This window comes from Pseudomonas sp. DY-1 (assembly GCF_003626975.1).
Taxonomy (GTDB): Bacteria; Pseudomonadota; Gammaproteobacteria; order Pseudomonadales; family Pseudomonadaceae; genus Metapseudomonas.
Genome location: NZ_CP032616.1, coordinates 843603 through 899166 on the forward strand (window position 1 = coordinate 843603; position 55564 = coordinate 899166).

The 55564-nt window shown below is 63.0% G+C and carries 53 protein-coding genes and 4 pseudogenes (2 of these 57 only partly in view); 32 read left to right on the plus strand and 25 right to left on the minus strand.

Annotation, left to right across the window (positions count from 1 at the left end):
- Both D6Z43_RS04240 and D6Z43_RS04245 read left to right on the plus strand, forming a co-directional pair.
- On the plus strand, positions 1–63 hold the final stretch of the coding sequence (locus tag D6Z43_RS04240) for an AraC family transcriptional regulator (protein WP_120650728.1). Its footprint begins 750 nt before the window's first position; only the last 63 of its 813 coding nucleotides appear in the window; the start codon falls outside the window, past its left edge; it ends in the stop codon at positions 61–63.
- 72 nt (positions 64–135) lie between these two features.
- The gene (locus D6Z43_RS04245) at positions 136–522 is read left to right on the plus strand and encodes a cupin domain-containing protein (protein WP_120650730.1); all 387 of its coding nucleotides are present in this window, start codon (positions 136–138) and stop codon (positions 520–522) included.
- A 247-nt stretch (positions 523–769) separates the two neighbouring features.
- On the opposite strand, the gene D6Z43_RS04255 is transcribed toward D6Z43_RS04245, so the two are convergent.
- Positions 770–1432, minus strand: coding sequence for a hypothetical protein (locus D6Z43_RS04255; protein WP_120650732.1), 663 nt, complete (start codon positions 1430–1432; stop codon positions 770–772).
- A 322-nt stretch (positions 1433–1754) separates the two neighbouring features.
- Between D6Z43_RS04255 and D6Z43_RS04260 the strand changes: the two genes are divergently transcribed.
- Positions 1755–2426: a DUF3313 domain-containing protein gene (locus D6Z43_RS04260; protein ID WP_120650734.1), complete on the plus strand. Its 672-nt coding sequence runs from the start codon at positions 1755–1757 to the stop codon at positions 2424–2426.
- Positions 2427–2787: 361 nt separating this feature from the next.
- Here D6Z43_RS04260 and D6Z43_RS04265 read toward each other — a convergent pair whose 3' ends face one another.
- The 8 genes from D6Z43_RS04265 to D6Z43_RS04300 all read right to left on the minus strand — a co-directional run bounded on the left by D6Z43_RS04265 (position 2788) and on the right by D6Z43_RS04300 (position 11483).
- Positions 2788–5346 carry an EAL domain-containing protein gene (locus D6Z43_RS04265; protein ID WP_120650736.1) on the minus strand — a complete coding sequence of 853 codons (2559 nt, stop codon included), beginning with the start codon at positions 5344–5346 and terminating at the stop codon, positions 2788–2790.
- A gap of 210 nt (positions 5347–5556) precedes the next feature.
- The gene (locus D6Z43_RS04270; protein WP_120650738.1) at positions 5557–6084 is read right to left on the minus strand and encodes a cytochrome C; all 528 of its coding nucleotides are present in this window, start codon (positions 6082–6084) and stop codon (positions 5557–5559) included.
- Between the two features lie 17 nt (positions 6085–6101).
- On the minus strand, positions 6102–6623 hold the full coding sequence (locus D6Z43_RS04275) for a methylamine dehydrogenase light chain (protein ID WP_120650740.1): 522 nt from the start codon (positions 6621–6623) through the stop codon (positions 6102–6104).
- Between the two features lie 18 nt (positions 6624–6641).
- Positions 6642–7253: a methylamine dehydrogenase accessory protein MauD gene (gene mauD, locus D6Z43_RS04280; protein WP_120650742.1), complete on the minus strand. Its 612-nt coding sequence runs from the start codon at positions 7251–7253 to the stop codon at positions 6642–6644.
- 3 nt (positions 7254–7256) lie between these two features.
- Complete coding sequence (locus D6Z43_RS04285; protein WP_120650744.1) at positions 7257–7796, minus strand: MauE/DoxX family redox-associated membrane protein; 540 nt, start codon at positions 7794–7796, stop codon at positions 7257–7259.
- A gap of 12 nt (positions 7797–7808) precedes the next feature.
- A complete protein-coding gene (locus D6Z43_RS04290) occupies positions 7809–8963 on the minus strand; it encodes an amine dehydrogenase large subunit (RefSeq protein ID WP_120650746.1) in 1155 nt (384 codons plus the stop codon).
- 444 nt (positions 8964–9407) lie between these two features.
- Entirely contained in the window at positions 9408–10508 is a 1101-nt protein-coding gene (locus D6Z43_RS04295) for a polyamine ABC transporter substrate-binding protein (protein WP_120650748.1), read from the minus strand.
- 354 nt (positions 10509–10862) lie between these two features.
- Entirely contained in the window at positions 10863–11483 is a 621-nt protein-coding gene (locus D6Z43_RS04300) for a LysE family translocator (protein ID WP_120650750.1), read from the minus strand.
- A gap of 133 nt (positions 11484–11616) precedes the next feature.
- Between D6Z43_RS04300 and D6Z43_RS04305 the strand changes: the two genes are divergently transcribed.
- The 7 genes and pseudogenes from D6Z43_RS04305 to D6Z43_RS04335 all read left to right on the plus strand — a co-directional run bounded on the left by D6Z43_RS04305 (position 11617) and on the right by D6Z43_RS04335 (position 14813).
- Positions 11617–12063, plus strand: coding sequence for an Lrp/AsnC family transcriptional regulator (locus D6Z43_RS04305; protein WP_120650752.1), 447 nt, complete (start codon positions 11617–11619; stop codon positions 12061–12063).
- Between the two features lie 140 nt (positions 12064–12203).
- Positions 12204–12368, plus strand: a complete 165-nt coding sequence (locus D6Z43_RS28660; RefSeq protein WP_371924403.1) for an MHYT domain-containing protein — start codon at positions 12204–12206, stop codon at positions 12366–12368.
- Positions 12364–12668: pseudogene (locus tag D6Z43_RS28665) on the plus strand (EAL domain-containing protein); the annotation flags it as partial. The gene D6Z43_RS28660 and the pseudogene D6Z43_RS28665, both read left to right, overlap by 5 nt.
- The gene (locus D6Z43_RS04320) at positions 12665–12934 is read left to right on the plus strand and encodes a metal-sensing transcriptional repressor (protein WP_120650754.1); all 270 of its coding nucleotides are present in this window, start codon (positions 12665–12667) and stop codon (positions 12932–12934) included. The pseudogene D6Z43_RS28665 and the gene D6Z43_RS04320, both read left to right, overlap by 4 nt.
- A 116-nt stretch (positions 12935–13050) precedes the next feature.
- Positions 13051–13491, plus strand: a complete 441-nt coding sequence (locus D6Z43_RS04325) for a YeeE/YedE family protein (protein ID WP_120650756.1) — start codon at positions 13051–13053, stop codon at positions 13489–13491.
- The gene (locus D6Z43_RS04330; protein ID WP_120650758.1) at positions 13488–13907 is read left to right on the plus strand and encodes a DUF6691 family protein; all 420 of its coding nucleotides are present in this window, start codon (positions 13488–13490) and stop codon (positions 13905–13907) included. Before D6Z43_RS04325 ends, D6Z43_RS04330 begins: the two co-directional genes overlap by 4 nt.
- 42 nt (positions 13908–13949) lie before the next feature.
- A complete protein-coding gene (locus tag D6Z43_RS04335) occupies positions 13950–14813 on the plus strand; it encodes an MBL fold metallo-hydrolase (RefSeq protein WP_120650761.1) in 864 nt (287 codons plus the stop codon).
- A gap of 21 nt (positions 14814–14834) precedes the next feature.
- On the opposite strand, the gene D6Z43_RS04340 is transcribed toward D6Z43_RS04335, so the two are convergent.
- The 3 genes from D6Z43_RS04340 to D6Z43_RS04350 all read right to left on the minus strand — a co-directional run bounded on the left by D6Z43_RS04340 (position 14835) and on the right by D6Z43_RS04350 (position 20771).
- On the minus strand, positions 14835–17345 hold the full coding sequence (locus D6Z43_RS04340) for a LuxR C-terminal-related transcriptional regulator (protein ID WP_162945799.1): 2511 nt from the start codon (positions 17343–17345) through the stop codon (positions 14835–14837).
- 133 nt (positions 17346–17478) lie between these two features.
- Positions 17479–18849: a DUF1329 domain-containing protein gene (locus D6Z43_RS04345; RefSeq protein ID WP_120650765.1), complete on the minus strand. Its 1371-nt coding sequence runs from the start codon at positions 18847–18849 to the stop codon at positions 17479–17481.
- Positions 18850–18869: 20 nt separating this feature from the next.
- Entirely contained in the window at positions 18870–20771 is a 1902-nt protein-coding gene (locus D6Z43_RS04350; protein WP_120650767.1) for a DUF1302 domain-containing protein, read from the minus strand.
- An 827-nt stretch (positions 20772–21598) separates the two neighbouring features.
- Between D6Z43_RS04350 and D6Z43_RS04360 the strand changes: the two genes are divergently transcribed.
- From D6Z43_RS04360 to D6Z43_RS04390, 7 genes are all read left to right on the plus strand, one after another.
- Entirely contained in the window at positions 21599–22174 is a 576-nt protein-coding gene (locus tag D6Z43_RS04360; RefSeq protein ID WP_120650771.1) for a hypothetical protein, read from the plus strand.
- A gap of 121 nt (positions 22175–22295) precedes the next feature.
- Positions 22296–22913, plus strand: coding sequence for a LysE family translocator (locus tag D6Z43_RS04365; protein WP_120650773.1), 618 nt, complete (start codon positions 22296–22298; stop codon positions 22911–22913).
- Between the two features lie 459 nt (positions 22914–23372).
- On the plus strand, positions 23373–25430 hold the full coding sequence (locus tag D6Z43_RS04370) for a carbon starvation CstA family protein (protein ID WP_120650775.1): 2058 nt from the start codon (positions 23373–23375) through the stop codon (positions 25428–25430).
- Between the two features lie 13 nt (positions 25431–25443).
- On the plus strand, positions 25444–25647 hold the full coding sequence (locus D6Z43_RS04375) for a YbdD/YjiX family protein (protein WP_120650776.1): 204 nt from the start codon (positions 25444–25446) through the stop codon (positions 25645–25647).
- A 163-nt stretch (positions 25648–25810) separates the two neighbouring features.
- Complete coding sequence (gene yjiA / locus D6Z43_RS04380) at positions 25811–26785, plus strand: GTPase (protein WP_120650778.1); 975 nt, start codon at positions 25811–25813, stop codon at positions 26783–26785.
- 126 nt (positions 26786–26911) lie between these two features.
- A complete protein-coding gene (locus D6Z43_RS04385; RefSeq protein WP_120650780.1) occupies positions 26912–28258 on the plus strand; it encodes a cache domain-containing protein in 1347 nt (448 codons plus the stop codon).
- 34 nt (positions 28259–28292) lie between these two features.
- Positions 28293–28925: a response regulator transcription factor gene (locus D6Z43_RS04390; protein ID WP_120650782.1), complete on the plus strand. Its 633-nt coding sequence runs from the start codon at positions 28293–28295 to the stop codon at positions 28923–28925.
- 102 nt (positions 28926–29027) lie between these two features.
- Here D6Z43_RS04390 and D6Z43_RS04395 read toward each other — a convergent pair whose 3' ends face one another.
- Positions 29028–31391 carry a DNA polymerase II gene (locus tag D6Z43_RS04395; protein ID WP_120655181.1) on the minus strand — a complete coding sequence of 788 codons (2364 nt, stop codon included), beginning with the start codon at positions 31389–31391 and terminating at the stop codon, positions 29028–29030.
- 227 nt (positions 31392–31618) lie between these two features.
- On the opposite strand from D6Z43_RS04395, the gene D6Z43_RS04400 reads away from it, so the two are divergent.
- Together D6Z43_RS04400 and D6Z43_RS04405 are read left to right on the plus strand one after the other, a co-directional pair.
- Positions 31619–31849 carry a hypothetical protein gene (locus D6Z43_RS04400; protein ID WP_120650785.1) on the plus strand — a complete coding sequence of 77 codons (231 nt, stop codon included), beginning with the start codon at positions 31619–31621 and terminating at the stop codon, positions 31847–31849.
- Positions 31846–32145, plus strand: a complete 300-nt coding sequence (locus D6Z43_RS04405; RefSeq protein ID WP_120650786.1) for a cell division protein ZapA — start codon at positions 31846–31848, stop codon at positions 32143–32145. Before D6Z43_RS04400 ends, D6Z43_RS04405 begins: the two co-directional genes overlap by 4 nt.
- Before the next feature lie 224 nt (positions 32146–32369).
- Here D6Z43_RS04405 and D6Z43_RS04410 read toward each other — a convergent pair whose 3' ends face one another.
- Both D6Z43_RS04410 and D6Z43_RS04415 read right to left on the minus strand, forming a co-directional pair.
- Complete coding sequence (locus D6Z43_RS04410; RefSeq protein WP_120650787.1) at positions 32370–33320, minus strand: phospholipase D family protein; 951 nt, start codon at positions 33318–33320, stop codon at positions 32370–32372.
- 162 nt (positions 33321–33482) lie between these two features.
- Positions 33483–33968: a GNAT family N-acetyltransferase gene (locus D6Z43_RS04415; protein ID WP_120650788.1), complete on the minus strand. Its 486-nt coding sequence runs from the start codon at positions 33966–33968 to the stop codon at positions 33483–33485.
- 89 nt (positions 33969–34057) lie between these two features.
- Here D6Z43_RS04415 and D6Z43_RS04420 point away from each other — a divergent pair, with 89 nt between their 5' ends.
- Together D6Z43_RS04420 and D6Z43_RS04425 are read left to right on the plus strand one after the other, a co-directional pair.
- Complete coding sequence (locus D6Z43_RS04420; protein WP_120655182.1) at positions 34058–34975, plus strand: LysR family transcriptional regulator; 918 nt, start codon at positions 34058–34060, stop codon at positions 34973–34975.
- Positions 34976–35011: 36 nt separating this feature from the next.
- Positions 35012–35950 (plus strand): YeeE/YedE thiosulfate transporter family protein, encoded by a 939-nt coding sequence (locus D6Z43_RS04425; RefSeq protein ID WP_120650789.1) that lies wholly within the window; start codon positions 35012–35014, stop codon positions 35948–35950.
- A 107-nt stretch (positions 35951–36057) separates the two neighbouring features.
- Here the strand turns inward: D6Z43_RS04425 and D6Z43_RS04430 are convergent, their stop codons facing one another.
- Positions 36058–36873, minus strand: a complete 816-nt coding sequence (locus tag D6Z43_RS04430; protein WP_120650790.1) for a gamma-glutamyl-gamma-aminobutyrate hydrolase family protein — start codon at positions 36871–36873, stop codon at positions 36058–36060.
- A gap of 323 nt (positions 36874–37196) precedes the next feature.
- Positions 37197–38111, minus strand: coding sequence for a LysR family transcriptional regulator (locus D6Z43_RS04435; RefSeq protein WP_120655183.1), 915 nt, complete (start codon positions 38109–38111; stop codon positions 37197–37199).
- A 157-nt stretch (positions 38112–38268) separates the two neighbouring features.
- On the opposite strand from D6Z43_RS04435, the gene D6Z43_RS04440 reads away from it, so the two are divergent.
- The 4 genes from D6Z43_RS04440 to D6Z43_RS04455 all read left to right on the plus strand — a co-directional run bounded on the left by D6Z43_RS04440 (position 38269) and on the right by D6Z43_RS04455 (position 41799).
- Positions 38269–39594, plus strand: coding sequence for a nucleobase:cation symporter-2 family protein (locus D6Z43_RS04440; RefSeq protein WP_120650791.1), 1326 nt, complete (start codon positions 38269–38271; stop codon positions 39592–39594).
- A gap of 37 nt (positions 39595–39631) precedes the next feature.
- A complete protein-coding gene (locus D6Z43_RS04445) occupies positions 39632–40138 on the plus strand; it encodes a nucleoside deaminase (protein ID WP_120650792.1) in 507 nt (168 codons plus the stop codon).
- Positions 40135–40494: a hydroxyisourate hydrolase gene (locus D6Z43_RS04450; RefSeq protein ID WP_120650793.1), complete on the plus strand. Its 360-nt coding sequence runs from the start codon at positions 40135–40137 to the stop codon at positions 40492–40494. The genes D6Z43_RS04445 and D6Z43_RS04450 overlap by 4 nt, the downstream gene beginning before the upstream one ends.
- Positions 40495–40701: 207 nt before the next feature.
- Complete coding sequence (locus D6Z43_RS04455; RefSeq protein ID WP_162945800.1) at positions 40702–41799, plus strand: DUF1615 domain-containing protein; 1098 nt, start codon at positions 40702–40704, stop codon at positions 41797–41799.
- A gap of 8 nt (positions 41800–41807) precedes the next feature.
- On the opposite strand, the gene D6Z43_RS04460 is transcribed toward D6Z43_RS04455, so the two are convergent.
- Entirely contained in the window at positions 41808–42164 is a 357-nt protein-coding gene (locus D6Z43_RS04460) for a 5-carboxymethyl-2-hydroxymuconate Delta-isomerase (RefSeq protein ID WP_120650795.1), read from the minus strand.
- A 50-nt stretch (positions 42165–42214) separates the two neighbouring features.
- A pseudogene (locus D6Z43_RS04465) lies at positions 42215–42469 on the minus strand (LysR family transcriptional regulator); the annotation flags it as partial.
- 103 nt (positions 42470–42572) lie between these two features.
- On the opposite strand from D6Z43_RS04465, the gene D6Z43_RS04470 reads away from it, so the two are divergent.
- From D6Z43_RS04470 to D6Z43_RS04480, 3 genes and pseudogenes are all read left to right on the plus strand, one after another.
- Complete coding sequence (locus tag D6Z43_RS04470; protein ID WP_120650796.1) at positions 42573–42824, plus strand: hypothetical protein; 252 nt, start codon at positions 42573–42575, stop codon at positions 42822–42824.
- Positions 42821–44477 (plus strand): annotated as a pseudogene (locus tag D6Z43_RS04475) (aldehyde dehydrogenase (NADP(+))). The gene D6Z43_RS04470 and the pseudogene D6Z43_RS04475 overlap by 4 nt, the downstream one beginning before the upstream one ends.
- A gap of 130 nt (positions 44478–44607) precedes the next feature.
- Positions 44608–44943, plus strand: coding sequence for a hypothetical protein (locus tag D6Z43_RS04480; RefSeq protein WP_120650797.1), 336 nt, complete (start codon positions 44608–44610; stop codon positions 44941–44943).
- A gap of 15 nt (positions 44944–44958) precedes the next feature.
- On the opposite strand, the gene D6Z43_RS04485 is transcribed toward D6Z43_RS04480, so the two are convergent.
- The 6 genes and pseudogenes from D6Z43_RS04485 to D6Z43_RS04505 form a co-directional block, all read right to left on the minus strand.
- Positions 44959–45594, minus strand: coding sequence for a cell wall hydrolase (locus D6Z43_RS04485; protein WP_120650798.1), 636 nt, complete (start codon positions 45592–45594; stop codon positions 44959–44961).
- A 203-nt stretch (positions 45595–45797) separates the two neighbouring features.
- Positions 45798–46838: an alpha/beta fold hydrolase gene (locus tag D6Z43_RS28670; RefSeq protein ID WP_256661017.1), complete on the minus strand. Its 1041-nt coding sequence runs from the start codon at positions 46836–46838 to the stop codon at positions 45798–45800.
- A pseudogene (locus tag D6Z43_RS28675) lies at positions 46827–47593 on the minus strand (class II poly(R)-hydroxyalkanoic acid synthase); the annotation flags it as partial. The gene D6Z43_RS28670 and the pseudogene D6Z43_RS28675, both read right to left, overlap by 12 nt.
- Positions 47594–47920: 327 nt before the next feature.
- Positions 47921–48733: a TlpA disulfide reductase family protein gene (locus D6Z43_RS04495; RefSeq protein ID WP_120650799.1), complete on the minus strand. Its 813-nt coding sequence runs from the start codon at positions 48731–48733 to the stop codon at positions 47921–47923.
- Positions 48727–50658, minus strand: coding sequence for a DEAD/DEAH box helicase (locus D6Z43_RS04500; protein ID WP_120650800.1), 1932 nt, complete (start codon positions 50656–50658; stop codon positions 48727–48729). The genes D6Z43_RS04495 and D6Z43_RS04500 overlap by 7 nt, the downstream gene beginning before the upstream one ends.
- A gap of 429 nt (positions 50659–51087) precedes the next feature.
- Positions 51088–51609, minus strand: coding sequence for a gluconokinase (locus D6Z43_RS04505; protein WP_120650801.1), 522 nt, complete (start codon positions 51607–51609; stop codon positions 51088–51090).
- A 373-nt stretch (positions 51610–51982) separates the two neighbouring features.
- On the opposite strand from D6Z43_RS04505, the gene D6Z43_RS04510 reads away from it, so the two are divergent.
- The 4 genes from D6Z43_RS04510 to D6Z43_RS04525 form a co-directional block, all read left to right on the plus strand.
- Positions 51983–52144 carry a hypothetical protein gene (locus tag D6Z43_RS04510; RefSeq protein ID WP_371924334.1) on the plus strand — a complete coding sequence of 54 codons (162 nt, stop codon included), beginning with the start codon at positions 51983–51985 and terminating at the stop codon, positions 52142–52144.
- A 345-nt stretch (positions 52145–52489) separates the two neighbouring features.
- A complete protein-coding gene (locus tag D6Z43_RS04515; protein WP_162945801.1) occupies positions 52490–53635 on the plus strand; it encodes a response regulator in 1146 nt (381 codons plus the stop codon).
- A gap of 62 nt (positions 53636–53697) precedes the next feature.
- Positions 53698–55395 (plus strand): EAL domain-containing protein, encoded by a 1698-nt coding sequence (locus tag D6Z43_RS04520; protein ID WP_120650803.1) that lies wholly within the window; start codon positions 53698–53700, stop codon positions 55393–55395.
- A 47-nt stretch (positions 55396–55442) separates the two neighbouring features.
- Positions 55443–55564: the beginning of a PAS domain S-box protein gene (locus D6Z43_RS04525; RefSeq protein ID WP_162945802.1), read on the plus strand. Its footprint extends 4759 nt past the window's final position; the window shows 122 of its 4881 coding nt (coding positions 1–122); the start codon lies at positions 55443–55445; the stop codon falls past the right edge of the window.

Sequence of the window (55564 nt, forward strand, 5' to 3'; positions counted from 1 at the left end):
CACTTCCGTCATGCCTTCGGACTGTCACCAGCACGCTGGCTGTCGCTGATGAAATCCCGCTAGGTTGCAGGATCGTACAAGAGGCTCTGTTCGTGCCTGGATAGGCTTTTGAAAAGCCAACACGAGGAGCCAACCATGTCCAGCCACCTCCATAACCTCAACCAGCAGCCGATCAACCTCCTTCACAAGCTCTCACAGGTCACTGAGCTGTGGTCACCCAAGGTGGTCGCTGAAATGAACGACTACCAGTTCAAGGTCGTACGCATTCAGGGTGACTTCGTCTGGCACTCTCATTCAGACACGGACGAGGCTTTTTTCGTGCTGGAGGGTGAGCTTCGCATCGAGTTCCGGGATCGGTACGTGACGCTCGGCAGTGGTGATCTGTTCATCGTGCCAAAGGGCGTCGAGCACAAGCCTTATGCCGAGAAGGAAGTAATGCTGATGCTCATAGAGCCCCGGGGCGTAGTGAATACTGGCGACGAGGTCGGAGATCGCACAGCAGAGAGCAATGTCTGGATATAGGCCTGATACAGCAACGGTGGACCACGCTTCACCGGTCCATCGTGCGGGGTCCGGCTGGGCCCCGCCGGTAGCTGCCCCTAACAAAGGGCAACTACCGGCCCCAGAACACCGCAAGGCCAGAAAACCAATCAGCCCACAATTGCATCTATAAACGGCGCCTTCCGAGCCAGATACTCACCAGTCCCCTCGCGATTGCTCGCCTCCAATGCGTTGTCGGTAGCCCGGCTCCTGGGGTCAGGCAAAGTCATCACCCACCCAGCGCAATGATCGCGAATATCAGCGCCGTGCCAACGAGCGCCATCACCGCGCCCGTGGCCCACGGGTTGCCGCCGGAATAGCGGGCCAGCAGCCAACCTGAAAGAAAAAGCATCGCCAACGACACCAGGTTGGAAGTTCGGATCGCCGGTCCGGTCTGGTCGATCAGCAGAAAAGGTATGACCAAGGGGAATGTCGCCAGCACGACCAGCAGGAAGGTGCCCAGTGCCCCGGCGAAATCTTGCAGGTCCAAACGCGCGCGAACGGGTTGATCGGCGTTGGCAAGCAGGCGCAAACGCAACGATTCCAGTCCGTCCGGGCCTGCAGATTCGGTAATGCGCAGTGGCAGGGCGTCGGCAATCAGCTCCCGACCTTCGGCCGGACTTGCATCGCTTTGCAGACGCGCGAGCAAGGTGCGGCTGCGGGTGCGTTCGGTCCAGGTACGCAGCAGGTAGATGACGGCATCGGCCAGGCCCCAGGCGAGGTTGCAGCCGAAAGCCGCGATCAGCATGGTTCTGGCTTCTTCACGGCCTGCCGTGGCAACGCTCAGCGATCCGATGAAGGTCATTGCCATCAGCAGTCCGAATATCACTTCGGTGATGCGGTCGACGGGTTCGAGTATTCGCTGCCGGGTGCCTCTTTCCTTGTTTTCCATCGCATACCCTCGCTCTATCAGCTTCGCTAGAGGAGTGTAGGCAAGGCGTCAGACCAGCGCGGGCTTCAGGGGGGAGTGGGGGGCGGTTTTCTAGCCGCAGTCGTGGTCCTGTGCACGCGCCTTGAATAGCCTGTGATGCGGACTGGAACTCGGCATAGCGCCAACTACGCTTGAGCCTGTCCCCAAGGCGGGGATTGCCCTGACGCCCGACCTGATAGCGGGAGTAGTAGCAAGGGGACAGATTCTCTTTTCCGCACTTTGCATTCTGCTTTCCAGGCAAATGGAAGGCGGGCATTCAGATTATTTTCATGGGGGCTTCATCATGCGTTCGAACTTGATTGCTGTAACGGTCGCTGCACTTCTGGCTGCGGGGGGATGCTCGAGCACAATGGTCGAGCCCGCTAATTACTCGGGGTTCCTCCCCAACTACAAGGTGCTGGAAGAGCAGAAGTCCGTCAGTGGGGCGAAGGTCGCCCGCTGGATAGACCCCGACATCGATCTGTCGCGCTATAGCAGCATTTATCTGGAGCCCAGCCAGTTCTACCCGCGTCCTCAGACCAGTGCGCAGATACCCCAGGCCACGCTGGATGACATCACCCGCTACTACGATGCGGCGCTCAAGCGAGAGCTCGGATCGGTGGTGAGGATCAGCGACTCGCCCACGGCCGACAGTATCGTCGTGCGCCCGGCCATTACGGCTGTTTCGACGTCCACCGAGGGGCTCAAACCTTACGAGGTGATTCCCATCGCTCTTGTCGTCGCCGCAACCTCCACCGCGATTGGCGCCCGGGACCAGCAAGTGGAAATCGCCACTGAAGCGATGTTCCTCGATGGGGGCAATACCCGGCTCCTGGCGGAGGTCGTGCGCAAAGGCACTGGCGAAAGTCTGGAGAACAAAGAGGCCGTGCTTTCGGTGAAGAACATCCAGCCGGTGATCGACGGCTGGGCAAACGACATGAGACTCGCCTATCTCCAGATCCACAAACGCCCCTGATTCAGGCCTGCTGCCGCAGGGTGAGGCCAGGGAGCAACCTCTGTCGCGGCGCAGCTCTTTCTCGCAGGCAAAAAAAGGCCCGCCATAAGGCGGGCCACAAGACATCCTGCATAAAACTCAGTAGGCGTCGTCCATGCCATCGTCGATGGTGATGCCTTTTGCGCGCATCCGCTTGATCTGGAGAAAGAGGGGAGAGATCTAATTGTCTACCTGATGTCCCTTATGGCCGGAAGCTGCCGATGGCGAGCGGCAGCTATCGATTGAATCCACAAACACTGGGTTTAGGTAGGACATGGGGCGATCGGTCACTGTGCGTGGCGGAAGCCCGGCCAGGGCCGGAATTCACAGGCTGTTTCGAGCCTCATGGGTTGAGCGCACGCAAGCTTTCTGCGGGCAGCGGGCGTCCCAGGTAATAGCCTTGGAGCTCATCGCATCCCAGGTCGCGCAGTGACTCGAGCTGTTCAGCGGTTTCCACGCCCTCTGCGGTGACTGTCATCGACAATGCATGGCCGAGCTGGATGATTGCGCTCACGACAGCGAGGTTGCTGCCCTCTTTGAGTCGGGAAACAAAACTGCGGTCTATCTTCAGGGTGTCGAACGGGTACCGCCCCAGGTAACTGAGGGAGGAGTATCCCGTTCCGAAATCATCCATGGACAAGCGGACCCCAAGCTCACTCAGTCCTTTCAAGGTCTCAAGCGCTCCTTGGGCATCATCCAGCATCATGCTTTCGGTGATCTCGAGTTCCAGACGGCTAGCCGGTAGGCCATTGTCTTCCAATGCAGACCGCACCTGCGCCACCAGTCCGGGTCTGCGGAATTGTTCGGCGGAAAGGTTGACCGAAACGAAGAGGGGGGCACCAAAGCGCTTGCCTTGCATGCAGGCTTCTCGTAATACCCAGGTGCCCAGCGCCACAATCTGGCCACTGCGCTCTGCCAGCGGAATGAAATCGCCAGGACCGATAAGACCTAGCCGGGGATGCTGCCAACGCACCAGGGCTTCCATCCCACTCAGCTTCAGGTCACGAGTACGATGACGTGGTTGGAAGTGCAAACGCAATTCATCGTTCGCAATGGCGTGGCGTAGTTCCAGCTCCAGCTGCCGTTCGGAAACCATTTGGCGTTCGAGCTCGCGACTGAAGAAGCACCAATAATTGCCAAGCTCCAGTTTTCGTGCCTGATGAAGCGCGATTTCGCTACAGCGCAGCAGTTCGCGTGCGGTATCCGCATCCTCTGGGGCTACTGCTATTCCGACCTGGATGCCGAGCCTGAACTCTTCATCGGCGATGAACAGCGGGCGTTCGACATATCCCACGAGCTGCTTGCACAGTTCGTTGACCTTCTCTCGGTTCGAGTAGCCAGCATCGAGCAGCACGACGAACTCATCGTTGGTGTAGCGAAATATCTGGACCTCGGCAGCGAAGAATTCTTCCAATCGTTGTGCAAACTGGACCAGTACCTGATCTCCCCCTGTGCGCCCCAGGTGATCGTTGAGTTGCTTGAAGTGGGCAAGATTGATTGCCATCAAGGTCAACCTCTCGCTCTCTGGCTGCAGCAAACCCAGGCGTTGTCTCAAGACCTCAAACAGGTGACTGCGATTGGGCAGACTGGTGAGCTCATCGAAGTGCTGAAGGTGCTGCACGCGCAATTGGCTTTCTGTCAGCGCGGTGGTGTCGCAGGTGGTTCCGCGATATCCCGTTATGCCGGATGGCCCACTGATTACTCGTACCATGAGGTTACACAGACAGTATTTCCCGCCGGCTGACCGGTAACGGCACTGCAGAGGCGCGTGAGGTGTCGCGATTTCTGTTGGACGGTTGAGCCAGTCGGCGCCCAGCTCCGTACTCGCCTGGAGCAATTCACCAAGGGGACGTCCGATCCAGGTATCAGGGGTGTGCCCGGTGACCGCCTCGAAGCGACTGGAGAGGAACGTGAAACGCAGCTCTACATCGGTTTCCCAAAGCCAGTCAGAGGTCGCTTCGGCGATGTCCTGAAACCGTGCCTCGCTGGCTTGCAAGCTGGAGTAGCTTTCATCCAGCCGTCTTGCCGAGGCCAGGCTCTGACGTGTCACCAGCCAGCCCAGCCCAGCCACGATAAGGCCCGCGACACCCAATAGTGGCAACAGGATCATGAGCAGCTCATCACCAGGCCTCAGCGGGGTCCAGCGCAGGAGTAGCGGCGTCTCCTGCCCGGATGCGAGCATCAGGCGCGGCTGTTCCTCTGCATCCTGGGCGCTTCTGGGGCTGCGAAGCTGCGGCAGTGCGTGATCTTTCCCGAGCGAGTCCAGCTTCGTGGGTGTGAGCGTATCGGCGAAGAGCAGGACCGAAGGCGCGCCGGGGACCGCGGGGGTCATCGGGTCGCCCCCTTGAGTGAATACAGCGGCGACAACCAGTGCTGGCTGGCCGGATACCTGAAACGTACCTATGACAGGCGCGGGCTCACCTGCCAGCGACCTTGCTCGCTCGACCAGGGCCGAGACATCCCCCTGGAGCCAGTGCTGGGCAGAGGTCGGCTCCAATTGCCCGTTGATTACCGCGTAAACCGTCTGATTGCCGGGTGCAATCACGAAGATTCCTTCATAACCGAAGTCTTCGAAAAGAGAGGACCCCAGGTTACGGCGCGTGTAAGCCCACTCGATGTCGACCCGCGCGTGAAGGTTCTGGTACGCGTCTCCCCAGAATGCGTAGTCGCTGATAGACCTCAGGAGGTTCTCTTGCCGTGACTTCAGGGCTTTCTCAGCAAAGAACGTACTCTGCACCAGGGCTTGTTCATTCTGGCTAAGGGCAATTCTGACCAGGAATGTCGCCATCAGAACGAAAGCCAGGGCAAGCAGGGAGGCCGTGCGCACCAGGGTCTTACGGGTAAACCAGGCACTGGAACCAGCGGCGATTCGGGATGGTTCTTCAACGTTGGGAAAGGCCATGCAAATCCTTCTTGACCAATCGACAGGGCCATAGCGGCTTCTGGCACCCAGGCATCTGAAGCATCAGTACTTCGCTTGCCCACTGCTGGAGCCAGATTGTGGCTGCATCAGTACCACCACTCAAGCTATCAGTTGTGGGCAGCAAGGCTCTTTCCCGCAGGCAAAAAAAGGCCCGCCATAAGGCGGGCCACAAGCCGTCCAGCATAAAACTCAGTAGGCGTCGTCCATGCCATCGTCGATGGTGATGCCTTTTTCGCGCATCTGCCTGATCAGGCCCGCACGGGTGTCCGGCAGGTTGAGCAGGGTGACGCTGCGGATTTTCGCGACTTCAGCCTCGGTGTAGGGCTTGTAGTCGTCCGGCACGCTGCTGCCGGCAATGCCGTCCTTGCGCATCATCCAGTTGATCAGATCGGCCAGCTGGGCGTTGTTCAGCGCCGACTGGGACATGCCTGGCACCCGCACGAGGAACTCACGACCGCCTTCCACTTTGAGGAAGTTGCCGACGAAGCCTTTCATCTTCGGCGTGTCGTTGGCCTTGGAGCCGGTACCGTCGCCCAGGTGGCAGCCAGCGCATTGCAGCTGGTAGTTCACCGGGGTGCTGTAGCCGGCCTGGGAAATGGGCTTTTGTGGCTCTTCGTTGCCCGGCGCGTGCTTCTGGTTCGGGTCCGGAATGGCGCGGGCCATGGCCAGCGGGGCCGCCATGGCGCACATCAGTCCAGCGATCAACAGGTAACGCATGGCAGCCCTCCGGCGGGTCAGATCGCGACGCCGCGGATGATGGAAACGGTGCAGTGGTAGATGTGCGACTTGGCCGCCAGGCACCAGTTGACGTCGTTGTTGTTGAACGGACGGTACGCCGGTTCCTCACTGTCGTTGCGGGTACAGGCGCACTGGGCGCAGCTGTGCTTACCGCAGCAGTCGTTGTAGGAAATGATGTAGTCCTTGTTGTCGGCCGGGTTGCGGCAGGTGCCGATCCAGGTCACCTGGGAGGCCTCGGTGCCGGGCGGGCAGGAGGTCACCGAACCGCCACAGCAGCTGCACAGGAAGCCGTCGACGGAGCAGTAGCGCCAGTAGTCGCAGCTGTTGGGATCACCCGGATCGCCGGCCTTCGGGGCTTCGGCGGCCAGGGCCTTGCTGGTGCGGTCGATCGGCAGCAGTACCGGCAGGGCGGCGCCAGCCACCATCAGCGAACCCAGGCGGGCCAGAAGTTTGCGCCGCGAGGTGGTGTCGGCCACGTGGCGCGTGGAGCGTTCGAACAGACGGTCTAGCAGTTTCATTGGGTGCTCCCTTCCTTGTTAGTGGTTATGTGCGCCGTGGGAATGCGAGTGGTTGTGCAGGTACTGCTGCAGAGTGGCGCTGCCCAGGTGTTCGGCCTCGAACAGGCTGTCCAGGTGCTCGCGGGAGTTCACCAGGCCTTTGGAGCGCAGCACACCGGCCTTGTCCACCAGCGCTGCGTAGGGGAGCTTGCCGATCTGGTAGGTCATGCCCACTTCCGGGCCGACCACGTAGGTGGCGTCTTCCAGCTTGTGCTCGGCGATCAGTGCTTGCTGGGCGTCCATGTCGCCGTCGCTGACGTAGATCACTTCGAGGCGGTCGGCCTGGTCCTTGGCGATGGACTTGATGGCCGGCAGCAGGGATTTGCAGATGGGGCAGGTGGGCGAGAGGAAGAACAGCAGCTGGGCTTTCTCGCCGGCATAGCCGAAGTTCACCGGGCGGCCGTTACGGTCGGCGGCAGTGACTTTCGGGGCGGGTTCGTTGACAGCCACGCCTTTATCGACCATCAGCGCGCCGGCCGGGGCCAGGCGGCCGTGAAGTACACCAATCTGACGCACCAGGCCCATGACGGCAAAGGCCAGAGCGATCAAGAGGCACCAGAGCAGGACGTTGGAAACGATCAGGGCTTCCATAATTCACCTTCCAATGAGTTTGAGCAGACGTGGAGCGTTGGCCATCAGGCCATCCGCAGCGGCATAGAGGAGCAGGGTCGCGGCGCTGGCGGCGATTACGACGAAGATGTCGAAGGCGCCTAGCTCGCGGGTGTGGGGGGCGACGCTGGCGACCAGCGCCAGGCTCACCAGTACGGCGTTGCGCGCCAGCAGCACCGGGCGGATCGGCTGGGCCTGTTCAGGGCCTGCGCAACCGCAGTCGATGTCGCGGCGGCCACGCCACAGGTTGATCGAGATGGCCCCGGCGTAACCGGCCAGCAGTGCGGCTGCGGCCAGCGCGGCAGCGTGGCGGCTAGCAGGTACCAGCAGGGCGAAGGCCACGGCCACTTCGATGAAGGGCAGTACCCTTGCGACCGGGCGCACCAGGCCGCGAGGCAGCAACTGGTAATCCTCCACCTGGTTGGCGAAGCGCGCCGGCGCACGCAGCTTGTGGGTCGCCGCGCTGGCCAGGATCACCGCGACCGCGAGGGCGGCGGCGATGATGAATATGGGATCAAGTTGCATGGCTGCACCTCGTCAGTGGCTGAGGATCTGGGTCGCGGTCTTCTGGATGCGTTCCATGGTCCCGGTGTGCTGGCCGCTCTTCAGATCGAATACTTCCAGGCCGCCGGCGATGTTGGTGCCCAGCAGCAGGGGATTCTCATCGCTGGTGGCTTGCAGGCTCCAGATCGGGTTCGGCGCTTCCAGGGTGCCGATGCGCTTGTGGGTCTTGAGGTCATAGACCCAGACGATCGGGCTCGGGTCTTCCCACTTCATCGGCTCATGGGCGTCGTGCATCAGCACGTAGAGGCGATTCAGCTTCGGCGCAACGGTGATCAGCTGCCAGCCACCAGGAGCCCAGCCTGCTTTCTTCTCGGCGGCGTCGGTTACCAGGTCCCAGGCTTCGAGGACCTTCGGCTGCTTGCCGGAGAAGTCCACACCGCGCACGGTGCCGGTGGTGGTGACGAAGTAGTAGATGTCGCCCACGGCGTAGGCGCGCTCCACCAGTTTCTCGGCATTGGGGTCGAAGAAGGCGGTGTGGGTGCGGGAGATTTCCTTGCCTTCGTCGTTCAGCGTCACCAGTTGCACGCTGCCGTCGCCGCAGAGGGAGGCGAAGGCGCGCTTGCCGACGGGGTAGTTCAGCACGCAACCGGGAATGGAGATTTCGCCGGCCACGGCCTTGGCCTTGACGTCGACCACGGTCACCGAGGTGGACGGGGTGAAGTTGTAGACGTAGACGAAGCGGTCATCGGTGCTGGTGCCCAGGGAGTAGCGCTGGGTCAGGGCCTCGGCACGTTTGGTGGGGATCAGCACTTCATAGGAAGGCGAAAGGGTGCTGGTGTCCCAGGCGGTCAGCACGTCGGTGCGAGTGCCACGGGTGCCACGGGAGTAGAACAGGTCGGCGGTGAAGAGCGTCTTGCCGTCGCGGCTCAGGGTGGACGGCGCGGCGAAGCCGGTGGGTACCATGCCGAGCATTTTCTTCTTCTCGGGGTCGACCACGGTCACGCGACCGGCGACGAAGCTCTCGAACTCGACGTCGATGATGTAAGCGCGGTGCGGTTCCGGCGGGAAGGGCAAGGTGGTCTGGCCGATGCCCGGATCGGCCGGCAGCTCGGCGCTGGCGGTGCCGATGCCAGCGAGGGCAACGCCCAATGCCAGCGTCGATTGGGCGAGGATCCTGGATATTCGCATACGGGGCGGCTCCCTGAATTATTGGTCTTTGTTGCGGGTGCAGGGCAGAAATCTGCAGTCCTAGTCTGCCGCTGGCAGTCGGCGTGGAGCTTGTTGTCCGTGCCAACCCCTTGTGTGCCTGTGCCACTTCTTTTGGCAGGCTGCCAACGCTTTGGAGAACGCGTCAGAAAGCATAGACCGGGTGGGGGATGAACTGAGGCAGGGAGAGTGAGTGGTGGAATTGCATTGGGGGGCAGTTACGCCGCCTTTGGCGCTTGAAATGGCTATGCCTGCATTACATGTTGTGGGCAGCTGCATTGCCCGTAGGAGCTGGCTTGCCAGCGAATGGCGGCGTTTCGCTGGCAAGCCAGCTCCTACAAGGCTCTTGGCCCGAGGGAAAATTTCTCGCAACAGCTAACGCAGACGTAGCGATTGAAGTCGCCCCTACGGGGAGCCGCGAGGCCGTCAGGTCCCCGACTTCAGCTTCGTCCAGGCACGGGTGCGGGCACGTTCGGCATTGCGCTCGAGCGGCAGCAGGGTGAAGAGGGTGGCCTGGGCCTCGGCGGTGGGATAGAGGTTGGGGTTGTTGCGGATCTCCGGGCTGACCAGGGCGGTGGCGTCCTTATTTGGATTCGGGTAGCCGACGAAATCACTGACCGGGGCGATCACCTGGGGCTGCAGTAGGTAGTTGATGAAGGCATGGGCGTCCTCGGGGTTCTTCGCGCCCTTGGGGATCGCCAGCATGTCGAACCAGACCGGCGCACCTTCCTTGGGCAGACGCATGTCCACAACCACTCCGTTGCCAGCTTCCTTGGCGCGGTTGGCCGCCTGGGAGAAGCTTCCCGAGTAGCCCACGGCTACGCAGATGTCGCCGTTGGCAATATCGGCCATGTACTTGGAGGAGTGGAAGTAGGTGATGTTGGGGCGGATCTTCTGCAGCAGTTCGCCAGCCTTGTCGTAGTCCTTGGGCTGGTTGCTGTTGGGCGGCAGACCGAGGTAGTGCAGGGCAATGGGCAGGATTTCCGACGGCGAATCCAACAGGGCCACGCCGCACTGCTTGAGCTTGGCGATGTTCTCTTCCTTGAAAATCAGGTCCCAGCTGTCCACCGGGGCGTTCTCGCCCACCGCTGCCTTTACCTTGGCCGGGTTGAAGCCGATCAGCACCGTTCCGTACATGTAGGGCACGGCGAAGCGGTTGCCCGGGTCATTGGCCTCGATCAGCTTCATGAGCTGCGGGTCCAGATGGTTCCAGTTGGGCAGCTTGCTGCGGTCCAGAGGCTGGAACACGTCTGCCTGGATCTGCTTGGCGAGGAAGACGTTGGACGGCACCACCACGTCATAGCCGGAATTGCCGGTGAGCAGCTTGGCCTCCAGCGCCTCGTTGGTGTCGAAGATGTCGTAGATCAGCTTGGCGCCGTTCTCTTTCTTGAAGTTGTCCAGAGTCTGCGGGGTGATGTAGTCGAACCAGTTATAGACGCGCAGGGTGCGTTCTTCGGCCAGGGCATGGGTGGCGAGCAGGCCGCACAAAGCGGCGCCGAGGAGGCGGGGGAGTCTGTGCTTGATCAATTGCGGCAACCTTTGGGTGGCTTGAGTTGGACCTAAATCGATATCTATCTGTTTGGGTCGCAATTTTGAAAGCAAATGCCGCGCCATATAAATGGAAAGGCCGATATACATCGGTTAATGGTCCCGGTGGCGGGGAATTGAAGTGAGTGGGGATTACCGGGCGTAACGGCCAGTGGCACCAGGCTACCCAGCTGACCGTATCGATTTGCTGTAGGAGCGAGCTTGCTCGCGAAAGATTGTGCTCGGGCTATTCGCGAGCAAGCTCGCTCCTACAAGTTCGGGGATGAGCCCGGCGCAGGGATCCTGCCTCAGCGCGTGAAATCTTTTTCGCGATTGAAATCGCTCCCACAGGATTCAACTGGCAATCACCCGCACCAGCTGCCAGGCGGCAAAGCCCAGCAGGAAAACGCCTGCAGTTCGGTCGATCCATTGGATGGCGCTTACGCCCAGCCGGTGGCGAATCATGGATACGCCAAGGCTCAGGGCCAGCCACCAGAGCGCCGAGCCGCAGAACACGCCGAGCACCATCACCAGGCCGTCCGCGCCGGACAGTGCCTCGCCGCCGGACAGGGTGGCGAAGATGGCAACGAAGGAAAGGATGGTCATCGGGTTGCTGAGTGTCAGCAGGAACACCGACGCAAAGGCCGGCAGCGCCTGGACCGGGTCACTGGCGCTGGCGGCGCGTTCCGGGGGCGTTGCGCGCAGCATCTTCATGCCCATCCAGGCCAGGAACAGGGCGCCAGCCAGGGCGAGCGGCGAGGCCAGTGCAACGAAGACGCTGGTAATGGCGCCGATGCCGAAGGCGCCCAGCGCGCCATAGCAGGCGTCTGCGGCCGCCGCGCCCAGGCCGCTGATGAAACCGATACGCGCGCCGTGGCCCAGGGTTCGCTGGATGCACAGGAGGCCGATGGGGCCGACGGGGGCGGCGATGGACAGCCCAATCAGGACGGATTTGAGAAACAGAAGGGCTTCCATGCGGAAGGCTCCGGGGTAGTGGACTTGGGCAATAGTCTGCGCTGCACTGCACTTAGCCTGAATGCAGGGATTACGGTGGTTTTTGCGGATCTCCTGAATATTTAACGAGTTTTAGCGAGGGGGCCTGAAAAATATGGAGTTGGATGCAAAGTCCTGGAAAATCCTGCAGGTCGTGCAGCGTGAGGGGCGGATCTCCCTGACCGACCTGGCATCGAAGGTGGCGCTGTCCCTACCCGCCACCTCCGAGCGCCTCAAGCGTCTGGAGGAGGCCGGGGTAATCGAGGCCTATCGTGCCTCGGTGTCGCCAGAGAAGGCCGGCTACCAGGTGATGGCACTGGTCGGCATGACCACGCCGCAGCCGGAAAAGGCGCGGCTGATCGCCCAGTTGCAGACGATGCCGGAGGTGCTGGAGTGCCTGCATGTCACCGGGCAGGACTCCTTCATCCTGCGGGTTGTGACGCGGGATATCCGTCATCTGGAGCGCTTCGTCGGCAGCATCAATCACTTCGGCGAGACCCGTACTTCCATTGTCATGTCGGCACCGATTCCCCTGCGCGGGGTGGAGCCGCCGCGCGATTGATCGCACGGGGGCAGAACCTTGTGGGGGCAACTGCGCAGGTGGTTATCCTCGCGTTCTATACGTCGCTGGACCTGGCCGGGCAGGTATCCAGCAGCCAGGGACGTGGCGCGGTGCTTTGGTTCTGCGGCGGTGCCGTTGCCATGGGCATCGGTATCGGGTCCATGCACTTCATCGGCATTCTCGCGTTCAGTTTGCCCACTGCACTGGGCTACGACCTTCCGCTGACGCTGCTTTCGCTGCTGATTGCCGTGCTGGTTTCCGGCTTCTCGCTATGGAACCAGCCCGAGCAACCCTTCTGGCAGTGAGCTGAAGATCGACCGCGGCTTTGCCCGCGACCTGGAGCGCGACAGCGACGACGCGGCGATCATTTCCGCCACCGTCGCCTTCGGCCAGGCGCTGGACCTGCGCATCGTCGCCGAAGGGATGGGGACCGAACCCAGCAGGCCTTCCTCACCGGACTAGGCTGCAATTCCCTGCAGGGCCTCCTGTTTGGCAAGCCGGTGCCGGCGGAGCAGTTCATGAGCGGAATCAAAGCCTGGCATGAGGCGGGGCGCTGCGATAATTTCATACCCCCAGGGGTAATCGTCAGACGAGGCAATCGATGACCAGCGATGTGGTGGCGAAGCATCAGGAGGCCATGCTGAAGCGCCTCGCCCGTGTCGAAGGACAGATTCGCGGTCTGCAGGCCATGATCCGCCGGGGCGACGACTGTGAAGCCATCGCCCAGCAGTTCGGCGCCTCACGCAAGGCGCTCGACCGCGCCTACCAGCAGATGCTGATGTGCCTGCTGGAAGCAGCCGTGCTCGACCCGCAACAGGAAACGGCCGACACCCTCGAGCGCGTCCGCGCCATCTTTACGAAGTACACCTGACACCAGATGGGCAAGGATTGTGGATGTGGGGGACTTGCGCGTCTGGATCGTATACCCCTGGGGGTATATTATTTCACCAACCTAATCCCTGCGGCCGTCACGGCCAGGAGTCCACGATGACAATCGACTGGCCTGCTTTCACACCCTGGAGTGCCCTGGCTGGCGGTGCGCTGATCGGACTGTCCGCCGGCCTGTTCATCCTCGCTAATGGCCGCATCGCCGGTATTAGCGGGTTGCTCGGCAGCCTGCTGGAGCGGACGGGCGACGGTCGGGCCGAGAAGGCATTGTTCCTCGCGGGCCTCCTGCTGGCGCCGCTGCTCTGGATGGCCGTCGCCGGGGCGCCTCGGGTCCGCTTCGAGTCGGGTTGGCCGGCACTGCTGTTGGCCGGTTTGCTGGTGGGCGTCGGCACCCGCTATGGATCAGGTTGCACCAGCGGCCACGGTGTTTGCGGCCTATCGCGCCTGTCGCCGCGTTCATTGGTGGCGACCCTGTCCTTCATGACGGCAGGTTTTATTACCACCTATTTGCTGCGGCACCAGATCGGAGCGGGCCTGTGAGCCGGGTCAGCGCGTTGCTAGCCGGGGTGCTCTTCGGCCTGGGGCTGTTGCTTGCCGGTATGGCCGACCCGGCCAAGGTACTGGGTTTCCTCGACCTGGCCGGTGCCTGGGACCCTTCTCTGGCCCTGGTGATGGCCGCGGCCATTGCCGCGGCCATGCCGGCGTTCACTCTGGCCAGACGCCGGACCAGATCGTGGCTGGGGCTTCCCATGCAACTGCCTACCCGGCGTGAACCCGACCTGCGGTTGATCGGCGGCAGCCTGTTGTTTGGGGCGGGTTGGGGGATTGCCGGTATCTGCCCAGGCCCAGCGCTGGTGCTGCTGACCGCTGGCCATTGGCAGGCTTGGCTGTTCGTTCTGGCGATGCTCGCCGGAATGTGCCTCTACGCCTGGCTGGAAGCTCGGCACAGGCCTTGACCAGGAAACTAAGCTGAAAAGACCTGCCTTGGAGCTCATTCCATGAATCCGCGCGTGGAAGCCTTCTTCGACGAGGCCACCTGTTCCTACAGTTACGTCGTCAGCGATCCCGCCAGCGGCCACTGCGCCGTCATCGACCCGGTGCTGGATTACTGCGCCGCCAGTGGCCGGACGTCCCATGCCGGGCCTGGGCGCATTGCCGACCATGTGCGGGCGCAGGGCCTGACGGTCGACTGGCTGCTGGAAACCCATGTGCATGCCGATCATCTGTCCGCCGCCGCCTGGCTCAAGCGCGAGCTGGGAGGGCGGCTGGCCATCGGCGGGCTGATCACTGAAGTGCAGCAGCGCTTTGGCACGCTATTCAATGCCGGGCAAGGCTTTGCCACCGATGGGCGCCAGTTCGACCGTCTGCTACAGGACGGTGACCGCCTGGCCATCGGCAACCTGGAGCTGCTGGCGATCCATACGCCGGGTCATACCCCGGCCTGCATGACCTACCTGATCGGCGATGCCGCGTTCATCGGCGACACCCTGTTCATGCCCGACTACGGCACGGCCCGCTGCGATTTTCCAGGTGGTGACGCCCGCGCCCTGTATCGATCTATCCGGCGTCTGTTCGATTTGCCGGATGCGACGCGGCTGTTCCTTTGCCATGACTACAAGGCGCCGGGGCGGGACGAGTACTGCTACGAGACCACGGTGGCCGAACAGCGTGCGCAGAACGTGCATGCCCACGAGGGCATCGACGAAGACGCCTTCGTCGCCATGCGTACCGCGCGGGACGCCACTCTTTCCATGCCGGCGCTGATCCTGCCGGCGGTGCAGGTGAACATGCGTGCCGGTCAGTTACCGCCCGCCGAAGACAATGGCATCCACTACCTGAAGATCCCCCTGGACGTGCTCTAAGGCCAAACAGGGCAGGGCACCTCAGTTGGCCAACCCCAGTTCCTTGGCCCGGGCGATGGCCTGGGTGCGGCGCTCTACACCGAGCTTGAAGTTGATCCGCTGGGCGTGGGTTTTCACCGTATGCAGGGAGATGAACAGGCTTTCGGCGATCTGCTGGTTGGAGTGGCCACGCACGATCAGCCGCAGCACTTCCAGCTCACGCCGGCTCAATAGGGAGGCCGACACGTTGTTGTCGGCACCAGCGCTTTCGCCAGACCAACGCATCATTGCGGGGTTGCGCAGGGCGAATGCCCGTTCGACGCTGGCCAGGCCCATTTGCCGCGAAAGCGCCAGAGCCTCCAGCAAGGCCTGGCGGGCTCGCGCCTGGCGGTTGTCGGCGTACAGGCCTTCGGCCAGGCTGAAGCCGATTTCGCAGGCCAGTGGTCGGCGCCCTTCTACCGTTGCTTGCTCGAGCATGGTTTCCAGTTGCGCCAGGGGTTCACTTACCACGCCATTTGCCAAGCGCGCCTGCGCCAGTAGCAGGCGCAGGCGCAGGTGCAGGTCGGGCGCACCATAGGGGGACATCTCAAAAGCTTCGGGGGGCAAGGCGAGCAGTGCTTTCTCGGCATGGCTGGAGCGACCCTGGTGCAGCCACAGGCGCGCTTTGGCGCGCACCAGCAGGCCCTGGTACATCGGCACGCTGATATGCCGGTACTGCATCATTCGTTCGGCATCGGCAATGCGTGTGAAGGCCCTCGGCAGGTCTTCCTGAAGGGCATCCAGTTCTGCCAGGCCGAGGAAGGCCCAGAACGCAGCCGCGTCGGAGCACGCCTGGCTTTCCTGAAGGCCGGCGAGGTAGGCCTCTTCGGCTGCCTCATAGCGCCCTTGCTGCAACAGCAGGGCGGCGCGACGCAATTGCACGCGTCCGCGCATGGGGCTGGCTTCCGCGCCCCAGGCGACGCTCAGTTCGCTGTACACGCGCTTGAGCAGGGTTTCCGCGCGCAGCAGTTCTCCGCGCAGTTCCAGCAGCTTCACATGCCCCAAGGCGAACACGGCTTCCATGGCCGGGCTCGCGTGCTCGCGGGCTTCCTTGATGGCCACGCGATTCAGGGCCTGCGCGTCGTCCAGGCGGCCTTCGATCAATGCCAGTTCCAACTGCAGGGCACAGCAGAACAGACGCTGCGCCCAGGCGTGTTTTGGGAGTTCGGGGACGGCTTCGTCGAGCAATTGCCGGGCCTGGCCGGATTGCCCACGGTGGAAGGCCAGGTTGCCCGCCAGGGCTTTCCATTGCGCCAGCAACCCCCGCTGACGGCGTGCATCGGGTTGGGGGAGGAAGCGCGCCAGGTTGTCGGTAAGTCGCTGGGATTCGTCCAGTCGGCCGCATAGCAACAATGCCCAGGCGTTCAGCAGGACCAGGCGCGGAGTGCTTTCCAGCAGGGTCTCCGGCAGCTCGCTGCGCCATTGCATCAGTAGGGCCAGGCTGCGTCCCTGCAACAGGCGGTCACGGGTGTAGTGCTGCATCAGGCTGGCAGCCACTTCCGGTTGCTCGGCCTTGAGGGCATATTCCAGCGCCGGGCGAATCTGGTCCTGGCTCATGTACCACTGGCATGCGCGGCGATAGAGGGTTCGGCTCATGCCTGAGGGCAGCTGGGCTGCCAGCAGGGGCGCGATGGCCGGCAGGATGCACAGGGCATGTTCGTCGTCGCCAAGCGCTTCGATGAACAGGCCGCACTCACGCAACTGCGACAACAGGTGGCCACCTTCGCCCGTGCCGAGCAGGTGCTCGCACAGCTCGAGGTCAAAGCGCGGGAAGTGGGCCAGGGTGAATAGCGCCTGCTGCCATTCGGGTGGCAGGGCATCGAGCAGCTCGTGGCGCAGGTAGTCCTGCAACAGCGAGCGATACAGCTCCGCGGCCTGCTGGGTGCCAGCCTTGAGACCAAGCATCCGTAGCAGGGTGCCGGCACACCAGCCGCGCATTTCCTGTTGCAGGTCCTGGGCGGCCGACCAGGAGGCGCCCTGGTCAGCGTGCTGGAGCAGTTGGGCAGTTTCCGCTGCGGTGAACGCCAGTTCGTTGCTGCCCAGTTCGAAAAGGTCGCCATCGAGCAGCATGCGCGCCAGCTGAAGCTGCGGCCGGCGGCGGCTGGAGATCCACCATTGCACTTGTCGCGAAGCTGACTGGATCAGTTCGTTGAGCAAGCGGTCGAGTTCTACTGCTGGGAAGCGCGAGTAGTCATCCAGCACCAGCCACAAGGGCTGCTGTTCGCACGCCAGCAACTGGCGCAGGGTGGCGAAGTCGGAGGTTTCGCAGCCCAGGGACTCGGTCAGGCGCCGGGTGAAGTCGTTCGGCGACAGCGTTTCGCCGCGCAGGTCGAGGTAGGCCACGCGGGTGCCTTCCGGGATTTGCTGGAGGCATTCGGCCAGCAGCACGCTCTTGCCGTAACCGGCGGGGGAGCAGAGCAGGCGCAGGCGGCAGTCGCCCTGAAGCAGGGCCTCATGCAGGCGTGGGCGGGGCAGATGACCGGGTGGCAATCGCAGTGGGTGTTTGGACGGCATTGAGGCGCTCGAAGACGTCACGCAGGGTGAATTCATCCTTGCAGAGGAAAACGCAGTACGCAAAAAAGGCGGCCCCTGGGGGCCGCCGAACACAGGAGTACATCGATGACACAACAGTGCGCCGGCTGATTTCTCAGCGCACGCCAGTCTGGCGCAGGGCAGCCGGGGTGTAGTCGGCGGCCGAGGCTGTGGCGCCGAAGACGAAGCTCTGTTTTTCCTCGTTCTTCAGGCCCAATACCGAGTAGCGACCGGAGATCAGGTCGTACAGGGATTCGGCGGTGTAACCCGGCACCTTGTGGTTGTAGTACTGCTGGGCATGGCCTTCACCCACGCGCCAGAGCTGGCCACGGCCGTCGTAGTGGTCGACCTCGGCGAGCTGCCAGGTGTCTTCGTCGAAGTACATGTCGCGCTTGGCATAGATGTGCCGTTCGCCCGGCTTCAGCGTGGCCACGACGTGCCACACGCGGTGAAGCTCGTAGCGGGTCAGGTCCTGGTTGATGTGGCCGGCCTTGATGATGTCGCTGTACTTGAGCTTCGGATCATCCAGCTTGTAGCTGTTGTAGGGGATGTACAGCTCCTTTTTGCCGACCAGTTTCCAGTCGTAGCGGTCCGGCGAGCCGTTGAACATGTCGTAGTTGTCGGAGGTGGCCAGGCCGTCGGCGGCGGTGGCCGGGCCGTCGTAGGCCACCTGCGGGGCGCGGCGTACGCGGCGCTGGCCGGCGTTGTAGAGCCAGGCCATGCGCGGTTCCTTGACCTGGTCGATGGTCTCGTGGACCAGCAGCACGTTGCCCGCCAGGCGAGCCGGACCGGTTACCCGCTGGATGAAGTAGAAGAGCACGTTCTCTGCCTTGGCCTTGTCGAGGTCCGGCAGGTTGGCCGGGTAGGACACCTCGTCCTCGAAGTGGACCATGTTGAAGGCGCCGTTGGCCTGCGGCTGCACGCGGGTCATGTAGCGGTGGATGTTGCCGCCGCGATAACGGGTGGTGTGGTTCCAGACCACTTCGACACCGGACTGGGGAATCGGGAAGGCGTAGTAGCGGCTTTCGAAATTCTTCAGGCCATTACCGCCATCCAGACTTTCGGTCCTTTCCGCGCTGGTGCGGATGGCTGCATAGAGCTCGTCAGGCAGGGCTGCCGTGCGGTGGGTCTTGTAGACCGGGATCTTGTAGGTGTCCGGGTAGCGCTGGAGCATCGCCAGCTGACCCGGGGTTAGTTTGTCCTTGTACTGCTGGGCATTGGCCGCGGTGATGGTGAACAGCGGCTGCTCACCCGCGAAGGGGTCGGCAAGGAAGCCCTTGGCGTCTGGCTCGCCGGCGCTGGTGGGCAGGCCGCCAGTCCATGCGGGGATGCTGCCGTCGGCGTTGCCGGTCTTTTCCGCGCCGATGGGCGTCAGACTGGTTCCGAGTGTGGCCACCTGGTCGGCCGGAGCCGCAGCCATCACGCTGGCGGCCAGCAGGGAAAGTGCCAGTACGCCCGATTGCAGGATGCGCTTTTTGTTTTTCATGGGGATCGCCTCCGGGGCTCTCAGAAGTTCACGCCGACGCTGAATGCGAGGAAGTCGCGGTCGATCGAGGTGTTGAAATCGCCACCGAAGAAGTCGGTGTACGACAGGCTGGCGGTGTAGGTGTTCTGGTAGTCGGCATCCAGGCCGAGGCTGACGGCCTTGCGGCCTTCCTCGAAGTTGCCGCCGGGACCGGGGGAATAGCCGTCGACGTCATGGGACCAGGCGATGCTCGGCTTGAGGTTCACCCCGGCGAACACGTCGTTGTAGTCCCACACTGCGCGGACTCGGTAACCCCAGGAGGTGCTGGTGGTGAAGCCGTCGTCGTTGCAGTACTTGCTGACGTTTTCGCCATTGGGGCCGACGGTGCCGGCGTTGATCGCGCGGCAGGTGTTGTTCGGCAGGGCGCCGGGGCCGTACACCGGGTCGCGGCCATAACGCGCCTGGTTGGTGCTTTCCAGGCCGCCCACATGGGTCACGCCCACTTCGCCGACCATGGTCAGTCGCTCGGCGCCCATCACCTGGTCGAAGAAGTGCACGAATGTGGTCTGCAGCTGGGTGATTTCCTTTCGGTCGTAGCCGTTGAGCGTGCTGCCCGGAATGGACGCCGGATTACCACCGAGGATCGAGAAATTGGAGAACGCCGCGAACGGGCCGCCGAACTGCGCCAGTCCGCGCACGCCGCCGTAGAGCAGGTCGGTGGTGTTCAACTGCACCGGAGCATTGGGTCGGTAGCTGACCTCGCCGCTCCAGGCCGTGCCGGTGGGCAGGGTGGTAGAGAAGCTCAGGCCGTACAGGCGGATGTCTTCAGGGTACTCGATGAAGTAGTTGCTACCGCCGGCGACGTTGGCGATGGCCACGCCCTGTCGAGCCGCGCCCGGCACCACCGGTGTCGAGGTGCCGGCGAGAACGCCGAGGGATTCACGGTAGGTGGCCTGGTTCGCAGCCTGGACGCTGAAGATCGGCGCTCGGGAGTGGTAGTTCATGAAGTAGGCGCCGAACTCGGTGTCCAGCGGCTCGAACATATAGCGGATCGCCAGGCCCCACTGGCCATCGTCACGGGCATCGCGGTCAGGGCCACGGGGCACGATCACGCCTTCGCCGGTGGTCTGGTAGCCGAAGGCGCGGCCAAAGGGCGCCAGGGCCGGGGTCAGCACCGCCAGGTTGCCGTCGCAGCCGTCGGCGACCACGTCCGGTTGAGAGAAGAAGGTGCCGCAGTTGTCGACGACGGTCTGGTCCCACTCCAACTGGTAGAAGGCTTCGGCCGACAGATTGTCGGTCAGGCTCTGGGACACGTAGAACATGTTCACCGGGATCAGGCCTTCCTTGATCTCGGCCCCGGGACGGCGGAATGCCGACACATCGATGGGGTTCACGGTGTTGATGCCGTTCTGGATGAAGGTGCTCTCACCCCAGCTCACCACCTGTTTGCCCAGGCGCACGCTGCCCGGCATCTCGGCAAAGGTGTAGTTGTGGTAGATGAAGGCATCCAGCAGCTGGGCGCCGGCGGACTTGGCGCCTTCCTTGCGGCCGCTGTCGTCGATGTCCTTGAACGGACGCTGCTCGTCCTTCAGCTCGAAGTCGTACCAGTACTTGCCGCGCAGGAAGACGCCCGTGTCGCCGTACTTGAGTTCGAGGTCATGGATCCCCTTGAAGATCTTCGAGAAGGTCTCCCCCTTCTTGAAGTTCAGGTGCGCGTCGTCGGAGGTATGCGCCAGACCGTCGCCGCCGCTGTTGGCGCCGATGAGGTCCGGGTCGGCGCTGCGCATGGACCAACTGGCACCTACCGAGAGGGATGAATCGAACTGCCCTTCGATATCCCCGATATTGAAGGTCACCGCCTGGGCTGTGGCGGAAAGACCCAGGGCGATGGCGGCTGCCAGTGCGTGGGGTCTGAAGTCTGCGTGCCTTGTTCTTGTAGTCATGGGGCCACCCTTATTGTTCTGTTGGCGGCCGAACGTTAATGAATCCTCCCAAGGCGGGTAACGGACGAAGTAGTGATATTCAAAGTCATACTTTGTAGTGACACGACTCCGGCGCGGCAGGTGCAGGATGCGGGGTGGCATCTCGTCCTGGTGGGGCGGCACCGAAGGCGCGCATGCCGCAGGTTGCGCATCCGGGGGCTGAAGGGCGGTTATCGTCCGATGGAAGGCCTGGGCTTCTACGTGGCGGCGCATAACCTTCCTGTAAGACCAATGTCGTCGCCACGGGGTGATCGACGACCCCCGGGGCCGTTGGCCGGGAGCAGTGCCTATGAGCAGTCGATCGTCTGTCCTGTATGGCCGGCGGCTTCGCCGGAATAACCGCTGGCCATTGGCCGGTGCCTGTCTCTGGTTGTTCCTGATGACGTTGCTGGGTGCCGAGGTGGCCGCCGGCGAGGCGCAGGGAATCCCCGACGAGGGGTACGGCCTGGAGGAGGGCAGGGGACGGACGGGCGAGGGACACAACGGCACGGGCTTATAATCGCCGGTGCAGTACTTCCAGAGTTCAGCACCCCCGCCATCTTGCTATTCGCGCTCGTGCCAACTCTGACGGACGGTTGGGGCCTTGGGCCCACATACCACCGGAGGAGAAGGGCGGTTCGCACGGCGATCCTGCACGGCCAGCGCCAATCCAGCGACCCATCCATCCGGCGGCACCTCACCTGCCGCCCGGTCACTGCCCTCGCGATAGGGCTTGCCGACCCGCCTCCTTTCTCCGCTCAGCGGCCACCTGCCATGTCCAGGGCAGATGCCTGACAGGAGGTACAGAAATGAAAAGAACAATTGCACTCGCCATTCCAGTGCTGCTGCTAGCCGGCGCATTGGCCTCCACGGCCCTCGCTGAGGACGACCTGTTGCGCTTCAGGGGTGGTATCGGCGTGCTGCCGGTTTCCAGCGGTCAGGGCACTGAAAACATTGCCACGGTCGTCAATCGCAACCTGGTGCGCGGTGTGCAGCCCGCCGGGCAGATCTGGGTTATTCGCACCTTCGAGGCCAGGGTCAGCATCACGGGAGCATTCCGGGCCGAAGGGCGGGGGCTGATCCTGGGCGGTGGCAACAACATCGGCAGGGCCACTGGACAATCGGTGTTCGCTACCCTGTTCTGCGGCGGCGTCGCGCCCTTCATTGAAAGCAGCACCGACCTGGTCGGCGTCCCCCTGACCGAGGATGGTGATTTCGTGATCAACGACGTCTTCGATCCCGTCCCACCGAATCCCTGCGACAGCCCGGTGCTGCTGATCCGCAATGCCGCCAACTCCAGCTGGTTCGCGGCAGGCATTCCGCGGGTGAGAAACAACCTGCCGGATGACATGAACGACGACCTCCCCATTCCTTTGACGCCCTGAGGCTCCACGCTCATAGCCCTCTCCCTGGCGGGAGAGGGCGTCTCGGCAGGCATCCTTCGCCGTCGGCGGCAGCACGGATATACTGGCCCACATTTCCCGACCGATCCGACAGGAGTCTGCCTTGGACTACCTCGCAGCATTGCTGGCCATTTCCGGCGTCCTGGTGCTGAGCGTCGTCAGCCCCGGTCCCAACTTCGCCATTGTCACTTCCACCGCGACCCTCAGCTCGCGCCGTGCCGGTGTGGCCACCGGGCTTGGCCTGGCAGCTGCCTCCGCCACCTGGGCGCTGCTGGCTGTCGCCGGGTTGGGGCTGATCGTGTCACAGGTGGAGTGGCTTTATCTCGGCATCAAGCTGGCCGGTGCCGCCTACCTGATCTGGCTCGGCGGCCGGATGATCCTCGGGGCGCGCAAGCCCCCGGTTGCCACGCCTGAGGCCCTCGAGTCCGGCGTTTTCGCTGCCGCCCGCAAGGGTTACCTGGTCAGCATGACCAACCCCAAGGCGCTGGCCTTCTACGGCAGCATTTTCGCCGTGATGGTCCCGGTCCAAGCGCCGGTCTGGTTCCATGCAGCCATCGTCGTCATCGCCGCCGGATTCTCCGGCCTGTGGTACTGCAGCATGGCACTGCTCTTCTCCAGCCCCGCAGTACGCAGCGGCTTCATGCGCTTCAAGGCGGTGTTCGAGACTCTGATGGGCGTGTTCCTGCTGGGCTTGGGCGGACGGTTGCTGCTCAGTCGCTGAGCACCAGGGCGAGACGTGCAGTTCCGTAGGATGCGGTGGAGCGGAGCGATACCCATCAGAGCGTGTGTCGATGCGGCCGAAGGGCGAACCTGCGGTCCGCTTGGCGATTGAAATGGCTCTCTCTGCATTACGTGTTGCAAGCAGCTGCATTGCCCGTAGGAGCTGGCTTGCCAGCGAATGGCCCCGTTTCGCTGGCAAGCCAGCTCCTACAAGGTTCTTGGCCCAATGGTGAATCTCTCGCAACAGCTGACGCAGACATGGCGATTGAAATCACCTCCACAGGAAAGTCGAGTGCCCTGAGAAGGGGCATGCTGGCTACGTAGTATTACGTAGTCGTGCTTCGTAGTTGTGCGAATGTCTCCGCGGGATCAAGGCGCCGATAGTGTCCGCTGCCCCTATCCGGGCATAAACAACAACAAAAGCCGCCGCAGGTGACCCCCAGCGGCAGGAGACAATTCAATGACTCAACTGGCTACCCGAATCGCCTGGTTCGCCGTTGCCCTGCTTGGCGCATTCGCGCTGGGTACCGTGGCACTGCGTCGGGGCGAAGCCATCAACGCCCTCTGGATCGTTACTGCTGCAACTGCGATCTACCTGATTGCCTACCGCTACTACAGCCTGTTCATCGCCAACAAGGTGATGCAGCTGGACGCCTCCCGCGCAACACCTGCAGTGCTCAACAACGATGGTCTGGACTACGTTCCGACCAACAAGCACATCCTCTTCGGTCACCACTTCGCTGCCATTGCCGGCGCTGGTCCGCTGGTCGGTCCGGTACTCGCCGCGCAGATGGGCTACCTGCCCGGCACGCTCTGGCTGATCGCCGGCGTGGTCCTGGCCGGTGCCGTGCAGGACTTCATGGTGCTGTTCCTCTCCACCCGCCGTAACGGCCGCTCCCTCGGGGACATGGTCCGCGAAGAGATGGGGCGGATTCCGGGCACCATCGCCCTGTTCGGCTGCTTCCTGATCATGATCATCATCCTCGCGGTGCTGGCTCTGATCGTGGTGAAAGCCCTGGCCGAAAGCCCGTGGGGCATGTTCACCGTGATGGCGACTATCCCGATCGCGGTGTTCATGGGTGTCTACATGCGCTACATCCGTCCGGGCCGCATCGGCGAGATTTCCCTTATCGGCGTGGTGCTGCTGCTGGCCTCCATCTGGCTTGGCGGCATAGTGGCCGCCGACCCGGTCTGGGGTCCGGCCTTCACCTTCACCGGCGTGCAGATCACCTGGATGCTGATCGGCTATGGCTTCGTGGCCGCCGTGCTGCCGGTTTGGCTGATCCTCGCTCCGCGTGACTATCTGTCGACCTTCCTCAAGATCGGCACCATCGTCGGCCTGGCCATTGGCATCCTGGTCATCGCCCCCGAGCTGAAAATGCCGGCCCTGACCCAGTTCGTCGACGGCACCGGACCGGTGTGGAAGGGCACCCTGTTCCCCTTCCTGTTCATCACCATCGCCTGTGGTGCGGTATCCGGCTTCCACGCGCTGATCAGCTCCGGTACCACGCCCAAGCTGCTGGCCAACGAAACCCACGCCCGCTATATCGGTTACGGCGGCATGCTGATGGAGTCCTTCGTTGCCATCATGGCCATGGTCGCCGCCTCGGTGATCGAGCCGGGTGTGTACTTCGCCATGAACAGCCCTGCCGCGCTGGTGGGCACCGACGTCAACGCCGTTGCCGCCACCGTCACCAGCTGGGGCTTCGCCATCACGCCGGAAGTGCTCCAGCAGACGGCGACCGATATCGGCGAGCACAGCATCCTGGCCCGTGCCGGCGGTGCGCCGACCCTGGCCGTGGGTATCGCGCAGATCCTTCACCAGGTGCTGCCGGGTGAGAACACCATGGCCTTCTGGTACCACTTCGCGATTCTCTTCGAGGCGCTGTTCATCCTCACCGCCGTGGACGCCGGTACCCGTGCCGGGCGCTTCATGCTGCAGGACCTGCTGGGCAACTTCGTCCCGGCCCTGAAGAAAACCGAGTCCTGGACCGCCAACGTCATTGCCACCGCCGGTTGCGTGGCCCTGTGGGGCTGGTTGTTGTACCAGGGCGTGGTCGACCCGCTGGGCGGTATCAACACCCTGTGGCCGCTGTTCGGTATCTCCAACCAGATGCTGGCGGGTATCGCCCTGATGCTGGGCTGCGTGGTGCTGATCAAGATGAAGCGCCAGCGCTATGTCTGGGTCACCCTGGTACCGGCCGTGTGGCTGCTGATCTGCACCACCACCGCAGGCCTGATCAAGCTGCTCGACCCGAACCCGGCCGTCGGCTTCCTGGCCCTGGCCAAGAAGTACAGCGATGCCGCGAGTGCCGGCCAGATCCTGGCTCCGGCCAAGGATATGGGCCAGATGCAGCACGTGATCTTCAACGCCTACACCAACTCGACCCTGACCGTGCTGTTCCTCTTCGTGGTGCTGAGCATCCTGTTCTACGCCATCAAGGTGGGACGCAGTGCCTGGATGAAGTCCGAGCGCACCGACAAGGAAGCGCCGTTCCAGCCGATTCCGGACGCTTGAGGAGACCGCGAGCATGTTCAATGACCTCGGCCGCATGGGTAAGTACCTCGGGCAGGCCGCGCGCATGCTCGTGGGCATGCCGGACTACGACAACTATGTCGAGCACATGCAGAACAAGCACCCGGACAAGCCGGTGATGAGTTACGAGGAGTTCTTCCGCGAGCGGCAGGACGCCCGCTACGGCGGTGGCAAGGGACGGCCCATACGCTGCTGTTGAACGCCTGATGCGGTAACCTGAGCGCCACGCCTGTCGTGGCGCTCTTGTTTCCGGTCATCCCCCCCGGAGCCCAATTTTTTGTAGGAGCGAGCTTGCTCGCGAAGAACTGTTCGCGAGCAAGCTCGCTCCTGCGGGTTGAAACCTGATTTCGAGGATTGCCCCGATGTCTGCCCATCTCCCCATTCCCGTCACCGTGCTCAGTGGTTTTCTCGGTGCCGGCAAGACCACTCTGCTGAAACACATACTCAAGGCCGAGCACGGCCTGAAGATCGCCGTGATCGAGAACGAGTTCAGCGAGACGCCCATCGACGGCCAACTGCTCGGTGAAGAGCCGGTGCAGGTGATGACCCTGGCCAACGGCTGCGTCTGCTGCTCCATTCATGTCGAGCTGGAGAAAGCGCTTTTCCTCCTGCTGGAGCGCCTGGATGCTGGCGAGTTGGCCTTCGACCGTCTGGTAATCGAGTGCACCGGCCTGGCCGACCCGGCGCCGGTAGCGCAGACCTTCTTCGCCGATGAAGAGCTCTGCGAGCGCTACGTACTGGACGGCATCATCACCCTGGTGGACGCGGTGAATGCCGAGCGCCACTTGCAGGAAACCATCGCCCAGGCCCAGGTCGGCTTTGCCGACCGGATCCTGGTGAGCAAGCGTGACCTGGTGGATGAAGGCCACTTCGACGTGCTCTGCCAGCGCCTCTCACGCATCAACCGCCGTGCCCCGATCCGCGTGGTGGACCATGGCCGCATCGATCTCGCCGAGTTGCTCGACGTGCGCGGCTTCAACCTCAATGCCGATGTCGGCCCGGCGCTGACCCTGCGCCCCCTGAGTCCGGCCGGCACCCCCGATCGCATCGGCACCCTGGTGCTGAAAAGCGAGCGGCCGCTGGATATGGACCGGCTAAGCGCCTTCATGGAAGCGCTGCTGGAGGAACACGGCAATTCCATGCTGCGCTACAAGGGCGTGCTCTGCGTCGAGGGTGAGCCTCGCCGACTGGTGTTCCAGGGCGTACTGCGGCTCTACGGCTTCGATTGGGACACCGAGTGGCAGGAAGGCGAGGCGCGCGAAAGCGTGATGGTTTTCATTGGCGACCAGTTGCCGGAAGAGAAGATTCGCGCCGGGTTCGAAGCCTCGCAAGTGTGAGGTCGGCGCATCGCGAATGAATTCGTTCCCACGGTTGGGTCACGCTTCATCGATCCACCATCGGCGTCGCCCAGGTACCTGTGGTGGAAGTGAAAAGCGACTTCCACCCTACGAGAAGTGAGTGACATGCAGCTCAAGTACAAGATCGTGACGCTCAGTGTCCTGCCGCTCATCGTGTCGGTACTGTTCATCTGCGTCCTGGTGTTCGCCCAGAGCCAGAAGCTGGAGGAAGAGCAGGCCAAGCTGGTGGAGAGCAGCATCATGGCGGCCAAGAAGGCCGAGCTGAAGAATTACCTGGAGCTGGCCCTGAGCCTGATCGCGCCCCTGTATGAGAGCGGCCGCGACGACGAGGAGGCGCGGCAGCAGGCGCTGCGCATGCTGGCGCGGGCGAGTTTCGGGCTGGACGGCTATTTCTTTGTCTACGACCGGCATGGCAAGAACCTGATGCATCCCCGTCAGGCGAACCTGGTGGGCAAGGAACTCATCGGCATGAAGGACAAGAACGGCCTGCCGGTGATCCAGGCGCTGCTCGACAGTGCCGAGCGCGGCGATGGCTACCAGCTCTACGCCTGGGAAAAGCCCTCCACCCGCCAGGTGACTGAGAAGCTTTCCTATGTGGTGATGCTCGACCGCTGGGGCTGGATGCTGGGCACCGGCATCTACATCGACGACGTGGAAGTGGCCACGCTCAAATCACGCCAGGAAGTGGCCACGGGGGTGCTGACGACGGTGCTGGCCATCGCTTCGTTCTCGCTGATCGCGATACTTGTGGTGTTCACCGGCGGCCTGATGCTGAACTTCACCGAGCACCGCTTGGCCGACCGCAAGCTGTCGGCCCTCAACCAGCGCATCGTCCACCTGCAGGAAGAGGAGCGCTCACGGGTATCCCGTGAGTTGCACGACGGTATCAGCCAGCAACTGGTGTCGATCAAGTTCCAGTTCGAGCTGGCCGGCCTGGAGTTGGAGAACGGGCGGGAGAGGGGACTGGAGAACCTGCGTGCGGGCACGGCGCGCCTCGGCGAGGCCATCGGCGAGATCCGCCGCATCTCCCACGACCTGCGGCCGTCATTGCTGGATACCCTCGGCCTGTCGCCGGCCATCGACCAACTGATTCACGAATTCGAGCAGCGCACCGGCATTCGTACCCAGTACGAGCGCGGCCTTGACGATGCCAGCCTCGGCATGGACGTCCGCGTCACGCTGTTCCGCATCATCCAGGAAGCCCTGGGCAACATCGAGCGCCACTCCAGGGCCAGCGCCGCTATAATCTCGCTCGCCGCCAGCCAGGGCGCCATCGTCCTGCGGGTCGAAGACAACGGCGTGGGATTCGACACCGGGCTGGTGGACAGGAGTCACGGTATTGGCCTGAGGAACATCAGGGAACGGGTCGATCATCATCGCGGGACATTCACCATCTCCTCTTCTCACGGCCGAACGGAGCTTCAGGTCGAGATACCCGTGCAGAGAGCTTGATCGGCTCGACTTCCAAGCGAACCAAGAGGCCGTCATGAGCTTTCCCAACCCCATCAGAATCGCCCTGATCGACGACCACGTGCTGGTCCGCGATGGCGTGAAATCCCTGCTCTCGGCAATGCCGCACTTCGAGGTGGTGGCCCAGGCCGAGTCCGGTGCCGAGGCGCTGGAGCTGGTGGCCAACACCGAGCTGGACCTGCTGCTGGTGGACGTCGGCCTGAAGGACATGAACGGCCTGGAGCTGACCCGCAGGCTGTGCAGCCTGTATCCGGGCATCAAGATCCTGATCCTCAGCATGTACGACAATCAGGAGTACGTGCGCACCTCCATCAACGCTGGTGCCTTCGGCTATGTGCTGAAGAATGCTCCCTCCACCGAGCTGATTGCCGCCATCGAGGCCATCGTCGCCGGCGGCAGCTTCTACAGCCCGGAAATCGCCCGCAAGCTGGCCACCAACGTCCGCGACGAGAACGAACTGACCCCGCGGGAGTTGCAGGTCTTGTCGATGCTCGCCAAGGGGTTGAACAACAAGGAAGTAGCGCGCGAGCTGGATATCAGCGTGCGCACAGTGGAAACCTACCGCCTCAGCATTCGCCGCAAGCTGAACATCGATACCCCTGCGGCGCTGGTCAAGTACGCCCTGGAGCATGGGCTTATCTCGATCTGAGGAAGCCGCAGGTTGGCGCCTCGCGCTGCGAGGCCCAGCGCAGCGATGCCGAGCCTGGAGCGTTGGGCTTCGTTCCTCTGCCCAACCTACGGCAGGACCGGTCTAGAACAGCGCCATCTGCTTGTCGATCAGTGACGCGAAATCATCCCCCACGAAGGGCAGGATGGCGTCCGCAATGGGTTGCAGCTGTCGGGTCAGATAGTGGTCGTAGTCGATGGCCGAGCGGCGCGTCTCCAACGGTTCGGGGCCGTTGACCGTGATCAGGTAACTGATCCAGCCGCCGTTCTGGTACTGGCGCGGGCGGCCCAGGCTGTCGTTGAAGTCGTCGGCCATGCGCGCTGCGCGGACGTGGGGCGGTACGTTGCGGGTGTAGTCGTTGAGTTGGCGGCGCAAGCGCTTGCGATAGACCAGCTGCTCGTCCAGCTCACCGGCCAGGGTCCGTTGAACGTAGTCGCGCACGTAATCCCTATACGACTGACGGTTGAAGATGCGCTGGTAGAGCTCCTGCTGGAACTGCTGGGCCAGTGGCGACCAATCGGTGCGAACTGTTTCCAGGCCCTTGAAGACCATTTCCTGGCTGCCGTCGGCACGCTTCACCAGGCCGGCGTAGCGCTTCTTGCTGCCTTCCTCTGCGCCACGGATGGTGGGCATCAGGAAGCGCTGGTAGTGGGTTTCGAACTGTAGCTCCAGGGCGCTCTCCAGTCCGTACTCCTGTTGCAGGTGCTCGCGCCACCATTGGTTGACCTGCTGTACCAGGCTGCGGCCGATGTGCGCGGCTTCGCTTTCCTCGTGGAGACGCTTGAGCCAGACGAAGGTGGAGTCGGTATCGCCATAGATCACGCTGTAGCCCTGGGCTTCGATCAGCTCGCGGGTGCGACGCATGATCTCGTGGCCACGCATGGTGATAGAGGACGCCAGGCGCGGATCGAAGAATCGGCAGCCACTGGACCCGAGCACACCGTAGAAGGCATTCATGATGATCTTCAGCGCCTGGGACAGCGCCTTGTTGCCGTCGCGCTTGGCCTCATCGCGGCTCTGCCAGACTCTCGCCACGATGGCGGGCAGGCTGTGCCGCGTGCGGGAGAAGCGTCCCCCGCGAAAGCCGGGAACGGAGTGCTCGTCATCCGGTTGCCTGAGGCCCTCTATCAGGCCCACCGGGTCGATCAGGAAGCTGCGGATGATCGACGGGTAGAGGCTCTTGTAGTCCAGCACCAGGACCGACTCGTAGAGACCGGGTCGCGAGTTCATCACGAAACCGCCCGGGCTCGCTTCGGGTTTCTTCTCGCCAAGATTGGGTGCGACGAAGCCCTGGCGATGCATCAGCGGCATGTAGAGGTGGGTGAAAGCCGCTACCGATCCGCCGCTGCGGTCGGTGGCCAGGCCCGTGACCGTGGCCCGCTCCAGGAGGAAGTGGAGCAGTTCGGTTTTCTCGAAGATGCGGGTGACCAGCTCGCAATCCTTGAGGTTGTAGCGCGCCAGGGCGGGTTTGTCCTCGGCGAACATGCGGTTGATCTCGTCCATGCGCTGGTAGGGCGTGTCGATCGCCTTGCCTTCGCCAAGCAGTGCCTGGGCCACACTTTCCAGGCTGAAGGAGGGGAAACTCCAGGTTGCTGAGCGCAGGGCTTCGATGCCATCGATGATCAGCCGTCCGGTGGCCTCGGCGAAGAAGTGGTTGTTGCCGCTGCCGTGCTCGCGCCAGCCCATGGGATCGCCGCCTCGTCCCAGGAGCAGCGGTACCTTGAGTTTCTCGGCGTGGGCCTGCAGCACGCGCAGGTCGAACTGCACCAGGTTCCAGCCGATGATTGCATCCGGGTCGTGTTCAGCGAGCCATTGGTTCAGCGCCTCCAGCAGCGCGGCGCGGCTGTCCCGGTAGTCGAGCTGGAAGTCGACCTCGCTGGCATCGCCATTGGCCGGGCCGAGCATGTACACCTGGCGTTGGCCGCAGCCTTCCAGGGCGATGGAATAGAGTTCGCCGCGCTCGGTCGTCTCGATATCCAGCGACACCAGCCTGAGCTTCGGGCGGTAGTCGGGCTCTGGTTTGAGCTGGGCATCCAGCAGCACGCCGTTGGCGTCCGGGGTGCCGCCAAAGCGCACGGGCGCGGTAATGAAGCGCTCCATCAGGTAGCGTTCCGGCGGGCGGATATCCGCTTCGAAGACATCCACGCCGGCCTTGCGCAGGGCCTTGTCCAGGCGCATCAACTGGCGATGCTGGTTGCAGTAGAGCCCTAGCACCGGCCGATGCTGGAAGTCGCAGAGGGCAAGGTCGCGCAGCTCCACGTCGCGCTCGCCGGCCAATACCGATTCGGCACGCTCGCGTTGCACGGCGGGAATGAACGCAACGGAGGTCTGAACCGGCAGGCGCACCTGTCGCGGGCCAGCATCGGTGGCCAGCCAGAATTCGACTTCCGTGCCCTCCGGCGTGTCCCGCCAGTGCCGGGTCAGGACGAACCCTTGCTGTAATTCCACCACCGCTACCTCGGAACCTTTCTTCACCGCGGGATTCTACTCGTCATCGTTCCGGCGCGCGCGCCGGGCGAGGCGCGGCTGATAATTTCTGTTCGACATGAAGAAATTTAGCTAAGCCATTGAATTGACAGCATACGCCCTGTCTGAAGAACCTGATTTTTCCTGGCCAGAGAGGGGGCTTTTCTTTATGCTCCCCGGCCTTTTTCACCCGTCCGGGAGACGACCCCATGCTGGACAATACCCTCGTACAACTCGAACAGCTCGTGACCGAACTGCTTCAGCAGAACCAGGCCATCGCCGACGATAACGCACGTATTCGCGCCGAGCTGCGCAAGGCCCGCGAAGAAAACGACAGCCTGCAACTGTCGATGATGGAGCAGGAAGAGAAGAGCAACGCCGCCGCCGAACGCCTGCAGGCCCTGGTCCGCCGCGTCAGCGAGAGCCGCGCCAGCGCATGAGTACCGACAGCGTCCGCGTGCTGCGCATCCTGGGGCGCGAGTACAACATCAAGGCGCCGGCCGGCGAAGAGCAGGTGCTGCAGGACGCGGCAGCAATGCTGCAGGCGGAGATCGCCTCCAACAAAAAGAAATTCCCCTACGTCACCGCCAATGAACTGGTGGTGCTTTCTGCGCTCAACCTTTGCGCACGCCAGCTGAACGCCGCCGACACCCCCCACGATGCGGCGGACGTCAGTCAGCGCCTGGCCAGGCTGAACCGGCGAATTCGCGCGCAGCTGGACAGCGTCGGTTCCTGAGTTGTTCGCAGGTGCCACTTATCCTGCTAGGTCGTAGTGGGAGCGATTTCAATCGCGAATGAATTCGCTCCTACAAGGTAAACGCTCCACGAGGAACTAAGAGCGAACCTGCGGTCCGCTTGGCGATGGAAATCGCCCCCACAAGTGCTGTGCCGGGGATTGGCCATTTTGTGGGGACGAATTCATTGGCGAAAGGACGGCCAAGCCGTCCCCTCGGCACGGGGTCAACCGATGACGCGGAAAATATCGGCGCGGTTGATCTCGGTGCGGCCATCTTCGTACCACACCGGAATCGCTTCCTTGAGCAGTTCCTTGTCGCCATCGAGCTTGAACGGCTGGGTGTAGCGTTTCTTGCGATAGGCGTAGATGTAATAGGTGCCTTCGCGATAGAGGATGCGGTCGAAGGTGTAGAAGCCGATGTGCGACCCGTTGCAACGGGCAGTCAGCACAACGTCGCCTTCCTCGTAGGGCAGGGCGCCCTCGGCGCACTCGTAGGTGAAGAACTCGCGGACATCGTCCCAGGCCACGCCATCACTGCTGGATTTCAGGTGATCGCGGGCTTCGTCTTCGGACTGCTTCGAATGGTCGCTGTACCAGATGAACAACGGGATGCTCTGGTTGGTGTCATCGCCCAGCCAGCCTTCGCTGTCCAGGTATTCGGCGGTACGCGCCAGACCCGCCTGCATACGGCGATGGTTCTGCTTGTAAACGTCCAGCGCATCTTCAAAGGCCTGGGCGTGGTTGCAGGCCATTACGCCTTCGATGCCCTTGATCGCCTGGACGCGTGCCAGGTAGGCGTCGTACAGGGCGGCGTCGGTGATGACGGTGCAGGTATCGCGCACAAGGCTGACGCCGACCTGGGTGAGGTTGGCGCTGCCGACGATGACGACATCCGGCTCGATCAGGTAGAGCTTCCAGTTCACGCTCGCCTGGTAGCGGAAGTCCACCGTCAGGGCCAGATCAGGATTGGACTCGTTGAGGCAGTGTTCGATGAAATCGGGGGCGGTCAGCGAGTTGATGGTGCCAACCAGAATATCCAGCTGGTTGCCATTCTCGATCAATTGGTCGATCAGGGGCTCAGTGCCGCTGGCGAAGGCAGAAACTATCGTGATCTTCTTTCCGCTCAGTTCGCCCAGATAGGTTTCAAGGCTGTCTTCGTAATCCAGAATTTCCATACAGTCTCCAGCGACATCTGTTTCAGCAATTCAGCCATTTTCGCACAGGCAATGCCATAAACCAGAGTCCGAAATGCTTCGCGGACCCGCTGATCGTCTCGGACGCACGTTGAGTCGTCCAAAACACCAGGCAAGAAGCTGCGGATGCTGGAGTTCCTGGTCTCAACCGTTGCTTTCGGCGAACTCGCGCAGGGCGTCGCCGTCCAGGCGATAGCGCACCCATTCGTTCTGGGGCCGGGCGCCGATGGAGTTGTAGAAGTCGATGGCGGGTTGGTTCCAGTCCAGCACGCTCCATTCCAGGCGACCGCAGTCGTTGGCGCGGGCTTCGCGGGCGATTTCCCGCAGCAAACGGCGGCCTGCGCCAATGCCGCGCTGATCTGGCGTGATGTAGAGATCTTCCAGGTAGATGCCATTGCGGCCTAGCCAGGTGGAGTAGCTGTAGAAGTACACGGCATAGCCGATCGGCTGGCCGTCTTTCAGGCACATCAGCGCGCGGGACGGCGCGTTGTCGGCGAACAGGGTGCGGCGGATGTCTTCGACATTGGCGATGACCTCGTTGCCGGCCCGTTCGTAAACCGCCAGTTCGATGATGAAATCCAGGATCTGTTGGGCGTCTTCAGGCCTGGCGGGGCGGATTTCGATGGTCACGGGGAGTCTCCACGGGTAAGTGATGCCGCCATGCTAGAGCCTTTGATAGAGTGCATGAAGTGCATTTGTATCATTGGAAAGTGAACATCATGCATTCCGCTCTGCGCCGTCTCGACCTCAACCTGCTCCTGGCCTTCGACGCCCTCTATCGCCATCGCAGCGTCACCTCCGCCGCCGCCGAGCTGGCCATCAGTGCTTCGGCCTTCAGCCATGCCCTGGGCCGGTTGCGCGAGGCGCTGAACGACGAGCTGTTCATTCGCCAGGGCAACCGCATGCACCCGACTCACCGCGCCGAGCTGCTGGCGGAATCCGTGAGCGGCGCCCTGAAGACCCTCGCCGAGGGGCTGGGACAGTGGGAACCCTTCGACCCGGCCAGCAGCCAACGCACGTTCACGTTCGCCGCCACCGACTACACCGCTTTCGCCTTGCTGCCCTCCTTGATGCAGCGTTTGCAGGTGGTCGCACCGGGAATACGTGTGCGCCTGGTGCAGTCCGAGCGCAAGGTGTCCATCGAAGACCTGGCCAGCGGCCGCATCGATTTCGCCCTCGGCTACAGCGAAGGGCGGGATCAGTTGCCTGGCGGGGTGGAAGTGCTGGACTGGCTGAGCGACCGCTACCTGGTCATCGCCCGGCGCGCCCACCCACGGGTGCGCGGCACCCTCGATGTCGCTGGCTACCTGGCGGAGCGCCACGTCGTGGTAACGCCCTGGAACGAATCCAGCGGCGCTATCGACCATGTTCTGGAGGGGATGGGGTTGCAGCGAGAAGTGGCGGTGCAACTGCCTACCGTGATGGCAGCGCCGTTCATCGTCGGCAGCACCGACCTGCTCATGACAGTGCCCGGCCATGCCGCGCGTACGCTGCAGCAGGTGGCCGGTGTCGAACTCTTTCCGGCGCCTTTCGAGATCCCGCCCTATGCGCTGCGGCTCTACAGCCACGCCAAGTACGCGCGCAGTGATGCCCACGCCTGGATGCTGGAGCAGTTGCGCTCTCTGAGGGTCCGCTAATCTTGCCCTAAGACCCGGCCTGTGGAGGGCGAGGGCGTGATTGTGTTGGCGAGTGTGTTTCTTGCCCTGCTGATGGGCTTTGCCGTGCAGCGTGGTGGCACCTGTATGGTGGCCGCACTGGAAGACGTGGTGAACAAGCGTCGATGGGCACGCTTTCGCGCGTTGCTGGAAACCTCTCTCTGGGTGCTGGGTGGATTCGTCCTGCTGCGGGCCTTCGATGTCCTGCCGATGGTTCCCATGGGCCGTGCATTGCACTGGCATGCGGCATTGGGCGGCGCGTTACTGGGAGTCGGTGCGTTCATCAATGGGGGCTGCGCCTTTGGTGTAGTGGCGCGGATCGGCTCCGGGCAATGGGCCTGGCTGGCAACGCCGCTGGGCTTTCTTGCCGGCTTTGCCCTGGCCGGCCGTATTGTCGGCATGACCGCCGCCATGCCAGTGGCGATTCCCGACTGGCTGGAGCAGGTGCCCATTGGCCTGGTCCCGATGATCATTGCGGCGTTGGTGGCGCGCCTGGGCTGGTTGGCCTGGAACCGGCACAACGGCGCAGTTCAAGCAACGATCTGGTCTCCGCACCACGCCACCATCGTTCTCGGCGTGGCCTTCCTCCTGCTTTTCGTTTGCGTCGGCGCCTGGGCCTACACGGACATCCTTGCCGAGATGGCCACCGGTCGGTTCATGGAGCTGGGCCTGCGCGGTTTGCTGTTGCCGGCGATGTTCATTGGCGCGTTGCTGGGTGGCTGGAGCGCCGGGCTCTGGGAGCACCGCTGGCCGACACCCCTGGCCTTGCTGAAATGCTTCGGGGGCGGGGTATTGATGGGGTTCGGCGCTACCCTGGTGCCGGGCGGCAATGACAGCCTGATCCTGTTCGGCATGCCGCTTCTGTGGCCGAACGCCTGGCTGGCGTTCGCCTGCATGTGCGTGGTGGTGGTGCTGACGCTGTGGCTGGCGAGGCTGGGAGGAGGGCGACAGCGGTGAACAGGGCGGATCGGCGCACCCTACGAGAGCAAGATCAGCCTCGAGCCGTTCACCAGACATGAAAAAGCCCGGCAATTGCCGGGCTTTTTCATTCAACGGGTGCGGTCTCAGGCAGCGTGATCGAACGCCTTGCCCTTGGCCTTGCGTTCCACCTGCTTGCGGCAGGCTTCACCAAAGGCTTCGAAGATCTTCACCGAGTCGGGGTTCTTCGCGGCCTGCCATTCCGGGTGCCATTGCACCGCGAAGAGGAAGGGCGAAAGGTTTGGTGCGTGAATGGCTTCCACCAGTCCGTCTTCAGCGCGGGCGATGGCCTCGATGCCCTTGCCGAGGGTTTTCAGGCCCTGGCCGTGCAGCGAGTTCACCTGAATGGTGTCGGTACCCAGGACCTTGTGCAGCCAGCTGTTCTGAACCACACGCACGCTGTGCGCCGGGGCGTACTGGACGTCCACCGGATCTTCAGTGTTTTCGCGGTGGTCGTTGAAGCCGGGCTCGGCATAGACCTTCTGGTACATGTCGCCGCCCAGGGCGACGTTGATTTCCTGCATGCCACGGCAGATGCCGAAGATCGGCAGGCCGCGCTCGATGGCAGCACGAACCAGGGGCAGGTCGAAGAGGTCGCGATCCTTGTCCTGACCTTTCTCCGGCGTCAGGTTCTCCTGGCCGTAGAGGGTCGGGTCGATGTTGCTGCCGGCACCGGTGAGGTAAACGCCGTCAGCCATATCGAGGTACTGCTGGAGGTCTTCGGTGCCGCAGCAGGTGGGCACGAGGACCGGTACACATTCGGAGATTTCTACCAGCGGGACGATGTACTTGTGGGTCATCACCTGGTAGTCGTGGCCCTTGCGTTCCTGGGCGCCCATGGACATCAGGACGACCGGTTTACGAGTGGTCTGTTTCTTATTGCCAATGTTGCTGTTGGACATATTTCACCTTGGGACAGGCTCAGCCTATCGTTGCTGTGCAGGCGCGCCAGTCAGTTCCAGCGCTACCTGAGATCTCGAGCACTGCCGGCAATCGGCGGGCGATTTCCGGTCGAGACCTGCTATATAGCCTGCCAGAGCCGTTTAATATGTCAAACGAAGCCGACGAAAAACGTAAAAAATAATGGCCGATTTTTATCGGTTTTTAATTGTTAACTGATTGATATTTATAGATATTTTCTAGCAGATAAAAATATTTTCTGGTTCAGCATCTAAAACGAGTGTTCAGAATGCTGGACCATTGCGCCCGACATGGGAGCCTCGTCCTAGAGGGTCGTCGCCTTGCCCTGGCTATCCAGCTCGAACACCTTGTTGCGCATCAGCCGCTCCCTTAACCAACGCTTGGCTTTGCCCCGGCCTTGCCGACGCGGCCAGATCAGGTCCACGCCCACCAGCCAGTCCGTATGGGGATAGGCCACGAGATCCAGCTCCATCAGATCACCGACGGCCAGCTCCCGATGGATCAGTTGGCGGGGCAGGGTGGCCCAGCCGAGGCCGGCGCGCACCATCTCCAACAGCGCCATATAGCTTTCTGCCTGCCATAACTGGGTGGAACGCAGGTATTCACTGCTGGGCAGTTTGTTGGCGTGGGCACTGAAAGCCAGTCGCCTATGGGCGTGCAGGTCGGCAAAGCTGACCTGGGCCAGCTGCGCCAGCGGATGTGAAGGGTGGGTGACGTGCACCATGATCAGCTTGCCCAACTGCTGGAACTCCAACTCCCGTGGGTATTCAGGTTGGGAGAAGGCGATGCCCATCTCGACTTCGCCCTTCTGCACCATGCCTGCCACATCGCCATACACCGGGTGGCGGACGACCAGGTCGACATAGGGAAAAACCTGCTCGAAGTCGCGCAGTACCGGCATCACGGTGTTGTAGGGCACCTCGATGGCCAGCGTCAGGCTCGGCTCGGTCTCCACTGTCAGACTGTCGGCATGGCCTTCCAGAGCCAGGCAACGCTCCAGTACAGCCTCGGCCTCCAGCAGAAGCTTCTGACCGGCAGCGGTCAGTGCGGGAATGCGCGTGGACCGGTCGAACAGCTCCACGCCCAGGTCGGTTTCCAGGTTGGCGATGGCGGCACTGACCGTCGACTGCGTGCGCCCCAGCCGGCGCGCCGCCGCGGAGAAGGAGCCCGCCTGGGCAACGGTGACCAGCACCTGCAACTGATCCAGTGAAAAACGCATGGCGAACTTCCATTGATCCATCGATAGAAACGATGGTTATTCATTTGTTCCATCGTCAGCAAGCAGGGAATATGCCCCGCAGCCAGCACTGCCTCCTCGAATCGCTGGGCAACCCACACCCAAGAACAAGAACACGTTGCTTTGCAGGAGTACCTCCATGAACCATCCGCACCCGGTGGACCAGCTGCTTCCCGTTCGCCAACTCGTTACTTACGGCCTGCAACATGTGCTGGTGCTATATGCCGGCGCCGTGGCCGTGCCTCTGATCCTCGGCAGCGCACTGGGGCTTTCCAGCGCCGAAGTGGTGTTGCTGATCAACGCCAACCTGCTCACTTCGGGCATTGCCACCCTGATCCAGACCCTCGGTTTCTGGCGCTTCGGCGCGCGCCTGCCGCTGGTGCAGGCCTGCTCCTTCATCGCGCTTGCGCCGATGATCATGATCGGCAAGTCCTACGGACTGACCCAGGTGTTCGGTGCGGTGATCGCCGCAGGGGTCATTACCATTGCCCTGGCACCCGTGTTCAGTCGTCTGCTGAGGTTCTTCCCGCCGGTGGTGATCGGCAGCCTGATCACCATCATCGGTATTTCGCTGATGCCGGCGGCGGCCATCTGGCTGGGGGGCGGCAACCCCGGCGCGGAGGATTTCGGCAAGCCCGCCAACTTGCTGCTCGGTCTTGCCACGGTCGCCGTCACCCTGGTGATTCATGCGCGATTCTCGGGCTTCGTCGGCAATCTCAGCGTATTGATCGGGTTGTTCGCCGGTAGTTTGATTGCCGCTGCCTTCGGTATGACCGACTTCGGCCGGGTAGGGGAGGCGGCCTGGTTCGAACTGTCCATGCCGATGGCCTTCGGTGCGCCGGAATTCTCCCTGACGCCCATTCTGATCATGACCCTGGCGATGCTGGTGATCATGGCCGAGACCACTGGTAACTGCCTGGCCATCGGCAAACTCACCGGCCGCACCATCACCCAGCGCACCTTGGGCGACGCGTTCCGCGCAGACGGCCTGTCCACGATGATCGGTGGACTGTTCAACAGTTTTCCCTACAACGCCTTCACCCAGAACACCGGCCTTATCGCCCTTTCCAACATCAAGAGTCGCTTCGTGGTGGCTGCCGCGGGTGGACTGATGATCCTCATGGGGCTGTTTCCCAAGCTCGGCGCGCTGATCGCCGCCGTGCCCACGCCAGTGCTCGGCGGCTGCGCCATCGTGATGTTCGGCATGACCACGGTGGCTGGCATACAGGAGCTGTCGCGAGTGCGCTTCGAGGGTACCCGCAATGCCCTGGTGGTAGCAGTGTCGGTGAGCGTCGGCGTGCTGCCCATGTCCTTTCCGGCCCTCTTCGAACACTTCCACGGCGCGCTGCGCCTGGTGCTGGAGAGCGGCATCTTCCTCGGCGCACTGAGCGCCATCGTCCTCAACCTCCTGCTGAACCGGGAGGCGTCCGCCAGCCAGGGCGAAACCGCCAAGCTGGCCGACTGATTCGCGCATTCGCGCCTTTACTGCCAAGGAGCCATCCATGACTTTCAGCAACCTCGTTCCCGCCGGCGTCAACGAACTCGATCTGGAACTGCTGCGCCTGTCCATCCGCCTGTCCGAGGAGTCCCGCGAACGCGGCCGGCATCCGTTCGCCGCAGTTGTGGCCGATCGCAGCGGCAGGGTCATCGCCCAGGCCGGAAACAACTCCATGCCGCCGGAAGGCGACCCGACCCAGCACGCCGAACTGGCTGCGGCCGCCCAAGCCGCCAAGGTGTTGAGCCCTGATGAGCTGGCCCATTGCACGCTCTACACCAGCGCCGAACCTTGCTGCATGTGTGCTGGCGCGGTGTACTGGACTGGCATCGGGCGCGTGGTCTACGCATTGTCGGAACACGCGCTGCTGGGCCTGACCGGCGCCCATCCGGAGAACCCCACCTTCTCCCTGCCGTGTCGTGAGGTGTTCGCGCGCGGTCAGCGCGAAGTCGCAGTGCTGGGACCGATGCTGGAGACCGAAGCCGCTGCCGCTCATGAGGGGTTCTGGACGTGAGTGGTGGCATCTCCATCCATGTGGTGGATGTCGCCAGCGGCTCCGTGGCCCAGGGGCTTGCCCTGCGCCTGGAGCGGCTGGAGGGAGATGTGCGCGAGCTGATCTGCTCCGGCCGTATCGGCGTCAATGGTCTGCTGGACGAACTGGCTGGACTTACCGATCGCTGCCGTCCCGGTGTCTATGAAGTCCGTTTGCAAGTGGCGGACTTCTACCGGGCGCGTGGGGTGCAGCTGCCTGAGCCGCCGTTCCTCGACGAAGTGGTTTACCGCTTCGGCACCGCCGATGCCGCGCAGCATTACCACCTGCCATTCAAGCTCACCGGCTGGGGGCTTTCCTGCTTCCGTGGCGGGGCCTGAACGCTGCGCCTTTCGCAGGTTGAGTCGGGCGGCGTTCCGCGAGCGAAGCGAAACCCAACGAGTCACTGGCCCGGCCCATGTTGGGCTTCGCTGCGCTCAGACCAACCTACGGCAGGACTGCGTCCTGCCTCGCGAATGAATTCGCTCCCATCAGCGCTGTCTTTCATGCCATGTTTTCCCGGCATTAATCGCAAGGCAGCCCCCTTCATGAGCAACTTCGTTCCTCGCATCGTCATCCTTGTAACGCTCCTGGCCCTGGCCGCCTGCGGCACGCAACGACCGGAGGAGCTGGTGCTGCGACCGGCCGAGGTGCGTGCCAAGGTCGTGAAGCTGATGCCGGCCAAGGTGCCGGACCGCCAGGGTTGGGCCGCCGATATCCAGGCCGCCTTCGCCGCCCAGGACATCGCCCCCAGCGACAGCAACCTTTGCGCGGTGCTGGCTGTCACCGAGCAGGAGTCCACCTACCAGGTGGACCCACAAGTGCCCGGGCTGGCGAAGATCGCCCGGCAGGAAATTCTGCGCCGCGCCGGTGGCCTGCACGTACCGGCCTTCGTGGTGAACTCCGCCCTAAAGCTCGACTCGCCTACGGGCAAGACCTACGACCAGCGCCTGTCGGCCGCGCGCACGGAAAAGGAGCTGAGCGCCATTTTCGATGACTTCATCGGCATGGTGCCCCTCGGCCGGCAGCTGTTCGGCAACTTCAACCCGGTGCACACCGGCGGCCCGATGCAGGTGAGCATTGCCTTCGCCGAGGCCAGCGCCAAGGACTACCCCTACCCGGTCAAGGGTTCCATTCGCCAGGAAGTGTTTACCCGTCGTGGTGGCATGTACTTCGGCATCGCCCACTTGCTGGGCTACCCGGCGCACTACCCGAAGCAGCTGTACCGCTTCGCCGACTTCAACGCTGGCTGGTACGCCAGCCGTAACGCTGCCTTCCAGAGCGCAGTGAGCCTGGCCTCAGGGATTGCACTGGCGCTGGACGGTGACCTGGTCATCCACGGCTCCAGCAAGGCCGGCTCCACTGAGCTCGCAGCACGCGCGCTGCAGCGGCAACTGGATCTCAGCGATTCGGCCATCCGCCGTGCGCTGCTCAAAGGCGACACCCTGGAGTTCGAGGAAACCGACCTGTACGAGCGGGTGTTCGCCCTGGCGGAGAAAGTCGAGCGGCGCAAATTGCCCCGCGAGGTGATGCCGGGCATCGACCTGAAGAGCCCGAAGATCACCCGCAAGCTCACCACCAAGTGGTTTGCCGAGCGGGTGGATGGGCGCTACCAGGGCTGCATGAAACGCGCGTCAGGGCTCTGAGCGTCAGGTCAGAGGAAGGCCTTGGAGTAGGTGCCGCGCTCCATGTCCTGCATCTGCACGCTGAGCTGCACATCCAGGCCGTCGGGCTTGCTGAAATTCTGCTCGATGGCTTCCAGCACGCCACGGGAGAGCGCCTGCTTGACGTTCTCCGGGCGACCGGAAAGCAGCCACAGCGTGGCATGCACGAAGCCTCGACCATCGCTGGTGGTGCCCACCAGGAAATGCTCGTGGCGTACGGCGCGGCTCTTGATGTCCGCTTCGGAGAAATGGCCGGTTTCGGCCAGGAAGCCATTGCAGGCTGCGAGGGTGGCGGCGGCATCGAAGCCGGGGAGGTTCGCGCTGTATTCGATGACGAGATGGGGCATGGGGCGTTCCTGTTCTTTAGGTTGATCGTGTCCCGCTCGCCTCAGGCGCCCGGCTGTGAAGCGCTTTCCGCCTCCAGGGCGTGCCACAGCAAAGGCACCGCGCCCACTGGGAGGCGTCCGCCCGGGCCCCGGAGAATGCCGAACACCTCTTTCCGCAGGTGCGCCAGGTCGGTGTGGATCAGCCGCGCGTAGCGAATCGCGCAGTGGCCCAGGTCGTTGGCTTCCAGTCCCTGGCGGGTGCGATTGAACAGGCACAGCTGCTTCAGGCGCAAGCGGGAAACCAGTGCTGGGAGGGCAGCGATCATGGGGGATGACTAAAGGTTATCGCGGGATCAGAAGCTCTCATTAGGCAGGCCTGCCGGGGATTCGTAAAGTCCCCGCCAACACCCAGCAATGAGAGTCATCGTCATGAGACTGATCCAGTTCGAGAGCACATCCGGCCAGCGCCATGTGGGCGTGATCGAGGGCGAGAGGGGGCGGTTGGTGCGCGGAGCCGCCACCACCCGCGCCCTGGCCCTGGCCGCCATCGCGGCGCGCTCCGGCCTGCAGGACGAAGTCCTGACTCGCGGCACCGAGCCCGGACCGAACTACCGCTTACTACTGGAATCCGCCGTTCGCGATGGCCACCTTCAACCCACCAGGTCAGGGAGACGAGCATGACCGTCATCACTGGTTTCAACTTCATCGCTGGCGGCCGCAGCGCCGCCGGCGCCGTCACCGTGCAGAGCTTCGATGCCACCAGCGGCGAAGCGCTGCCCCATGCCTTCCACCAGGCCACCGAAGCCGAGGTGGATGCCGCGGCGCGAGCTGCCGAGTCGGTCTATCCCGCTTTTCGCAGCCTGCCTGCCAGCCGCCGCGCCGAGTTCCTCGACGCCATTGCCGATGAACTGGACGCCCTGGGCGACGATTTCATCGCCACCGTGTGCCGCGAAACCGCGCTGCCAACCGGCCGCATCCAGGGCGAGCGCGGCCGCACCAGTGGCCAGATGCGCCTGTTCGCCACCGTGCTGCGCCGGGGCGATTTCTATGGCGCCCGCATCGACCGTGCGTTGCCGGAGCGCAAACCCCTGCCGCGCCCGGACCTGCGCCAGTACCGCATCGGTGTCGGCCCGGTTGCCGTGTTCGGCGCCAGTAACTTCCCCCTGGCCTTCTCCACGGCCGGTGGCGACACCGCCGCTGCCCTGGCCGCTGGTTGCCCGGTGGTGTTCAAGGCCCACAGCGGCCACATGGCAACTGCCGAATGGGTGGCCGATGCCATCGTTCGCGCGGCAGAGAAAACCGCCATGCCGGCGGGGGTGTTCAACATGATCTACGGCGGCGGAGTCGGCGAGTGGCTGGTCAAGCACCCGGCGATCCAGGCCGTGGGCTTCACGGGTTCTCTGCGCGGCGGTCGTGCCCTCTGCGACAAGGCAGCGGCGCGTCCGCAGCCGATCCCGGTGTTCGCCGAGATGAGCAGCATCAACCCGGTCCTGCTGTTGCCCGAAGCCCTCAAGGCCCGTGGTGAGCAGGGTCGCTTCGCCGAGATGAGCAGCATCCCGCGTCCTCGCTGTGCCGCACCCGAAGGCGCCGTGTGAGCAGGTCGCCGCCGAACTGGCCGCTTCCGTGGTGCTGGGGGCAGGGCAGTTCTGCACCAATCCTGGCCTGGTGATCGGCATCCGTTCGCCGGAGTTCAGTGCCTTCCTCGAACGTTTCGCCTCTCTCATGAGCGACCAACCGGCGCAGTCCCTGCTCAACGCTGGCGGCCTGAAGAGTTACTGCCATGGCCTGGAGAACCTTCACCAACACCCCGGCATCACTCACCTGGCGGGCAACCGGCAGGAAGGCAGCAAGGCCCAGGCCCAGCTGTTCAAGGCCAAGGCCAGCCTGCTGCTGGACGGGGATGAACTGCTTCAGGAGGAAGTATTCGGTCCTGCGACCGTGGTCGTCGAAGTGGCCGACAAGGCCGAACTCACCCGCGCCCTCCAGGGATTGCGCGGCCAGCTCACCGCCACCCTGATCGCCGAACCGACCGACCTCGCCGCCTTCGGTGAGCTTTCCAGCCTGCTGGAGCAGAAGGTCGGACGCTTGCTGCTCAACGGTTACCCGACCGGCGTGGAAGTCTGCGATGCCATGGTTCATGGTGGGCCGTACCCGGCCACCTCTGATGCACGCGGCACCTCGGTCGGAACCTTCGCCATCGACCGTTTCCTGCGTCCGGTGTGCTACCAGAATTACCCGGACGCGTTGCTGCCGGACGCGCTGAAGGACGCCAATCCGCTGGGCATTCAGCGGTTGGTTGACGGGCAGAGTACGCGCGACGCACTCCAGGGGTGACTCGTCGGGGCCACCACTGAATCTCCATCCGGTGCGACGCCCGAGGCACGCGCCGTGTGGGGGATGCCGGCTTCATTCCGGGGGCTGCTAGATTCAGGAAGGTCGGCGAAGGTCCGGAGATCATTCCACCATGACTGAAGAACAGCAGAAAAAACGGCTGGATGACGATATTTGCGTCCATATCTTTGCTGCATCGGCGGCGATGGTCGGCGTCTGCATTACCGTCATCGGCATCTTCCAGGTCGTGGTTGCACTCAAACGCGAGGACGCGGTCGGGGACGACCTGCTGGCAATCAACGCCATCCTCTACCTGACCACGGCAATCCTCTCCTACTGGGGCCTGCGAACGCGGAAGTTGAATCGCAATCACCTGCTGGAACAGGTGAGCGATGCCTTGTTCCTGATCGCCCTGGCCTTCACCACAGTGGTTGCCGGCCTGATTGCCTGGACCATTACCCTGGATTGAGTCGAACTTTTCGATTCAGTCGTCCGTCCCTGCGCGCGGCTTGGCTGCGGGGCTCGGGGTGTAGAACAGGAAACGCCTGGTCTGCGCAGTCTCGACGTACTCGTGGGCCCAATCCGGTGAAACGTCGCGGTCATGGAAGTACAGCGCGCCGCCGGTGCGGTCCTTCAGTTGGCCGTTGAGCGCCTTGCGCGCAATTTCCGTGGCCAGTTCGTAGCGATCTTCCTCCACCACTTCGTCGGGGCGGCCGTCGCACCACCAGGAAAACTGGCAGCTCTTGGTTTCCGAACCCTGCTTGACCACGGCGCAGACCGTATCGGGAAAGTCGTCGCTGGCCAGCCGGTTCATCACGACATTGGCGACCGCCTCCATTTCGTGCGGCGGCTCGCCCTTGGCTTCCCAGTAGATGGAGCGGGCGAGGCAGGTGATGGCGTCATCCAATGGCGCCTCGCCAGCCGGGTCAACCGCTTGTGCCTCGCTGGGGGTAATGGGGGCGGTCTTGCCGCTGGTTGGTGGTTCGTCCCTGGCTGCCTTATCTTCCAGAACTTCGGCTTTGTTCTCTGCCGCCTGGGCCTTCTGCTGAGTGTCTGTGGCTGATGCGTAACCCCCCAGGAGCAAGGCGGCTACGCAGAGTGACCCTGCTATCCAGCGCATGTTGGACCTCGCTGATGCCATGACATCGAAGCCGTCACGTGACAGCGAGGAACGGGACGGCAGTCGGCGAGTATGCGTCGCTGGGCAGACCCGCTTGAGGGATAGACTGCGCCCCCTGCTATTCATTCCAACTAAAGGCACTGGAGCCCACGGGCGGCGTGGCGTCTCGCTGTTTCACCCGTTTTGTTCAGGGTGCCTGGTGGTCAGTGTTCCATCACATAGGTGCCGGGCGCTGCGCAGAGTGGCGGGTACTTGCGCGAGCCGGCTTTCTTCGGTGCCGCAAGGCTCTCGCCCGAGCGTTGCTGGATCCACTCACGCCAATGGGACCACCAACTGCCCTGTTGCCGCTCGCCGGCGTTCTGCAACCAGGATTCCGGGTCGCTGAAACTGGCCGGCGCTGCATAGTAGAACGACTTCGGATTGCCCGGTGGGTTGACCAGGCTCTGCAGGTGCCCGGCATTGGACAGCACGTAGGTGGCGTCCTCGCCGAACAGGCGGGCCGTGCCGTAGCAGCCTTGCCACGGCGTGATGTGGTCGGTGGTGCCGCCGATCACGTAGGCACCGACCTTCACCTGGGTCATGTCGATGGATTCGCCGGCAATCGAAAGGGTTCCCGGATTGCTGTAGGGGTTCTGCTGGACCAGATCGAGGTAGTCCGCATGCAACTGTGCCGGCAAACGTGTGGTGTCGTTGTTCCAGGCGAGGATATCGAAGGCGGGCGGCTTGTTGCCCAGCAGGTAGTTGTTGACCCAGTAGTTCCAGATCAGGTCGTTGGGGCGCATCCAGGCGAACATACGCGCCATGTCCTGGCCGCTCAGCACGCCCTTGCGCTTCGAACTGGCCTTGGCGGCACGCAGCGCGGCCGGAGTCGCGAATAGCCCGAGGGTGGTGTCGTCCAGCGCGGACGGCATGTCGAGCACGCACACTGCCCAGCTGGTATTGGCCACCTTGTGGCCCTCACCACGGGCCGCGAGCCAGCCCAGGTAGGCCGCCAACGTGATTCCGCCGGAACAGGAGCCCCACATGTTCACGTCCGGGCTGCCGGTGATCTGGCGCGCCACATCCACCGCCTGATCGAGGCACAGGGCGTATTCGGACAGACCCCAGTCGCGGTGGTGCTCGCTGGTGGGGTTGCGCCAGCTGATGATGAACAGGTTCACGCCGCTGTCCTGGATCCACTTGATCAGGCTTTTTTCCGGAGCGAGGTCGATGGCGTAGTACTTGTTTATCTGCGGCGGTGACATCACCAGGGGCCGCGCATAGGCGCTCCCGGTAGTGGGCGCGAACTGCAGCAGCTCGAACATCTCGTTACGGAACACCACCTCACCCTTGGATGTGGCGATGTTCTCCCCGACCTTGAACGATGTGCTGTCGACCTGCGACGCGGCAGCCCACGCTTGCCCAGGATGTCCTGGGCGAAGTGCCGAATGCCCCTGGCCAGGCTCAGGCCGCCTGTATCCACCAGCTTGCGCAAGGCCGCGGGGTTGGTAAGCGGTGAGTTGCTGGGGGCAATCGCGTCGGCCAGCAGGGACGCGACGAATTGGGCCCGGCTCTTTTCCAGCGGCGGTAGATCAGTGGATTCGATGAAACGGTTGAACTCGCCCTGGCCAGCCAGGTAGCTCTGCAACAGGGCACGCAGGAAGACGTTGGATTGCCATGCCGGATCAGCGAAACGCTTGTCCTTGGGGTCGGGTGCAATGGTGGAAGTGCCGCCGACGATGGCGCGCAGTTCCTTCAGGTACCCGCCCAGATGGGCGCCGGCCTTCAGCGGCGACTGGCCGAGTGCCTTGAGCAGATAGCCGGCCGAGCCCGCCAGGTCCGCCGCACGCACGCTGACCAGCGGATTGCCTGCCAGGGTCTGGTTCGTCGCCGTGCCAATCAGTTCATGTTGCTGCGGGTTGCAGGGGGGGGCGGCGTCTTTGCGGGGGCGACGTGGTTTGGTTGCTGCGGGGCGTTGCCTGGCAGTAGCGGTCTTCGGCGTACGGGGGGATTGGCTCATGAAACTCTCATTTTTCTTGTTCGGAAACGGTGGACGGCAGCGACTCTAGGCCCCATGGGGCGCGGGAATCGTGCATCCCACGACAGGCGTTTTTCATTTCATGACAGGGGGCGGGCGGTCCGACGAGCGCGCGCCATTCCAAGGAGCGGAGGGCCGCGAATAGCCGAATTGGCCTGGTTGCAGGCGTCGGTGCGCGTCGGGCCTGTCAGGCGCAGACCCTCGCGGGAGAGAAAAACGGGGGAGAAGGGTGGGAGGCCCGCCTGCGTTACCCGGCCTGCGAGCCCATGACCCTCGCCAGGTTTTCTGGCTGCGGCACGCCCTGCTGTACTACTTTCCCTGCTCTTCGAGGGATTCCAGGGCGCGCGCCAGGCTTGCCTGCGAAAGTTCACCCAGGTGGCTGCCGATCTGGCGGCCACCGGTGTCGTAGAACAGCGTGGTGGGCAGCGCCATGGAGCCCACCCGCTGGCCCAGCCGGTTGCCGCTATCGAGCAGGACGTTGTCCAGGGCCAGACTTTCACCATCCAGGAAACGGCTGACGGCTTCAGCTGTCTCGCCCTGATTGACGAAGAGGAACAGCGTGTCGGGATGGGCGGCCTGCGCTGCAGCCAGCACTGGCATCTCGCGTCGGCAAGGTGGGCACCAAGTGGCCCAGAGATTGATCACCAGCGGCTTGCCGGCAAGGTTGTGCAATGCCACGGGGCGACCCTCGATATCCATCAGGGCCAGTTCCGGCAGGCGTGTGCCGCGATCGAGTGCGTGCCAGGTGAGGGTGCCCAGCCCCCAACTCGCCACGCCAACAGCCATGGCGATGCCCAGCGGCTTGCGTATGGCGGGCATGCGCCACAGCAGCCAGCCACCCAGGAGCAGGGCGGCAAGCACGCCCGGCCAAGCAATGAAACCGCCGTCGCGGATGTCGATCACCCGCCAGGGCTCCTCGCGGAAGTGCTCGAAATAGGCAACCACGAAGGCCAGTCTCGCCACCAGCAACGCCAACAGCAGCAGGCGGAATAGCCAGCGCTCCGGGTTTTGGCCGTTGCGTCGGCCTATCCACCAGCCGGTGAGGGTGGCCAGCAGCAGGCTACCGAGAATCAGCACATGGGGCAGTGCCAGGGCCAGGGGTCCAATGTTCAGGGTCAGCATCGGCCACTCCGAGCCAATACTTCGACCGCCCCCTGCACCTTGTTCGTGTACCAGATCACCCGGCTCACGCCACGCGTGATGGCCACGTAGGCCAGACGCAGGCTTTCGTCCTGCATGGCCTGGTCGTAGCTGTTGCGGAAGAACCCCGAGTAGGCATAGAGCGCATTGCGCAGCGGGTGTTTCTCCGGCGGTGCGCAGTCGTCGACGATGATCGCCACTTCCGCCTGCAAGCCCTTGGCTCGGTGGATGCTGTAGGCTCGCACCGGCAGCGCCGAATCGAGCTGGGCCTGTATCTGCCGGAGTGGTTCGTTGCGCCGGGAGAGCAGCAGCACGGGATTGCGGTCGGCATTCGTGCGGCTCGCCACATGGGTGCACTGGGCCTGGATGTCCTGCACCAGCTCGGGCAGGCGCGTCTTGAGGTCGAAGCGGCTCACCAGCTTCACACCGTGGTCGCCTGGCTGCATGGCCTTGAACGCCTTGCTGCCCTTGGCCTGCTTGAAGGCCACGCCCTCCAGCACCGCTTCACCATCCCGCAGAATCGGCTCGATGGAGCGGTAGTTGGTTTCCAGCGTCAGCACGGTGCTCTTCTTCGTCTTGCCCTTGCTGGGGAAGTGTCGGTCGAAGTCCATGAACAGCTCCGGCGAGCTGCCACGCCAGCCGTAGATGGACTGCCAGTCGTCGCCAATGGCCATCAGGCTTACCGTTTGACCCTGTCGCGCCAGCGCGCGATGCAGTGCCTGCAGCCACTGGACGATCTGCGGCGAGATGTCCTGGAACTCGTCGATCAGCAGATGGCAGAAGGGCGCCAGGGCCTCGCCGGGCAGGCCGTTACCCTTGGCCAGCACTTCTCCCAGGCGCTGGAAAGCGGCATTGAAAGTCATCAGTCCCTGCTGTTGCAGCACGGCCTCGAAGTGCTTCCAGAACTGCACCAGGGCCTCGACGAAGGCGCGCTCTCGTGCCGAGCAGGCCAGGGCTCGGGGTTTCAGGCGGTCGAGGCGGATGCCGATGCTCTCCATGAACCCGGCCTGCATGTAGAAGGCTTCGAATAGCGGCAGCGGGGTGAATTCGCCGGCCAGCTTGAAGCTGTCCAGTGGTGCCTTGGGTATCCGTTGGGGCTCGCCCTCGACCGGGGCAGGCAGGGGCGGCAGGTCCAGCAAGCTATGCACCCGCTCGCGGAAGTCCGCATTGGCCGCGTAGCAATCCTGGTAGGCCTGCTGCAACAGGCGCTGTTGGGCCGGGCGGAGTCGACCGGCGAGCAGTGGGTTGTCCAGCTCGCCGCTGCCGGCTTCGTCCAGTTGCTCGAACCAGCGCGGATTGCCCAGCAGCTCCTTGGCCAGGGTGCCCATGGCCGAGTGGAAGGTGCGCACGCACTGCCGAGCCTGGGCGGCATCGAAGGGGAACTGCCAGAAGGCCAGAACTCTGAGCAATTGCTCGCGGAGCTGGGCGCAGGAGGCATTGGTAAAGGAAATGACCGTGAGCCGCTCCGGCGCCACACCCATGTGGCAGAGCATGAAAACCACCCGCAGCACCAGTGTGGTGGACTTGCCGGAACCGGCACCGGCAAAGATGCGCGTGAGCGGGGCGCGGCCGAGGATCATCGCCCATTGCTCATCGGACGGCGGGCTGACTACCCCGGCGGCCACGGCCTGGACCACGCGCTCGCGCATGGCCTCCATCTGCGCGTCGGTCACCTTCATCCGCGCGCCGGCGTAGATGCCTTCGTCGGCAGGTTTCTCCGGCTTGGCGGGGCCATCGCCAGCGGCGGCCTTCCTGGTGCCTGCGGCCTTGGTCTTGCCGGCACTGGCGGACTTCTTCGCCCTTGGTGTGGGCTTGCGCATCTGGGCGGCCGCTTCACTCTCGGCGCGCAGGTACTCGGTGGTTCGCGGGAAGTAACGCGCCAGGGCGCGTTTCATGGCAGACAGCATTGGATCGATCCCTGTAACCACGACAAAGCGCGGAATTCTAAGCGCTTTTGCGTGAAGACTGGATGATGGCGGATTGGCTTCAGGGGGCTAGGAGCATGTGGGTATGTGCCCGAGGTCGGCTTTTCCCTTGTGGGAGCGAATTCATTCGCGAAAGGGCAGCGGAGCTGTCTCTGGGGCTACCGGGCCGGTCTTCGACCTGCATCGCGATTGAAATCGCTCCCACAGTACCAGCACGGTGCCACCGCACTTCGTGGGGGCGAATTCATTCGCCAAGGGTGGCGTAGCCGCCCTGCGAGGTTGGGTTGGCGAACCTGCAGTCCGCCTGGCAATTCAAATCGCCCCCATGGTTGCCCGTAGGGTGCGCTGTGCGCACAAACCCCAATGCCCGGTGCGCGTGGCGCACCCTACCATCGGACACGGTTTCGTTCTTCAGGCTGGCGCGTGGTGCTGCCACCACTGGTGAATGGCGCTGGCCAGCTCGCCCACTGACAGGGTGCCGTCAAGGATCAGGGTCAGGGGTTCGTCCAGCGGTTCTTCCAGATCCGCGAACTGACTGTCCAGCAGGCTGACCGGCATGAAATGCCCGCGGCGCTGTGCCATGCGCTCGGCGGCGGCTGTGGGGGAGAGTTGCAGGTAGGCAAACCCCAGCGCCGGAATGGCATGGCGCAGGCCATCGCGATAGCTGCGCTTGAGGGCAGAACAGGTAAGGATGGGATGCTCGCCAGCGCGGTAGGTCTGCTTCAGCTGTTTTTCGAGCGCATGCAGCCAACTGGCGCGGTCCTTGTCGGTCAAGGGCAGGCCGGCGCTCATCTTCTGGATGTTGCGGTCGGGGTGGAAGGCATCCCCCTCGATCAGCCGCGCCCCAGTGCGCACCTCCAGCGCCCGGGCCACGGCGGACTTCCCGCTACCGGCAACACCCATGATCACTACTGCGTTTATGGGCTCGTACATCGCGATATCTCTGCTGCTGGTACTTAAACCATAGGCAATGGCAGCGAAAAGAGGGTTTCAGCCGCTTGTTCGAGGGTCGCGAGGACTATCCGCAGGATGGGTAGGGCGAAGCGAACCCATCCTGCCCGATTGATGGGATTCGCAGATGCGCGGAACACCGCCCGACCCATCCTGCGATGGAGCGAGGCGTCAGCTGGCGAGGGCTGCCTGGCCCCACAACCCCCGCACCACCTCCTGACTCTCCCACCTGCTTGGCTGGTCCCTTGGCGGCACCCTGGACTGGCGCTGCTCGCCACTACTGGCCCCGGACCTCTCAGGCCTCGCACCGGTTCTGGTCTAACTCGTCGGGCTCGACCCGCTGCACGTCGAAGGCGTGGCCTATGCGCAGAAGTCTGAAGCTGCGGGTAACGAGGTGAAGCTGCTCAGCCAGGCTGGCCTGACCCATGATTTCCTGCCAATGGCGGGGCTGCTGTCCGAGGTGGAAGGGATTCACCTGGAAGCAGTGGAGTGGGTGGCGGGGAAGCTCGTGGGCTGAAGGCCTCCGTCAGGCTTGCCTTGCCATTCTTGTGGGGACGAACTCATTCGCCAAGGGCGGCGCAGCTGTCCCTTGCAACGCTCTGGGGAGAACCTTCGGTCCGTTTAGCGATTGATATTGCTCACACAAGGTTTGGTCAGGACTCGTGCTTCCCAAAAACAAAGGCGACTTTATTGTTTGCGCTCCAGAGCGCAAGAGTTCCGGCATATTGTCGAAATCAGCCGCTGTGGTATCGGTATCGTCCAGACAAATCGGTAATGGCATTGCCGTCGCTCACCAGCTTAATTTATGAGTAGTTCTAGTCGATACGCGTCTGGGATCGGGCGCTTGCCCCGATCATTACCAATGAAAGGACTGGCATTACCTATGCGCATTATGGTCGTGGACGACGATCCCTGGCTGTCTGATCTGCTCAAGCAAATGATCCATGCATCCCGGCCGACAGCTGAGGTGGACACATTTGATCGTGTGCAGGATGCACTGGATGCATGGGAGCTGGGGCGTTACCAGTTGGTACTGGCTGACTGGAATCTGCCCGATGGCACGGGTATCGAGCTACTCCAGCACATTCGTGATGAGGACCTGGAGATACCGCTGGTGGTCGTTACCGGGCGCTCGGACCGCGAAAGTGTGCTGGAGGTGAGAAAGCTCGGGATCAGTGCCTACATATCCAAACCCTTCGATATTCCTTCGGTGATGACCAGGATCGAGGCCCTCCTGCCAAAGGACGAGTCCGCGCCCGAGCAGTCCCTTGGCGACGGTGACCTGGATGGCTACTTGAGTCGCCTGTCGGCTATCGATCTGGACCTGCCATTACTGTCCACGGTCAAGGAGCGGCTTCAACAGGCGTTCAACGGGGTACCGGTGGATTTTCGCGAACTGACTGCCCAGTGGCAGCATGATCCGGCGATCTGTGCCTACCTGATCTCCGCCGCCAGTAGCGCGGCCTATAGCAGCACGGCGCAGCCTTGCCACAGCCTGGCGGAAGCGCTGAAGCGCCTGGGTGGGCGGACGGCCTTGAACCTTGCCATTGCCGTGGCCCTGCGTCAGGCGTCTACGTCGGATGATCCTTTGATCGGATTGATGATGGAGGAGCAGTTTGCAGCTTCTGAGCGTCTGGCCGAGCGTGTAGTGGGTCTCGCCCGGCAGGGCAGTCTCGATCCTGCGCCATTCCATGCCGCAGCGTTGCTGCACCGGATTGGTGAGCTGTGCGTGCTCTATCAGGCTCAGCGCTGGGGCAGTCAGGGTAATCATGTCGACGACAACAAACTCTTGTCGGCGATCAAGACCTATGGACGCTCGTTTGCGATTGCCCTGAAGGCTCACTGGGCCCTGCCGATGGGCCTGCGTGAGTTGATCGGTGCCGTTTACGCCCTGCCTCAGTCCCATTTCCGCCGGGAGTTGGTTGTCATGCGTCTGGCGGCAGCGCTCGGTAGCGGAGAGTCGCCGGAGGCGATTGAACGTCTCAAGGCGCTGGCGGGCATTTCTTGAGCGAGCTTGCTGGCTGAGTTGGTCTAGTCTCTCCAGCAGAAAGGGATTTCCGGGAGTTCGGCATGCTAGATTTTGCGGCAAAGATGGGCCCGGTCATCCTGATCGTGGATGATCAATCAACTGACCTGGATATCCTTCGCGAAGCCGTGGCCGACCTTGGCAAGGTCCATGTCGCCAGCGATGGGCAGATTGCTCTCGAGGTCGCTGGGTTCTGTCGCCCCGATCTGATTCTGATGGATATCGAGATGCCCGGTATGGATGGTTTCGCACTCTGCCGGGCGCTCAAGGCCGACCCCAAACTCTGCGACGCCGCCATTCTTTTCGTCACCTCCCATACCCAGACCGACAATGAGATCCGTGCGCTGGACTTCGGAGGGGTCGACTTCATCCAGAAGCCCCTGAACATTCCGGTGGTGCGTGCGCATGTGCGCGCCCATCTCAATCTGCGCAATGAGGCCAAGCGACTGGCCTACTACGACCCGCTTACCGGCCTGCCCAACCGGGTACTGTTGATGGACCGCGTCGAGCAGGCCCTTCAGCAGGCGTCGCGAAATGGTGGCAAGGTCGCCCTGTTGCTGCTCGACCTCGATCATTTCAAGAGCATCAACGATTCAGTAGGCCACTCGGTCGGGGACGCCATCCTGGCAGAGGTCGCAGAGCGGTTGAGCGGCAGTGTCCGCCGAATCGATACCGTGAGCCGGCCTGGCGGCGACGAGTTCGTGGTCCTGCTACCCGAGGTGACGCGGCTGGATGCCATCGGCGACTTCGTCGAGCGCGTGCTTGCCATCCTCGCAGCACCGATAGAAATCTGTGGCAACCGCTACAACCTCTCCACCAGTGCGGGCGTGAGCGTCTATCCCGACGACAGCGATAGCCTGGAAGCACTCTACAGTCATGCCGACACTGCCATGTACCAGGCCAAGCGTCAGGGGCGAAACCGCTACCGCTTCTTTTCCCATGCCCTGGAGGACAGCACCCGTGCCCGGCATCTGTTGGAGCAGCACATGCGCAGCGCCCTTGAACAGGGCATTTTCGAGGTTTTCTATCAGCCCAAGCTGGATGCGCGGGATAGGACCTTCTGCGGAATGGAAGCCCTGATCCGCTGGCGCCAGCCTGACGGAACCCTTGTGTCTCCGGCGGACTTCATCCCGGTTGCCGAGGAAACCGGCTTGATCGTCCCGCTGGGCCGGCACGTCCTGTCCCAGGCCTGCAAGGACGGCTGGAGCCTGCTTCAGACGGGGGCGCAGGTACCTGTCAGCGTCAACATCTCTGCCGTGCAGTTTCGCGAGGACAGTTTCTTCGAGATGGTCCACGGGATCCTTGAAGAGTCGGCTCTTCCACCGTCCCTGCTGGAGCTGGAAATCACCGAGGGCGTACTGGCCGACGATATCGCCAAGGCACGGGAAGTGCTGGATGCCTTGAAGGCACTTGGTGTCCGGGTGGCCATCGATGACTTCGGCACCGGCTATTCCAGCCTGACGTACCTCAAGCGCTTGCCGATCGACGTGCTCAAGATCGACCAGAGCTTCGTTCGCGACATGCTGGATGACCGCAGCGATGCTGCGATCATCGAAGCCATTGTGCGGATGGGCCAGGCTTTAGGGTTGGAGCTGATCGCCGAAGGTGTTGAGACTCAACGGCAGGCAGATAGGCTCATGGAGCTGGGATGCTGGCTGATGCAGGGTTACCTCTATGGCCGTCCGATGCCATTTGCCCAACTTAAACTCCTGCTCGAATCCGGCAGCCTGAAACGGGCTTAGACCGGAAACCTTATTCCCGTTCACTTGCCACCTGCCATGGGGGTCATTTGAAAAAGCGTTTCCTGGATCTCATTCCGAGTACGGCCGTCACAGCGACCTTTGTGGCCGGAATAGCCGTCACGTCCCTGGTCACTGACTGGTTGCAGGAGCATAACCGCGCACAGACAGA

Excerpts from the sequence above, each read along its gene's own strand:
- D6Z43_RS04245 (WP_120650730.1), top strand. The coding sequence starts at position 136 with ATGTCCAGCCACCTCCATAACCTCAACCAGCAGCCGATCAACCTCCTT.
- D6Z43_RS04255 (WP_120650732.1), bottom strand. The coding sequence starts at position 1,432 with ATGGAAAACAAGGAAAGAGGCACCCGGCAGCGAATACTCGAACCCGTC.
- D6Z43_RS04260 (WP_120650734.1), top strand. The coding sequence starts at position 1,755 with ATGCGTTCGAACTTGATTGCTGTAACGGTCGCTGCACTTCTGGCTGCG.
- D6Z43_RS04265 (WP_120650736.1), bottom strand. The coding sequence starts at position 5,346 with ATGGCCTTTCCCAACGTTGAAGAACCATCCCGAATCGCCGCTGGTTCC.
- D6Z43_RS04270 (WP_120650738.1), bottom strand. The coding sequence starts at position 6,084 with ATGCGTTACCTGTTGATCGCTGGACTGATGTGCGCCATGGCGGCCCCG.
- D6Z43_RS04275 (WP_120650740.1), bottom strand. The coding sequence starts at position 6,623 with ATGAAACTGCTAGACCGTCTGTTCGAACGCTCCACGCGCCACGTGGCC.
- mauD (WP_120650742.1), bottom strand. The coding sequence starts at position 7,253 with ATGGAAGCCCTGATCGTTTCCAACGTCCTGCTCTGGTGCCTCTTGATC.
- D6Z43_RS04285 (WP_120650744.1), bottom strand. The coding sequence starts at position 7,796 with ATGCAACTTGATCCCATATTCATCATCGCCGCCGCCCTCGCGGTCGCG.
- D6Z43_RS04290 (WP_120650746.1), bottom strand. The coding sequence starts at position 8,963 with ATGCGAATATCCAGGATCCTCGCCCAATCGACGCTGGCATTGGGCGTT.
- D6Z43_RS04300 (WP_120650750.1), bottom strand. The coding sequence starts at position 11,483 with ATGGAAGCCCTTCTGTTTCTCAAATCCGTCCTGATTGGGCTGTCCATC.
- D6Z43_RS04305 (WP_120650752.1), top strand. The coding sequence starts at position 11,617 with ATGGAGTTGGATGCAAAGTCCTGGAAAATCCTGCAGGTCGTGCAGCGT.
- D6Z43_RS28660 (WP_371924403.1), top strand. The coding sequence starts at position 12,204 with ATGGGCATCGGTATCGGGTCCATGCACTTCATCGGCATTCTCGCGTTC.
- D6Z43_RS04320 (WP_120650754.1), top strand. The coding sequence starts at position 12,665 with ATGACCAGCGATGTGGTGGCGAAGCATCAGGAGGCCATGCTGAAGCGC.
- D6Z43_RS04325 (WP_120650756.1), top strand. The coding sequence starts at position 13,051 with ATGACAATCGACTGGCCTGCTTTCACACCCTGGAGTGCCCTGGCTGGC.
- D6Z43_RS04335 (WP_120650761.1), top strand. The coding sequence starts at position 13,950 with ATGAATCCGCGCGTGGAAGCCTTCTTCGACGAGGCCACCTGTTCCTAC.
- D6Z43_RS04340 (WP_162945799.1), bottom strand. The coding sequence starts at position 17,345 with ATGCCGTCCAAACACCCACTGCGATTGCCACCCGGTCATCTGCCCCGC.
- D6Z43_RS04345 (WP_120650765.1), bottom strand. The coding sequence starts at position 18,849 with ATGAAAAACAAAAAGCGCATCCTGCAATCGGGCGTACTGGCACTTTCC.
- D6Z43_RS04350 (WP_120650767.1), bottom strand. The coding sequence starts at position 20,771 with ATGACTACAAGAACAAGGCACGCAGACTTCAGACCCCACGCACTGGCA.
- D6Z43_RS04360 (WP_120650771.1), top strand. The coding sequence starts at position 21,599 with ATGAAAAGAACAATTGCACTCGCCATTCCAGTGCTGCTGCTAGCCGGC.
- D6Z43_RS04370 (WP_120650775.1), top strand. The coding sequence starts at position 23,373 with ATGACTCAACTGGCTACCCGAATCGCCTGGTTCGCCGTTGCCCTGCTT.
- D6Z43_RS04375 (WP_120650776.1), top strand. The coding sequence starts at position 25,444 with ATGTTCAATGACCTCGGCCGCATGGGTAAGTACCTCGGGCAGGCCGCG.
- yjiA (WP_120650778.1), top strand. The coding sequence starts at position 25,811 with ATGTCTGCCCATCTCCCCATTCCCGTCACCGTGCTCAGTGGTTTTCTC.
- D6Z43_RS04385 (WP_120650780.1), top strand. The coding sequence starts at position 26,912 with ATGCAGCTCAAGTACAAGATCGTGACGCTCAGTGTCCTGCCGCTCATC.
- D6Z43_RS04390 (WP_120650782.1), top strand. The coding sequence starts at position 28,293 with ATGAGCTTTCCCAACCCCATCAGAATCGCCCTGATCGACGACCACGTG.
- D6Z43_RS04400 (WP_120650785.1), top strand. The coding sequence starts at position 31,619 with ATGCTGGACAATACCCTCGTACAACTCGAACAGCTCGTGACCGAACTG.
- D6Z43_RS04405 (WP_120650786.1), top strand. The coding sequence starts at position 31,846 with ATGAGTACCGACAGCGTCCGCGTGCTGCGCATCCTGGGGCGCGAGTAC.
- D6Z43_RS04410 (WP_120650787.1), bottom strand. The coding sequence starts at position 33,320 with ATGGAAATTCTGGATTACGAAGACAGCCTTGAAACCTATCTGGGCGAA.
- D6Z43_RS04420 (WP_120655182.1), top strand. The coding sequence starts at position 34,058 with ATGCATTCCGCTCTGCGCCGTCTCGACCTCAACCTGCTCCTGGCCTTC.
- D6Z43_RS04430 (WP_120650790.1), bottom strand. The coding sequence starts at position 36,873 with ATGTCCAACAGCAACATTGGCAATAAGAAACAGACCACTCGTAAACCG.
- D6Z43_RS04435 (WP_120655183.1), bottom strand. The coding sequence starts at position 38,111 with ATGCGTTTTTCACTGGATCAGTTGCAGGTGCTGGTCACCGTTGCCCAG.
- D6Z43_RS04440 (WP_120650791.1), top strand. The coding sequence starts at position 38,269 with ATGAACCATCCGCACCCGGTGGACCAGCTGCTTCCCGTTCGCCAACTC.
- D6Z43_RS04445 (WP_120650792.1), top strand. The coding sequence starts at position 39,632 with ATGACTTTCAGCAACCTCGTTCCCGCCGGCGTCAACGAACTCGATCTG.
- D6Z43_RS04455 (WP_162945800.1), top strand. The coding sequence starts at position 40,702 with ATGAGCAACTTCGTTCCTCGCATCGTCATCCTTGTAACGCTCCTGGCC.
- D6Z43_RS04460 (WP_120650795.1), bottom strand. The coding sequence starts at position 42,164 with ATGCCCCATCTCGTCATCGAATACAGCGCGAACCTCCCCGGCTTCGAT.
- D6Z43_RS04470 (WP_120650796.1), top strand. The coding sequence starts at position 42,573 with ATGAGACTGATCCAGTTCGAGAGCACATCCGGCCAGCGCCATGTGGGC.
- D6Z43_RS04480 (WP_120650797.1), top strand. The coding sequence starts at position 44,608 with ATGACTGAAGAACAGCAGAAAAAACGGCTGGATGACGATATTTGCGTC.
- D6Z43_RS04485 (WP_120650798.1), bottom strand. The coding sequence starts at position 45,594 with ATGCGCTGGATAGCAGGGTCACTCTGCGTAGCCGCCTTGCTCCTGGGG.
- D6Z43_RS28670 (WP_256661017.1), bottom strand. The coding sequence starts at position 46,838 with ATGTCACCGCCGCAGATAAACAAGTACTACGCCATCGACCTCGCTCCG.
- D6Z43_RS04495 (WP_120650799.1), bottom strand. The coding sequence starts at position 48,733 with ATGCTGACCCTGAACATTGGACCCCTGGCCCTGGCACTGCCCCATGTG.
- D6Z43_RS04500 (WP_120650800.1), bottom strand. The coding sequence starts at position 50,658 with ATGCTGTCTGCCATGAAACGCGCCCTGGCGCGTTACTTCCCGCGAACC.
- D6Z43_RS04505 (WP_120650801.1), bottom strand. The coding sequence starts at position 51,609 with ATGTACGAGCCCATAAACGCAGTAGTGATCATGGGTGTTGCCGGTAGC.
- D6Z43_RS04515 (WP_162945801.1), top strand. The coding sequence starts at position 52,490 with ATGAAAGGACTGGCATTACCTATGCGCATTATGGTCGTGGACGACGAT.
- D6Z43_RS04520 (WP_120650803.1), top strand. The coding sequence starts at position 53,698 with ATGCTAGATTTTGCGGCAAAGATGGGCCCGGTCATCCTGATCGTGGAT.